The organism is Nitrospirillum viridazoti CBAmc (assembly GCF_000730165.1).
Taxonomy (GTDB): domain Bacteria; phylum Pseudomonadota; class Alphaproteobacteria; order Azospirillales; family Azospirillaceae; genus Nitrospirillum; species Nitrospirillum viridazoti.
This window is the reverse complement of the sequence record NZ_CP022111.1, coordinates 401,821-459,491: the sequence shown is the minus strand read 5'-3', so window position 1 is coordinate 459,491 and position 57,671 is coordinate 401,821. Positions and strand designations below refer to the sequence as shown.

The window sequence follows — 57,671 nt, the reverse complement described above, 5'->3', positions numbered from 1 at the left end:
CTTCGGCGGCGGCGTGCCGGTCATGATCGACGACCAGATCGTCGGTGCCGTCGGCGCCAGCGCCGGCTCGGTGGAGCAGGACATTGCGGTCGCCGAGGCGGCGGCCGCCGCGATTTCATCAATCCAGCATCGTGAAGGAGGCCAGAGATGAAAGCTGCGCGCATTCTTGAATACAAGAAGCCCCTCGTCCTCGAGGATATCGCGGTTCCGGACATCCAACCTGATGAGGTGCTGGTGAAGGTCGCGGCCTGCGGCATGTGCCGGTCGGACGTGCTGCTGATCGACGGCTTCTTCCAAGGCTATGGCGACATTCCGCCACCGGTCATTCCCGGGCATGAAATCACCGGCACGATCGAGAAGATCGGCGGCGTGGTGCCCAAGGCCGCAGGCATTGAGGAAGGAGACCATGTCGTCGTCTCGCCAGGCTGGGGCGATGGTGTCTGCAAGCATTGCCAGGTTGGCGACACCCACATCTGTCCCAATGTCCGGTGGCCCGGCTTTGGGCCGTATGGCGGCTTCGCCGAATATATTCCGGTGCCCGCCCGCTATGTGATCAAGGTCGCCAAGCACCTGAAGTTCGAGCAGCTGGCACCGCTGACCGACGCCGGGTTGACGCCGTATCGCGGCCTCAAGAAGATCCGGGACGCCGGGGGGCTGGGGCCCGATCGGGTGATCGGTGTGTTCGGCATCGGTGGCCTCGGCGCCTATGCCGTCCAATATGCCAAGCTGCTGGGCGCGGGCGGTCCCGTCGTCGCCGTCGCCCGCAATGAGGAGAAACTGCAGGTCGCGAGGAAATATGGCGCCGACCATATCATCGCGATCGAGGGCAAATCCTCCGAGGACGTGGGCAAAGAGCTCAAGAAGGCGACCGGGCAGGACAAGTTCGATGCGATCATCGACTGCGCCGGCGCGACCGAGATGATGCGGCTCGCCTTCTCCCGGCTGGGGATCAGCGGCCATTATGCCGACGTCGGCTTCATCGGCGACCGGATCGACATCCCGCTGTTCCCGCGCGTGTCCGGCGAGCAGACCTTTCACGGATCCTTCTGGGGGAACAACGCCGACCTGACCGAGGTCATGGCGCTCGCCGCGGAGGGCAAGATCCAGCACACGATCAAGACGATCTCGTTCGGCGATATCAACGAATACGTCGATCTCATGCGGGACAATAAGATTGTCGGGCGGGCGGTCGTCACATTCTGAAGTCATGAATCGCAAGAATGAAATTAAACCCAGGTTTGGGAGAAAACCCGTGACCCAGCATGTCCTGTTCATCGTCACCAACGCGGCTGTAATCGGCCCCCACAGCCGCAAGACCGGCTTTTTTTTCGCGGAGATCGCCCATCCGTTCGACGTGCTCGACACCGCCGGCATCGCGGTGGAGTTCGCCTCGCCCGCCGGCGGATGGACGCCTTATGACGCGTATGACGACAACGACCCCGCCCAGAAGGCGTTCTTCGAGAGCAAAGCCTTCCGGCGGCTGAATCGCAGCCGTAGGCTTTCCGAGGTGGATGCCGCCGACTACGACGCCATTCTCGTGCCCGGCGGCCTCGGGCCCATGGTCGACATTCAGCGCAATGCGGACGTCCAGCGGGCGATCGTGCGCGCCTGGACGACCGGCAAGCTCGTGACCGCCGTTTGCCACGGGCCCTGCGCGCTGCTCGGTGTCGACCTCGGGGACGGCACGCCGTTCGTGCACGGCAAGAAGCTCACCTCCTTCTCGAAGAAGGAAGAATATGACTATGCGCGCGAGGACGTGCCCTACGAACTCGAGGATGCGCTGAGGGCCGAGGGTGCCGAATATTCCTCCGCCGCGAATTGGCAACCGCATGTCGTCGTCGATGGACGCCTCATCACCGGCCAGAATCCCGCCTCGGCGGGCGAACTTGGAAAGAAGCTGCTCGCCGCTCTCCGAGACGTCGCCGCTCCGGCGTGAGGCGAGGCGACGTCAAACGGGAGAGCCGCCATGTCGCGATCACCGGTGAAAATCACGGCCAGCCTGACGGCCCGTCCCGGCAAGGCGGAGGAGCTGCGGGCACTTCTGCTCGGCATGGCGCCGCATTGCCGGGCTGAGCCAGGCAATCTGCGCTGGGATGTCTGGCGAGACACCGCCCTGCCTGAACGCTACGTCCTCGACGAGCTTTACCGCGATGCCGACGCAGCCGAAGCGCATCGCCGGACGCCCCACTACCAAGACTATCTCACAAGGGTTCCGGCACTGGCGGATCGCTCGGCTCTCGTCCTGGAGGCGGTGGCACTTGCTTGAGGGACAGCCAATTCGGAGGGTCTCATGCTTCAGGTCGTTCAAGCCTTTGATCGCGACCATATCGCCGAGTTGCCGACGGACGATGCGGCGGCGCTGGAACGCAAGCTGACCATCGCCCGCAAGCGGTTCGAAGATCGGGGCGGTTGGCTGAAGGCGCATCAGCGCGTGGCCGTACTGCATCGGCTCGCGGATCTGGTCGCCGGACAGCGGGAGATGTTCGCCATGCTCATCGCACGGGAAGGGGGCAAGCCGTACACCGACGCGCTGGTCGAGACCGATCGGGCCATTGATGGAATCCGTGCCGCCGCCGACCTGCTCCGCACCCGCGGTGGCACGGAGATACCGATGGGGCTGACCCGGGCCAGCGAGGGGCGGCGCGCCTGGACGATCCTGGAACCGATCGGCGTGGTCGCCGCGATCTCGGCCTTCAACCATCCCCTCAATCTCATCGTGCACCAGATCGCCCCGGCAATCGCCACGGGCTGTCCGATCATCGTCAAGCCCGCGACGGCGACACCGCTTTGCTGTGTCGAACTGGTCAGGCTGGTCCTGGAGGCCGGCATGCCGGAAGGTTGGGTACAGACGCTGCTCCCCGAAAGCCGTGACCTGTCGGGCGCCTTTGCCAGCGATCCACGGGTCGCCTTCCTGAGCTTCATCGGTTCGGGCGCGGTGGGCTGGCGGCTCCGCGCCAATCTGGCCCCTGGAACGCGTTGCGCGCTCGAGCATGGCGGCGTGGCGCCGGTGATCGTCGACCGCACCGCCGATATCGACGCGATCATCGAGCCGCTCGCCAAGGGCGGCTATTACCATGCGGGCCAAGTCTGCGTTTCGGTCCAGCGGATCTACGTGCAGGAAACGCTCAAGGACGTCTTTGTCGAACGATTCGCCGGGCATGTCGGGCGACTGCGCGTCGGTGACCCGCGGCTGGCCGAAACCGAGGTCGGCCCGCTGATTCAACCGGCCGAGGCCGCGCGGGTGGCCCGCTGGGTCGAGGAAGCCGTGTCATGGGGCGCCCGCCTGATCGGCGGCGGGCGGCTGAGCGACACGACGCTGGCACCGGCGATTCTCGTCGATCCGCCGGCACAGGCGAAGGTGTCGCGGGAGGAGGTGTTCGGCCCTGTCACCTGCGTGTTTGGCTTCAATGACCTTGATGATGCCATCCGTGAGGCCAATGCGCTGCCGGTCGCGTTCCAGAGCAGCATCTTCACGCGCGACCTTGCCGTTGCACTCGACGCGGCCGAGCGTCTCGATGCCTCGGCGGTCATGGTCAATGACCACACCGCCTTCCGCACCGATTGGATGCCATTCGCCGGCCGACGGACATCCGGCTATGGCGTCGGTGGCATTCCCTATACCGTCCGGGAGATGACGGCGGAGAAAATGATCGTCTTCAGGTCGTGATGGGCCCGCCCGTGGCCCCCGCCGGTGCCGCGTTCGCGAGGGTCTGGCTTCGCTGACGTTTCGCTTTGGGCTGCTGCCGGATTGGATGACACCGGGATAAGCTCGATGCGTGTCGGATTATAGAAGCGTTCGATATAGTCGAAGGCGTCGGCCCTGGCCTGGTTCCCCGACTGATAGACCACCCTGGCCACCCGCTCGGTTTTTGGGCGATGAGAAGAAGCTTTCCATCGCGGCGTTGCACCGATTCACACTTCGGTAAAGTTTAGTCACGACAACACAACCCCAACTGAGGGTGACCACGACGCCGACCCGACGATGGCGCTGCGCGTAATGCTTGAAAATGGCGTAAGCGCCGCTGTGCCGAGAATAATCGGCTTTGCCGGCCCAGCGTCAACGGGCCCGTCCTGTGAACCACAAGACACGCCCTTTCCAGATGATGACGCCCAGGGGGGCGGCCAGGCTTGTCCAGGATAAAAGCCACCATATACCCCCCTGGCCCAACAGCGCGGACAACAGGCCGATAAGGGTCAAAATCGCCAGTAGCGCGGGCCACCGCCAAGTCCTTTGGATCCTTTCCATACCTGTCACTCCGCGGGGTTGACCCTGGCGCCAGCCGGCTGGGCACCGCTTCGCCGCGCCGGCGTTCCCTTGGCCAGCCACAGATAAAGGCCGCTGCCCAGCACAGCGATGGTGGCCAAATCCAGCAAGGCCCAGATGATCTTCAAGGGCATTCCACCGTAATCCCCGAAATGCAGGGGGCGCGAAATTTCCAGCGCCCGCAGGTACCAGGGCAAGGAACGGACCTCCGTCACGTCGCCGCTGACCGCATCCACCAGTACCGGGGTTTCCAACCGGGAGGTCAGCGGCGCGTCGCCCCGCATCCACACGATGTAATGGTGTGGGCTGCCGAAGCGGGAATAGGGATAGGCCACGCTTTCCGGGCGAGCCGCCGGCAACGCCTTCTGCGCAGCGGCCACAGCCGCATCGACGCTGACCACTCGGTCCGGTATGGGCTTTCCGGCCCAAGGACGGATCATGGCGCCCAGCTGGTCTACCTGCCATAGGCGGAACAGAGGCTGGGCCAGGGTATTGGCCACGCCCGTCGCACCGACCACTACCGTCCACACCAGGATGACAATGCCCACCAGGTTGTGGATATCCAGCCATTGCGTTCGACGGGCGGCCTCCCGCCGGATGGTGCCGAAGGCCATGCGGCGCATGAAGGGGGCGTACAGCACCAGACCGGACACGACGGCCGCCAGGAAAAGCAGGCCCATGGCGCACAGAAGCAGCGACCCGGGCAGGCCGGCGAAAAGCTCGGCATGCAGGGTGCGGATGACGTCGGTAGGTCGATGCCTGATCGGCGGCTCAGCCAGTACGGCGCCGTTGCGCAGATCTATAACGGTCAGGCGAAAGCCATCTGGGGTAGCCTGAGGGCGCGGTGCCGTCCAAAGATAGAGCAGATGCTCCGTCCCTGCCGGCCAAGTCAGCGACATGGGCACCATCTCGGCATGCTTTTCCAATCCCTGGGCCAGGGCTGCGTCCAGGTTCAGGTCCTGATCAGCCGCCGTCACCGCCGCACGAGGCAGTGGCGACAACAGGTCTTCCAATTCATCCTCGAAGATGAGTGGTAGACCGCTGAGACACAGCACCAGCAGGAAGAGGGTGCACACTAGGCTGGACCATTTGTGGACCCAGCGCCAGTGCCGCAAGGTTGCCGCCGTCATGTCCCGTGCGCTACCGCCGCCGATCGCTTCCGCCGTCATGGCCGCCTCACCAGGCATATCGCAGGTTGGAAATGAAGGTGCGTCGGATACCGTAATAGCAGCCCAGGTTGCCGCAGCTGGCGACATAGATGCGGTCGAACAGGTTGCTGGCGTTCAATTGCACGGACCAGCCGGCCAAGCCGGACGACAGGTGGGCAAAGTCATATCCCAGCACCGCGTCCACCAGCGTGACGCCATCGACCTGATAGGCGTTGGCGTAGTTGCCGAAGGATGGCCCGACATAACGAACGCCGCCGCCCATGGTCAGGCCAGCCAGCGCGCCGTCCGCCGGCGCATAGTCCGCCCAAACGGTGGCCGTATGCTTGGCGATGCCGGGCGGGGTTTTGCCCCGCAGGGCGCCCGTGTACTGGGTGATCTCGTCATCGATGTAGGCGTAGGAAGCCTGCAGGTTCAGCCCATCGATGGGCGTCAGGTGGCCGTCCAGCTCCACGCCCTTGGCCCGGATCTCGCCGGCCTGGCTGCTGAAGCCGACGTGCACCGGATCGGCTGTGGTCACGTTGGTCTGGGTCAGTTGATAGACGGCCGCGGTGACGAAGCCGGGGAAGTTCAGCGGCTGGTACTTCACGCCCGCCTCGAACTGCTCTCCCTCCGTGGGTTGGAATTGCCTGCCGTCGAAGGTGACCCCGGTCGAGGGCTGGAAGGAGGTGGCATAGTTGACGTAGGGGGCGACGCCATTGTCGAACAGGTAGACCAATCCGGCCCGTCCGGTGAAGGTGCGATCGGACAGGGTGCTGGTGCTGTTGTTGGCCAGGCGGTTCCGCGCGTCGCTGTCGAACCAGTCCTCACGCCCGCCCAGGACGATGTTGAGGCCGCCCAGCGCGATCTGGTCCTGGGCGTAGACGCCCGTCTGGCTTTGGCTCTGCAGTCCGTTCTGGATGACGGTGGGCGTGGGCACCGGCTTGCCGTAGATAGGGTTCATCCAATCCAGCGTGGGCGCGGCGCCATAGCTGTACGCCGCGACATGGTCCCAGCGGGAATTCTGATAATCGACGCCGACCAGCAGGGTGTGCTTCAAGGCGCCGGTGGTTATTTCCCCTTGCACCTGGGTGTCGACGGCGAAGGTGTCCAGCGCCTCGTTGGTAACGTAAGGTGACCTGACCAGGGTGCGGTCGTCGGCGTTCAACGCTTCGAACGTCACAGCCCGGTAATCGGTATCGATGTGCATGTAACGCAGGTTCTGACGCACGGTCCAGGTGCCCCCCAGGTGGTGGGAAAGCGCGTAACCAGCGGACTTCTGCGTGCGGTCCATATGGTCAAAGTCCGGCTCCCCGCCATAGAAGGAGGTGGGGATGCTGCCGTAGCGGTTGGGTTGGGCGGTGCCCCGGCTGGGAATCTGGTTATAGAAGCCAGCGGCGGGCTCTTCCTGATAATTGGTCAGCAGGGTCAGGGTGGTGTCGGCGTCCGGCTGCCAGGTGAGCGCCGGCGCGATAAACCACTTCCGATACTTGGTGTGGTCCACCTGGGTTTCGGTGTCGCGCACCAGGCCGGTCAGGCGATAGGAAAGGGCACCATCGTCCGTCAGCGCCCCCGTCACATCGCCCGCCCCCTGCACACGGCCATAGCTGCCGGTCTGGAAGAGGACCTCGCCTCCGGCGGTCGCGGACGGCCGGCGGCTGGTCAGCGCCACCAAGCCGCCCGGCGAGGCCTGCCCGTACAGGACGGAGGCGGGACCCTTCAGGGCATCGATGCGGTCCAGGGCGTAGGGATCGAATTGCGGCGTGGCCCAGGTGCCCGCCTGCAGCCTCAAGCCATCCAGATACTCGTTGGCGGCGAAACCGCGGATCAGGAACTGGTTGGTCTCGATGCGATTGTCGGACCCGCCCAGTTCACTCAGGACGCCGGGGATGTAGCGCAATGCCTGCGTCACCGTTTGGACGTTTTGGACATCGATCTGCTGGCGTTCGATGACGGAAATGGCCTGCGGCGTGATGAGCAGCGGCGTATCGGTCTTGGCTGCCGTCATATCCACAATGCGCTGCCCGGTGATGACGATGGTGTTGTCGTCGCCGGCCCTCTCCGCGCCGGCCCTCTCCGCCTCAGCGGCCCAGGCCCCGGTTCCTGCCCCCATCCCACAGGTCAATGCGACCAGGCCGATACCGCCCAGCAGCGTCCGGTTTCCCATCTGCCCCATTGTTTTCGCCAATTTTCAAGTCAGAGAACTTTAATATCGATAACGAGAGTCATTCTCATAACAAGGGTGGATGGCCCAGACAAGACCAAGCCGCGCCCCCGGTTACGCGCGGGCGTGGCTTGAGCATTTGAAACCGGTCCGAGCCTGAAGCTGGTCCGAAAGCCGCCTTAGCGGTGGCGCACGGCCTCATCGCCCTCGCGGCCGACGGAACCAGCGACGTGATCAGAACACGGGCCCGACCCCGGCGGCATCGAGCGTTACGATTGCGTAGATGACGGCAAGTGACCGAGCGCTGGCGGCTTTAGTCGATACAAACCACCAGCTTGCCGGTGACCTGGCCCGACTGGCTGACCTCCTGCGCCTGCTTCGCCTGCTCCAGCGGGAAGGTTCGATCGATGTGCAGTTTGAAAGAACCGGCCGAACACAGCGCGGCCATCGCGGCCAACAGGCGTGCCGGATCGACCGGCGGCCCGCGCGAGAATTTGGCGCCGTATTCCTCGGCCGAGAAGTCGGCGACCGAGAGGACGTGCGCAGGATCGCCGACGATCCGGATCAGGTCAGGTATGATCCCGGAGCCGGCAATGTCGATCGCCGCATCGACGCCGCCCGGCACCAGTTCGCGCACGCGCTGCTCCAGCCCTTCGCCATAGGTGGTCGGAACGACACCTAGCCCGCGCAGATAATCGTGCTTGGTTGCACTCGCGGTGCCGATCACCGTGACGCCACGCAGACGGGCGAGTTGGACGATCGCCGTTCCCACACCTCCAGAGGCCCCGCTGACCAGCAGTGTCTGCCCCTCTTCCACGCCAACCTGATCCAACGCGCGCGTGGCGGTGTCTGACACGACAGGCAGACCGGCGGCGACTTCGAAGGACAGATCATCGGGCTTCTTGGCCCAATGAGTCAGCACGGCCTGCTCGGCCATCACGCGTTCGCCGAACCCGAACACCGGGTCACCGATCGCGACGCCGGTCACGGCGAATCCGACCGCGTCGACAATGCCGGCGCCTTCTACGCCCAGACCGGCCGGAAACTGCACGTCCTCGAACGCGCGATACTGGCCTTCGCGGCGCTTCCAGTCCGATGGATTTATCCCGGCGGCGCGAACCCTGATCCGCACTTCGCGAGGGCCAGGACGTGGCGCCTCGACATCGACGATATGAAGCACGTCGGGGCCGCCATACTCGTTGAACTCGATTGCCTTCATCACCGCGCTCTCGCTATCTCCTGGCATCGGTCGATGCCGACAAGACATCGCCAGCCCGAGGGCTATTGGCGACTGTTTGTGAGACGCTGGCCGAGCCTTGCCAAAAGCAAGCCCGACGTGTGCGCAACCGATCGGAGGGGAGGATGCCCTCGGGCGGTCGTTTTTCGCGACGTGGTCAGCCTAGATCAGGTGGCTGGACTAAGCAATGTTGTCGCCGGCGGTAGCTATTTCCCCCTGGCAGTCCGAAACGCACCGGACTGCGCTGCGGCCGGGCTATCCAATGTGCCGACCTTCTGAATGCACGCAGCTTGGACGCCGATCAGCACGGCAACCGCCTGATTTTATTGAAATCAGCGGAGCACTTGACCGCGCCGATTTACACCGAGGGACTGGACGACGTGCTGCCGCCGCAGAATCGGCACCAAATCCGAGGGCACGCGGACCTTCAGAAGGTAGGCTTGGCGCCGCTGTGTCGTGTAGGGGATTCGGGGCAAAGCAGGCCTCGATCGAGTGTGCCACAACCGTGTGCCACATCGATTTCGAGGTCTGGCTGCTTTTCCAGCAAATACAATGGCTTATGCGCCAGATGGCGTCCCCTACGGGATTCGAACCCGTGTCGCCGCCGTGAAAGGGCGGTGTCCTAGGCCTCTAGACGAAGGGGACATGAGGCGGATGGAGGGTAATCCATCCTATGTGCGGCCACCCGGGGGATGGCCTTCCTACGGCAGACTTCACCGCAGGGGGATACAAGATACTGTATTCGCTTGCGGAAAATACGCCACCCCTTGAAAAAATCAGGGCGCCGCAAGCGGGGTGAACATATGGCACATGGGATCGGCTTGGTGCAACTGGGTTTCGCAGATGTCCGACATCTTTCTGACGCCGCCCTGCAAGGCTTGGACTCTCCACGCCTTCCGCGCCCAGGGGGTCCTTGAAGACGGGACCTATGGCTTTGCCGGCCGTCAACCTCTGGCGGCTAGGTGGCCTTTGAAAATCCACTCCGCCATCCCGCACTAAAGCGATAGCAACTTACCAGCGTATTGATGCCACGCTCTTTACCGTGTATCCGGGATCCGGACACTGGTGGGGGATGATGTCATGTCGCAGTCGGAACTGGAAAAACTGAAGGCCCTGATCGCCTCGGACACGGAAATACTGAAGGGCATAGCCGGCGGGGGTGATGTGAAAGCGGCGGCCAAGGCGCTGGCGGACTTCGCGGCCACGCGCGGCATCCAGCTGACCGCCGACGAAATCGAGGGCGTCTTCGCCGCCCGGGCCGGCAGCGCGCCCACGCAGATGGAACCGCTGGACGACGATGCGCTGGATCATGTTTCCGGCGGCGGGTCCCCCTACTGCGTATACACCAAAGGCTGCTACTGCATTTTCACCAAGTAAGGCCGGGCAAGTCGCCCGCGGTGACGGCGTCGCCCGTGGACACCCCGTTCCTGGACATCCCGTTCCTGGACATCCTGGCGCCGCTGGTCGACCGGGCGGCGGAGTGTCTTGACCGGTCCCTGGCCGGCGGCGGCGTGTTGCCGCTGCCGGCCAGGCGGGGCGCGACACGGGCGCTGGCTGCCCGCCTGGGCGAGATCGCCGGCCCGGCCCTGACGGCGGCGTTCCAGGCGGCGGAAGCAGTGCCTGCCATCGCCCGCCTTTATGATGAGCCGCCGGCCTGGGTGCCCCGCGACCGTTATCGCGCCTTCGCCGAGGCCGCCCAAGGACCGCAAGCCGCTGCGCGGCTGGCCGACTGGCCCGTGCTGCGCCACCGCCTGGACCGGATGTGCACCGATTGGGTGGACGCCATCACGGCCTTCGCCCGCCATTTCCACCAGGACGCCCCCGCCCTGGCCGTCCGATATCCCGCGTGGCGGGGCGCCGTACCGGCGGTGGCCGACCTCACCCCTGGCCTGTCCGACCCCCATGGCGGCGGCTGCACGGTCATTCGCGTCACCTTGGCCGACGGCACGCGCATCGCCTACAAGCCCCGCGCCCTGGCGGCGGAGGCGGCGTTCGGGCACCTGCTGGACTGGCTGAACGCCGCCGGCACCGCCCCGGCCCACCGCGTCCCGTGGGTGATGGACGGCGGCGACCATGGGTGGATGGAATGGGTGGACCCTGTCCCCCTGCCCGATGCGGCCGGGGCGCACGCCTATATGGAACGGTGCGGCGGCCTTCTGGCCCTGATGTTCCTGCTGCGCGGCAGCGACATCCATCCCGACAACTTGATCCCGGCGGGCCTCTTTCCCGTCGTCGTCGACCTGGAATGCCTGTTCCAGCCCAGCCCGGCGGATCTGGGTGTGGCCGATCCCCTGGACGACCCGCACCTGTTCGCCAACGGCATCCTGCCGGTCTACACCTCCTTCGACGGAGGGGTGACGCTGGCGCCCCTGGCCGCCGCTGGCTCCGGCCCCCTGGCGCCCCGGCCGCAAACCGTGGTGCGTCACGCCGGCACGGATTGGCTGCACCTGGGCGAACAGCCGGTGCCCAGCTTCGCCCCCGGCCCCAGTCTGGGCAGCGTCCCCCTGGACGTACGGAATTTCAGCACGGCCGTCCTGGACGGCTTCCAGGCCACCCTGCGCACCCTGGTGGCGCACAAGACGGCGCTGATGGCGCCGGAGGGTTCGCTGGCCCGGTTCCGTAATGTCCGCTGCCGCCTGCTGCTGGCCGCCACCAACCTCTATGGGCTGGTCCTGGCACCCGCGCTGATCGGCGAGGGGGCCAAGGATGAGGCCGCCTTCACGCGCCAGGTGGCGCGGGCCGCCGGCCGCGCGCCACTGCTGGGCGATCCGGCCGCCTGGCGGCGGGCGCTGGCGGCGGAAGCGCGGGCCCTGGACCGTCTGGACATCCCGGCCTTCACCTTCCGTCCCGATGGCCGCGAGGCCTGGAGCGTTGAAGCCGCCGGCACGGCCACCAGCCCCCTGGGCCCGGTATTCGCCATCCCCCCGTACGACCAGGTGACGGCGGCGCTCGCCGCACTGGATGATGTAACGATCAACCGAACAACGACCCTGCTGCGCGCCGCCTTGCGTCCTCCCGCCCGGCGTCCCCCCACCCTGCTTCCTCAGAACGTGGGCGTCGTAGCGGAAGCCGTCCCAGGCCTCGACTTCCGCACCACCCTGCGCGCGCTGGCCGACCGGGTGGCCGACCTGGCCGTGGCTCAGGAGCCGGGAACGCTGCGCTGGGTGCGGCTGTGGGAGCAGATGCCGGCCCTGATTGCCCCGGCGGGGCCGGGCCTGTGCTACGGCGCCGGTGGCATCGCTGTCTTCCTGGCGGAGGCCGGGCGCGCCTTGGACGACGAGCGCCTGCTGGACCTGGCGCGGCAGGCGCAGCAGCCCTTGCGGGCCGCCATCCATCGGGGGGAGGCACCGCGCCTGGCCCGCCGCTTCGGGCCCGGCTATGGGCGCGGCCTGGGGGGGATGATCGCCGGCTTGGCCTGGTGCGCCCGTCTGCTGGCCGACCCGGCCCTGGCCCATGACGCCCTGGCGCTGGCGGTCGAGACGCCCCTGGCGCTGGCGATCGAGAATGGCCCGGTGGGCGATGCGTCCGATGTGATGGACGGCGCCGCCGGCCTGGCCTGGGGTTTGGCCGTCCTGGATACCGGGCCGGTCGTTGCCCAGGCCATGGCCGCCTGCGGAACGGCACTGCTGGCCGCCTCCCAAACCGATCGCGTGGGTGGCCGGCACTGGCCCGGCCGGCGGCGGGCGGGATTGGCCGGCCTGTCCCACGGCGCCGCCGGCATCGCCACCGCCTTGGCCCACATCCATGCGGCCACCGGCGATGCCCGGTGCCACGCCGCGGCATGGGAGGCCGTGGCCTACGAGAACGCGCTGTTCAATCCGGCCGCCGGCGATTGGCAGACAGGCCGCCAGCAGGGCTCGTCCACATGGTGCCATGGCGCGCCCGGCATCGCCCTGGCCCGCACGCTCTTGATGGATATGCTGGGGGACAAGGACGGCCGGCTGGCCGCCGACCTGCACACCGCACTGGCAACCTTGCGAGCGTCCCCCCTGGACCAGGTGGACGACCTGTGCTGTGGCGAGGCCGGACGGCTGGAGATCCTGGCCACGCTGACCACCCGGTTGCCGGGCGTGGAGGATGAAATCGACACCGCCCTGAACACCCGGCTGGCCGACTGGGCGGCCGGACGGGGCCGACTGATGGTGGCGGACGTGGCGGGCGCACCCGACGATGCCGCCCTGTTCCGGGGCCATGCCGGCCTGGGACACCTGCTGGTCCGACGCCTGGCGCCGGACTTCGCCTGCGACGTGCTGCTGCCCCGTCAGGTGTCTCGCGTCAGTTGACGCCGGGCGAAGGCGGCGAAGAAGCCGTCGCGGGCCATGAGGGTATCGAAGGCGCCCTCTTCCTCCACCCGGCCCTGGTTCAGCACGATGATGCGGTCGGCCCGCCGCACTGTGCTGAGGCGGTGGGCGATGACCAGGCGGGTGCCGGCGATCTTGTCCAGGCTGGCGGTCACTGCCGCCTGGGTATGGTTGTCCAGCGCGCTGGTCGCCTCATCCAGCATCATGATCCGTGGCCGGGCCACCAGGGCACGGGCCAGCAGCAGGCGCTGGACCTGCCCGCCCGACAGGCCGGCGCCGCCGTCGGTGATCAGGGTGTGAAGGCCCATCGGCATGCGCCGCACGTCGTCGGCCAGTGCCACCTGGGCCAGCGCGTCCCAGGCGGCCTCCTGCCCCAGATGGGTGGCGGCACCCAGCACATTGTCCATCAAGGTGCCGGGCATCAGGCGGCCGTGCTGCAGGACCACGCCGCACTGTCGGCGCACGGCCCGCAAATCCAGACCCGCCAGGTCGACGCCATCATAGAGCACCAGGCCGGCGTCCGGCCGCTCGAAACCCAGCAGCAGGCGGAACAGCGTCGACTTGCCCGTACCGGACGGGCCGACGAAGGCCACGAACTCCCCAGGCCGGACGCTGACCGACAGGGCGTCCAGGATGCGGGGAGTGTCCGGCTGATACTGGAAGGTGACGCGCGACAGCTCGATGGCGCCGGTCAGCGTGCCCGGGTCGGCCTTATCCGCCGCCTCCGGCAGGGCCTGGAGGATGGGGCGGGCGTGCTGCACGATGGGCGCCAGGCCCACCATTTCCACGGCAGCCGCCGCCAGGCCGCGCAGGCCTTCCAGGGCGGCGGTGAAGGCGGTGACGAAGGCGGCCAGCAGGCCCAGGGCGACGGTGTCGGTCCAGCCGCCCATGACGCAGACCGCCAGCAGCGCCGCCGTGGCGAAGGCCTGGTAGCCCACGCCCACCGTGTCCAGCAGGCCGGCCGCCCGGTCGGCGCCGAACTGGGCGCGGCTGGCCTCGGCGTACAGGCGCGCCCAGCGCAGGAAGGCCCGGTCCTCCGCCGCCGCCAGGCGCAATTTGGCGATGCCGCTGGCCAGTTCCAGCGTCAGGCCGGACATGCGGGCGTCCCCCCGGATGGCCGCCGCCTCGTGCCGGACGCGCAGCAGCCCCAGCACCACGGTCACGACGGCCAACATCAGGGTCAGCGCGATAGCCACCAGGCCCAGGCGCCAGGAATAGCCCAGCATGACGGCGTAGGAGACCAAGGCCACCATCCCCGTCATCACAGCATTGATGGTGGAGGCGGTCAGCGCCTTTTCCAGGCGGGCCACGGCCATGACCCGGGTTGCCATGTCACCGGTGGAGTAGCCCCGGAAGAAGCCGGTGGGCAGGCGCAGCAGGCGGTCCATCACCGCCGCCTGCACCCGGCTGCCCTCCAGCCCCTCAATGCGCAGCATGGTCAGCTGCGTGGCCAGGCGCAGCAGCAGGGTCATGACCGCCAGCAAGGCCAGGGCGACGGCCACCTGCACCACCCGGCCCAGATTGCTGTCGGGGATGGCGCCTTCCAGCAGGTAGCCCATGGCCAGCGGCACACCCATGGTGAACACGCCGGCCAGCAGGGTGCCGCCGGCCAGGGTGGCGAGATCGCCCATCCGGGCGCGCAGCAACCCCTTGGCCAGGCTACCCGGCGTCAGGGCCTGGTCCGGCAGCGGCGGGTACAGGGCGTAGGCCTGGCCGGCCAGCGCCGCCGCCTCGGCCGCCGGCAGCGGCCGCGCCACGCGTGTGTCGGGATCATAAACAGTATAGCGACCCTGCCTGCCGGGGCTGAGCGCCAGGGGCGACAGCGGCGCCGGCCGCAGGAGCAAGAAGGCGCCGCTGTCCTGCCGCCACCAGCCGGGATCCAGGTGGACGCCCCTAAGGCGCACGCGGCTGGCCCGGGCCACCGCCTCCAGCGCCGGCATCGGCGCCCCCTCCTGCTGGCGGGGCGGCAGGCGCACGTCGAAGCCCAGCAGCGCGCCCAGATGCGCGAAGGCCAACACCAGGGGCTGTTCCGACAGGGGGGCCAAGAGGGACGCGTGAGTGGCGCCGCGGTCCGGTCCCAATACCCTGCCCCCCAATACCCCGCTCAGCGCCTGCAGGGCCAGCAGGCCGGCATGGCGGTCACGGGCCGCCCGCTCCTCCCCCTCCAGCCGGTCGGTGTCGTCCATGCTCACGACTCCACCAACTGGCGATAGGCGCCGCCCGCCGCCATCAGCGCCTCATGGCCGCCGCGTTCCAGCACCCGGCCATCCTTCAGGACGATGATCTCGTCACAGTCGCGAATGGCGCTGAGGCGGTGGGCGATGATCAGGCAGGCGCAGCCGCGACGGCGGACATTGTCCATCAACGCTTGTTCAATGGTCGGGTCCAGGGCGCTGGTGGCCTCGTCCAGGATCAGCAAGCTGGGCTCCATCACCAGGGCGCGGGCGATCTCCAGCCGCTGGCGCTGGCCGCCGCTCCAGTTGCGGCCAGCCTCCTCCACCCGGCCACCGTAGCCGCCGACACGGGCGACGATGTCGTCGTGGATCATGGCGTCCTTGGCCGCGCGGATGATCCGGGCTTCGGGCACGGCCTCGTCCCACAGGGTCAGGTTGTCGCGCACCGTGCCCTCGAACAGCAGGATATCCTGGTCCACCATGGCCAGCGACGCGCGCAGCCGGTCGCGCGGCACGGCGCGCAGGGGATGGCCGTCCAACAGGATGTCGCCGCCCAGGGGGTCGAACAGGCCGGCCACCAGGCGGCCGACGGTGGACTTGCCGCTGCCCGACGCACCCACCAGGGCCACGCGGGCGCCGGGGGCGATGTCCAGGTCCACGCCCTTCACCACCGCTTCGCCCTGAGGGGTGTAGCCGAAGGTGAGGTCGCGGACGGCCAGGGCGCCGCTCAGCTTGGCACCATCGCGGACGGTGGGTGCCGCCGGCGCGTCCGGCCGGTCGCCCGCGAATTCCCAGGCCAGGGGCGTGGTGGCGACGTCGGCCAACTGGTCCAGCGGGCTGCGCACCTGCTTCAGGCTGGTGACCTGACGCATCAGGGTGGACAAGGCGGCGGCGAAGGCGGTGATCAGGGTCTGGAAGGCGGCCAGTTCGCCCACCGTCATGCTGCCCGCGATGACGAAGCCGGCGGACAGGGCCAGCACCAGGCCCCGGTTCAGCAGCATGACACCGTCGGGCACGGCGCCCAGCAGCGCCTCGATACGGCCGGCCGCCTGACGGTCGCGCACCAGGGCGGCCAGCAGGCCGGCCCACTGGCCGAAGAACACGTCGTCGGTACCGCTGGCCTTCAGGGTTTCCACCATGCCGATGCCCTGGACGGCCCGGCCATGCACCTTGATGGCCGCCATACCGGCCTTGCGGACCCGCTCCTCCAGCCGGCGTTGCGTCAGCGCCAAGGCAGCGATGGGAATGGCCGCGGCCAGCAGGGTGACCAGGGTCAGGATGGGGCTGTAGAGCAGCATGGCCAGGGTGAAGAAGACGCTGGACGCCAGGGCCAGCGCCGCCTTCACCGGCTGTTCCGCCGCCTGCAGGCCCAGGGGACGGGCCAGGTCCACCCGGCCGGCCAGGGCGCCGGCGTGGCGCTGGCCGAAGAAGCGCACGGGCAGGCGCAGCATACGCCAGACCATGCGGCCGGCCGCCAGGATGGCGATGCGGGTGTGCAGGCGCACCAGCAGGCTGTTCTGCAGGCCCGTCAGTCCCCACTGCACCACCGCCGTGGCCAGCAACACCCCCAACAGGGGCACGCCCCAGTCCGCCTGGCCCTGCACCAGGTAATAGTCGACGAAGACCTGCGTCGCCGCCGGCACCACCAGCCCAGGCAGGATCAGGGCGACGCCCGCCAGCATCGCCAGCGCCAGGGGCCCATGTGTTCCCGCCACCAGGGCCGCGATGTCGCGCCAGGCGCTGGGCACGTCGCCGGACCGGCGGAAATCCGCCCCCGTCTGGAAGGTCAGCACGATGCCGGAAAACAGCGCGTCGAACTCCGCCGCTGTCAGGACGCGGCGGCCGGCAGCGGGGTCGTTCAGCTGCACCCTGCCGCCCGTCATGCCCTCCAGCACCACATAATGGCTGAGGTCGACGAAGACGATGCAGGGCATGGCGATGTCGGCCAAATGGTGCGGCTCACAGCGGAAGCCCTTGGCCTCCAGCCCATAGGCCCGAGCCGCCCGCACGATGTTGGAGGCGCGGCTGCCGTCGCGGGAAACGCCGCAGGCCTCACGCAACTCCGGCAGGGGCACCCATTTGCCGTGGTGGGCCAGCACCATGGCAAGACAGGCGGCGCCGCACTCCGCCGCCTCCATCTGGAAAACCGTTGGAACGGGGCGTGGACGTGCCGCCATCGCCTTCCGGACCGCGCCGGACACCGCCGCCGCTGCCGTCACGGCTCAAGCCCCAGGGCGTCCAGCACCGGTTCGATGGCGGGGAAGGCCAGGGCGATGATGCGCGTGCGCTCCACCACCACCCCGCCCTTGATGACGGTACCGCTTTCCACCGGCCGCGCGGCGCCCCGGGATGATGACCAGGCGAAACCGCTGACGGTCGCCGGATCGCGCCGCAGGGCCACCCGCACCTCGAACGGCGGACCGTTGGCCATCAGACTGGTGACGAAGGCGTCGTTCTTCAGCGTCTGCTGCACCGCCTCCCGCGTCGCCGCCGTCTCGGACACGCGGATGACCTCGCCATGGATGAAGCCGTCACGCTCCACCTTCACGGTGGAAGGAATGATCTGCACCGCCATGCCGGGGCGTATCTTCTTACCATCGGCCGGGGCGACGTAGAGGATACCCACCAGCCCGTCGCCCGCCACCACCCGACCTTCCGGTACCAGGCGCATCAGGGCCGAACCCGCGGCCACCCGGTCGCCGGCGGCGGCCGACAGCTCAATCACCCGGCCGGTGACGGGGGCGCGAACTTCGGTCCGCGCCGCGCGTTCGGCCATAGCCTCGGCCAGATCCTGCCGACCCTGGCCGATCTTGCTCTCCAGTTCCAGCATCTCGCGCTCATCCTCGATGGCGCGCTCGTCCGCCTCCACGCCCAGGGTGTTCAGCGCGTTCAGGGCGGCGGTGATGTCGCGCTGGGCCTGGGCGCGGTCGTTCTCCGTCATCAGGATGCGCTCACGCGTGGCATAACCGCGACCCATCAGCTCATGCTGGCTGGCCAACACCTGGCCCAGCGCCGCCTCCCGCTGGCGGGCCTGCTGCAAGGCCTGCTCCCACCCCTGGCGCCGCTGCTCGTCATCGCGGGTGCGGGCCGCCCGGGCGCGGGCCTGGAAGTCCTTCAGCCGCCCCTCCTCCGCCTCCAGCCGGGCCAAGCGGGCCTGGACCGTCTCCAGCCGGGCGTTCAGCACGGGGTCCGCCAGCACGGCGACGATCTCCCCCTCATGAACGGCGCCGCCGACACCGACCTTCAGCGCCGTGATGGCGGCACTGCTGGGCGCCGTCACCAGGGCCACGCCGCCGCTGCCCTGCAGCACACCGTTGCCCGCCACCTTGACCGGCGCGGTGGCGACCAGGGACCAGGCCAGTCCGCCCAGCACGGCCGCCAGGAAGATGCCGAACACCAGCCAGCCCAGCGGGAACGACACCCGCACCATGCGGTCGAGCTGGTCCGGGTTCGCAGGCCGGAAGGCGGGGGCGGAGGAACTCATAAAGGCGACCGCTATGACGAGAAACAAACGTCATTGGTGCGGAAGTTCATCCGAAAAGGCAAGGTGCGCGAGGATGACCGGAAGTAATGCCAACGGCATGAGACCAACGACCGCCTTCGCAAAATGCGATTGCAACCCCCGGCGCGGTCGCGACTCTTCCGTCCAGACCGGCACCACGCCGCGTCATCGATCTGACAGGCGGCCTGGATTAAACAGGCTCCACCCCGTGGCCTCGGCCAGGCGCTCCAGGGCGAGGCTGCCCAGCTGGGAGTTGCCGTTGGCGTTCAGGCCGGGGGACCAGACGGCGATGGAGGCCCGGCCGGGAACGATGGCCAATATGCCGCCGCCGACGCCGGACTTGGCCGGGATCCCGACGCGGAACGCGATGTCGCCGCTGGCGTCGTAATGGCCACAGGTCAGCATCAGGGACAGGATGCGGCGGGCCCGTATGGATGAAATGGTGCGGCCGCCCCCCGGATGGCGGCCATCCAGCATCAGATAGCGCCCGGCGGCGGCAAGCTGGCGGCAGGTCATCTCGATGGCGCAGGCGTGAAAATAGGTGCCCAACACCAGGTCGGGCGCATGCCGCAGCACGCCATAGGATTTCATGAAATGGGCCAGGGCCCGGTTGCGTTCGCCCGTACGCTCTTCCGACCGGGCGACCTCCTCATTGATGGCGATGGATTCATCCTCCGCCAGATAGCGGACGAGCTGGACCAGTTCGCCGATGGCCTCACGGGGCGGATGCCCCGCCAGATTCACGTCCGTCACGACGATGGCGCCGGCATTGATGAAGGGGTTCCGCGGAATGCCTCGCTCCGCCTCAAGCTGGACGATGGAATTGAACGCCGTGCCGGAGGGCTCGCGCCCCACCCGCTCCCACAGCTGGTCCCCCGCCTTGCCCAGGGCCAGCGTCAGGGAAAAGACCTTGGATATCGACTGGATGGAAAAGCCGACCTCATCATCCCCGCCGGCATGGCATTCCCCATCGACGGTATAGACCGCCATGCCGAACCTGGCGGGGTCGACCTTGGCCAAGCTGGGGATGTAGGTCGCGACCTTGCCACGATCGGGTGCGGCCCGCATCTCGTCGACGATGTCCTGGATGATGCCTTGGAGAGTCACGGGCGCAGCCATATCAGACGGGCGGGAAAGGGGCCGATGCCCCGGCGGTTGGGCAGGGTAGCAGCCGCGCCCCGCAGCGTCACGCCGCCACCGGGCCGGTCCCATGGGGTCAACCGGGCCATTTGGGCATTAGCGGGCCGCCTGTGGCAGATGGAGCGAGACGCTGAGCCCACCGGTCGGCGAGGTGTCCAGGCTGAGGCTTCCGCCATGAAGGCGCGCCAACTCCTCCGTTATCGTCAGGCCCAGGCCGGTACCCGGCACCGCCTCGTCCAGGCGGGCGCCCCGGGCCAGAACGTCCGACCGCCTGTCCGCCGGAATGCCGGGCCCATCATCCTGGACGGTGATGACAACCCCGCCGCTGGCCGCCGTGGCCGTCACCCGGACCACCGCTGTGCACCATTTGGCGGCGTTGTCGATGAGATTGCCGGCCATTTCCTGCAGGTCCACCGGGTCGGCCCGAACCCGCGCCTGCGCATCGCCGTCGGTCCGGATATCGACCCCGCGCTCGGCATGCAGGTGAGCCACGGTGCGGGCGATCTGCCGCAGCACCGGCAGGACAACCGTTCCGCCTGAGGAATGAAGCAGTGCCGGCGCGGCCCGCGCCCGGGCCAGGTGCCGTTCGATCTGACCCTGCATGCGATCCGCCTCGGCCGCCACCACCGCCGGGTCCATGCCGCCCGGCGCGGCGGCGGCATTGGCGATGACGGCCAGCGGGGTTTTCAGCGCATGCGCCAGATCAGCCGCCTGCGCCCGCGCCCGCTCCACCATCGTCCGGTTCTCCTCCATCAGCAGATTGAGGTCGTCCACCACGGGCTGGACCTCGCCAGGGAAGGCGCCCTCCAGGCGGTTCGACCGTCCGGCGCGCAGATCGGCCAGGGCCGCCCGCATCCGCCGCAGCGGTCCCAGCCCCAGGCGCACCTGGATGGCCGCCGCCGCCAGCAGACCGGCGGCCAGCACCGCCAGCGACAGGCCCAACACCCGGGAAAAGCCGGCCGTCGCGGCCTGCACGTCGCTGGCGTCGACGACCACGGCCGCGCGCACGGGTGTTGCCGTTCCCGGCAGGCGCAGGCTGCGCTCCCATGCCACCAGCGGGGCCCCGTTCGGTCCCGTCAGGCTGTGGCGATGAACCTCACCATCCTTGGGGGTGTCCGCCGGTAGGTCCAGGGCCTGGTCCCAGAGCGACCGCGACCGCAGCACCCGGTTCCCAGGGCCATCGACCCGCCAATACAACCCTGACAGCGGGCGGCGGAACCGGGGGTCGCTCAGGTCCCGGGCCAACGCCACCGCGCCGTCCGGCGTCACTTCCAGCACTGCCGCCAACTCATCCAGGTGCTGGGCCATGCGCCGGCTCAACTCCGCCTCGGCATGGGTGCGGAACAGGTCGGTCAGGATGATGCCGGTGATGACCAGCGCCGGAGCGATCCAGAGGACCGACAGCAGCAAAAGGCGCCGGGTCAGTGAGGAGGTCGTCAGCGAAGAAGGTATCACCGCACCGCCTCCAGGCGGTACCCCAGGCCCCGTTCCGTCCGGATGAGGTCGCCGCCCAGCTTGCGGCGCAGTCGGCCGACGAACACCTCGATGGTGTTGCTGTCGCGATCGAAATCCTGCGCGTAGACATGCTCGGTCAATTCGGTGCGGGACACGACCTTGCCGGGGTGGTGCATGAGATAGGACAACACCTTGAACTCATGCGCCGTCAGTGCGACGGGCCGGCCGTCCACCGTCACCCGGCCGGTGCGTGTGTCCAGCGTCACGGGGCCGCAGCGCAGTTCCGCCGCCGCCAGCCCGCCGGCCCGGCGGATCAGGGCGCGCACACGGGCCAGCAGTTCCTCCATCCGGAACGGCTTGGCCAGGTAGTCGTCGGCGCCGGCGTCGATGCCCGCCACCTTCTCCTGCCAGGTTCCACGGGCCGTGAGGATCAGCACTGGCACCGTGATGCCCGCCGCCCGCCACGCGCGCAGGACGGACAGGCCGTCGCGCACCGGCAATCCCAGATCCAGCACCACGGCGTCATAGGGCTCACTCTCCCCGAGGAAGGCGGCCTCCTCGCCGTCAGGGGCCATGTCGACGGCGTAGCCGGCATCCGCCAGCGCCTCTGCAAGCTGACGGCGCAGCGCCGGATCATCCTCGGCGAGCAGTATCCTCATGGCCTGCGGTCCTTCTCCGTCCCCCGTTCCTTGACCGCGAGGAGGTCGCCCGTTCGGGCGTCGTAATGCAGCTTCACGACACGCCCGCCGTCCATCAGCAGTTTGATCTCATAGACCAATCGGCCGTGCTCCTCCTCCAATTCCGCTTCCAGAAGCTGGCCGGGGAAGCGGGCCGCCGCGCGGTCCAGGATGGTGCGCAGGGGCAACGCGCGCCCCTGTTCCACGGCGGCGCGCGCGCGGTCCTGGTCCTGGTCCTGGTCCGCGTCCGCCAGGGCGGCGGGCATGGCCAGCAGGGGCAGCAGAAGGGCAACGGTCCATCTCATCGGCATAGTTGACCGTTCCTTTCCTGAACGCAGCCTGAACGCGCCGTTCAGGTCCCGTTCAACGGAACCCCGCCAGGATGATGCCACCATCCAATCCCAATACGGAGGACACCATGATGTATGGCAAAATCGCCGCGGCGGCGCTGCTGGCGGGTTCCCTGGCCATCGGCGGCTACGCGCTGGCTGTCGAGACCGCGCCCGCCAGCCAGGCTCAGCCGGGGAAAGCGGGGGACGCAGGCGCCCTGACCGTCCCGCAGTTGGTCGAGCGCTTGGCCGTCCAGGGCTACTCCGACATTACCGAAATCAAGCGGCACCGCGACAAGAATTACAAGGTCGAGGCCCGCGACCCGCAGGGCAAGCGCGTCGAACTGGCCGTCGACGCCCGCACGGGCGATATCCTGAAAACGGAAAAGGATGAGGACTGATGACCACGCCCATCCCCTCCGACGGCGCCCCCACGGGCGCCGCTACTCCCAAAGCGTCCACCGGCACGGTGACGGTGTGGGATCCGGTCATCCGCCTCTTGCACTGGACCATCGCCGCCTCCTTCGTCGTCGCCTGGCTGTCGGCCGAAGAGGTCATGCCCGTGCATGAGGCTGCCGGCTTCGTGATCCTGGTGGCGGTCGGGGTGCGGTCCCTGTGGGGCCTCATCGGCACCCCGCACGCCCGGTTCGCCGAGTTCGTGCCCAGCCCAGGCGGCTTCCTCTCCTACATGGGAGCCTTGTTGAAGGGGCGGGCGGGCCGGTATGTGGGCCACAACCCGGCGGGCGGCGCCATGATCGTGGCGCTTCTGGCCAGCCTGCTCCTGACCGTGGCCACCGGCATCGTATTGGATACGGGGGGCGGCGTTCTGGGAGAGGATGCGATGGAGGACATCCACGGTGCGGCGGCCACGGTAACCCTTATCCTGGTGGTCCTACATGTCGGCGGCGTGATCCTGTCCAGCATGTTGCACCGGGAAAACCTGGTCCGCGCCATGGTCACGGGGCGCAAGCGGGCCTGAGGCCCCACGGCCTGCGTGAAACCCCTGCCTTAGGTGAACCAGATGGGGTTTTGGCGCCGATCAGCACGGTAACCATTTGATGCCATTGGGATCAGCAGCGTCATTCCCTAGCTGCCCAGACCGCCCAGGCACACATACTTGGTATCGATATAGTCATCGATACCCTGGCGCCCCCCTTCCTTGCCAATTCCGGATTCCTTGAAACCGCCAAAAGGGCCCTCAACAGTGGTGATCAAACCTTCATTGATGCCAACCATGCCGTACTTGAGACTACCCATGACGCGGAAGGCGCGGGCGAGGTCGGCCGTATAGAAGTATGCCGCCAACCCGAACTCGGTTTCGTTGGCTCGGGCGATTGCCTCCTCTTCGGTTTCGAAGCGGGACACCGGCGCGATGGGACCAAAGATCTCCTCCTTCATGCACAGCATTTCGGAGCCGGCGCCAGAGATGACGGTGGGCTCGAAGAAGTTTCCACCAAGCGCATGACGCTTGCCGCCGATGGCGATGCCCGCCCCCTTGTCGATGGCGTCCCGGATCAATTCCTCAACCCGCTCCACCGCCCTTAAATCGATAAGCGGACCTTGTTGCGTGCGCGGTTCCAAGCCGGGGCCAACTCTCAGCTTCCCGGTCTCCGCCGCCAGCTTCTCGACGAACCGATCATAGATGCGCGACTGCACCAGGAACCGGTTGGTGCAAACGCAGGTCTGGCCGGAGTTGCGATATTTCGAGGTGATGGCCCCTTCCACGGCGCGATCGATATCGGCATCGTCAAAGACGATGAAGGGGGCGTTGCCGCCCAGCTCCATGGACACCTTCTTCACAGTGGCGGCGCATTTCGCGAGGAGGACCTTCCCGATTTCGGTCGACCCGGTGAAGGTCAGCTTCCGGACAATGGGACTAAAGCAAAGCTCGTCGCCGATCTCGCCGGCGCTGCCGGTCACAATGTTGACGACGCCCTGGGGGAAGCCGGCCTCTTCACACAGCACCCCCCAGGCCAAACCCGAGAAGGGCGTCTGGGTCGCCGGCTTGGCGACAACCGTGCAACCGGCGGCGAGAGCGGGGGCAAGCTTGCGGGCCAGCATCGATGACGGAAAGTTCCAGGGCGTGATCGCAGCTACCACCCCGACGGGTTCCTTGGTGACCAGAATGCGGCGGTCGGCCCAGGGGGACGGCACCACCTCACCATAAACCCGCCGCGCCTCCTCGGCGAACCAAAGGACGTAAGCGGCGGACGCGCGAATTTCACCCGTGGCCTCGGCCAACGGCTTCCCCTGTTCCAGCGTCAGCAGTTCAGCCAAGGCCTGCTGATTTTGCAGGATCAGGTCATGCAGCTTGCGCAGGAGTTGCGACCGCTCCAGCGCGGTCGTCCGGCGCCAGGTTTGAAACGCGGCATCCGCCGCCGCTATGGCGCGCCGAGTTTCCATCTGGCCAGATCTCGGAACGGTGCCGATGCGCACCGAAGTCGCGGGGTCGATAACGTCTATCGTGGCCCTCGAATCCGCGTCCACCCACTTGCCGTCGATATAATTTTGTTCGCGCAGATAGCGATTTGCCACGATACGTCTCCAACCCAAGCGTCTAAATCAGGACCCAGTGCCGTCAAATCATCCGCGAAAGCGGATCATTGTTTTTATTCTTGTCGAAGATGCGATGCTTCAACGCCCCCAATACATGGATGACGATGACGGCCAGCAGTGTGTATGCCAGCACCGCGTGAATGGAACTCAACGTCTCGGAGAGTGCGTCGTTCTTCCCCAGAAGTTCCGGGACCTTGAGACCGAACAAGGTAACGCCGTCGCTTTCCGAGAAAGTGCTCGAGCGTGAATATCCGATCACAGGAACGACGATCATCAGCACATAAAGCGCCACATGGGCGATTTTAGCCGCAATGGCCTCGAACTTCGAAAGGCCAGTGGCCAGCGCCGGCGTCGGCACGAGTACCCGCAATACCAGCTGGACGGCCACCAGGATGATCACCACGAGGCCGAATGACTTATGAAGGGGGTAAAAATCCTCGAACTTCGCCGGGATGTTGTCGCCCAGCGACACCATCTTCCAACCAAGCCAGATCATCCCCAAGACAATCGCGGCGCGGAACCAATGAATGAGCCGCATGGCCAAAGGGTATTTCTTTGCTGAGTTCAAGACTCCCTCCGGAAACTTGTGGATCTCGGGCCAAGGCCCGGGTCGGCGTTCCAAGCCGGCCCGGGCCCTACACCAAGAGCGCTTAGAACTCCGTCTCCGCCGTGACGCCGATCGTCCGGGGCCGGTTGATGAACACGCGGGCATAATAAGGATTGTTCTGGGCCACGTTCCGATTGATGCCGGTGACCGCGCGGCGGTCAAACAGGTTGTCGATGTAAAGCGACGTCGTCCAGCTGCCACCCGCCAACCCGATGCGCATGTCGACCAGGTCGTAGGCTGGCTTTTGGAAATAACTGGCCGGCACGGCGCTGTAATCGTACTGCGCATCGACAAACCGGTTCGTCACCAGGGCGCTGAAGGTCAGATCGCCGGCTATGTCACGCGAATATTCCAGGGAGGTCGTCGCCGTCCAACGCGGCACATCGGGAAGCTGCTGACCGATCGGGGAGTTTCCGGGCAAGGCCGCATCCGTCAGCGCCGACCGCGTCGTCCCCAGCGACTGGTTGAGCCGGAAGCCATCCCCCAGTTTCACGCTGGCCTCAACCTCAGCGCCTTCCGAATAGGCTTTGCCCGAGTTGGCGGTAAAGAAATACCCGCATGCGAGCGTGGTCTGGAGTTGGATGCGCTGCCAGTCGATATAATAGAAGGACGAATTCAGCGTCATCCGGCCATCGAGAAGCTTCGCCTTCTCGCCGATCTCATAGTTCCAAACCGCATCTGGGCCGAAGGTCGACGGCTCCGTCTTGATGCCCAGCTGCTGGTATGAGGAGGAACAATCGACGACGCCGCTGGTCGGGATGGGCAGGTTGGGACCGCCAGGACGATAGCCTTTTGAGGCCGTGGCATAAAAAAGAAGGTTCTTGTCCGGCGTATAGGTCAGGGTGAATTTGGGCGTCAGGCCATAGGCGCCGGCGGCGCCGCTGAACGTCCCCGTCTGGGCGGCCAGACCATCGGCGTTCTGCTGATATTCGAACCGGTAGTGGAAGTAACGCAAGCCAACCGTCGCCTTCCAGTCCGGCAGGAACTGATAGTTGACCTCGCCGAAAAGCGCCTGTTGCGTCAGGCTGTCGGGCTCGACGTCGGTGAACGCATTGGCGGTGCCATAGATCGGAACCAGGTCGTTCACCGTGTTGCGCACCAGGAGATGGTCGGAGAAGCGGCTGTAAAAGCCGCCCGCCACCCATTGCAGGATGGAGTCATCGTTCGAGGATACGCGCAGCTCCTGATTAAACTGGTGTGAGGAATGCCGTTCGGTCGTGCTGTTGTCCGTGGGCAATCCCGTTGGCCCCATGGGACCGAACGCGAAATACTGGCTTTCGGCATCATCCTCTTTGACGTAGGAACTTCCCCGGAGCAAAGACGTGATCGACTGCAACGATATATTGCTCAAATCATACTTGATCCGCAGGCTGTAGTCGTCGAACGCCTGCAAGGAGGACTCCGGCACGTCATAAGGCTGGTAATGCGCCATGGTGCCGGGCGGCATGTCGATGGCCGACAATGCGCCGGTGGTGAGCCGCTGATGGAATATCGCCGGCTCGATGCTCAGATCCTCGGTGGGCTTGAAAAGCAAGGTCGCGCGGAAGCCGGTTGTCCTATCGTCATTATCATTGGAATGGACCTTCGCCACCGGCGCGCCGACGACGTCGCCGCGCATCGTGCCGTTCGGCAGCGGGAAATCGTTGGCCACAATACGGTCGATGAAGCCTGAATTGTACTTTTCCGTTCCAACCAGGCGTAGCGCCAGCTTGTCACTGACAATCGGGACGTTCAGCATGAAATTCCCGCTATAATTGACTCCACCGCCGTCGGTGCCGGATACACCCGCCTGGACACGCCCGGAGAAATGTTCGAGATCGGGATCGTTGGTGATCAGACGGATGGTGCCGCCCATCGAACTGGCGCCGTACAAGGTGCCTTGGGGGCCTCGGAGGATTTCCACGCGTGCCAGATCATACAAATCTGGATCGATCATGACCTTCCCGGCCGATGCCAGCTGCGATGTCGGCGGCGTAACCGGCACGTCATCCAAGTAAAAGCCCACCGTCGGCGATGACCCACCGGAACTGGACAGTCCGCGAATGTTGAACTGCGTCCGCCCTGGGCCCTCGGACGCCATGGCGATACCCGGAACCTGGGACGCCAGGCGCCCCACGTCAGTGATCCCTTCCTTCGATAACTGGTCGCCACTGACGGCGGTGATGCTGATCGGCGTCTGTTGAACCGTGGACACACGCTTTTCAGCTGTGATCACGATTTCCGTCAGTTGGTCCCCGTCGGTCGATGGTCCTTGCTGTTGCGCCCACGCCCCGCCAGGCAACCCAGCCAAGATGACCGGCAGCATGATGGGAAGGAGTCGTGACGGCTTGCCCGAGCCGCCCCTGCTGGATAATTCCATAAGACAACCCTCTCTGTTCACGGCCATCGAGTTTTTTCGACGGCATGTTATTTTCGTCTGGATTGCATTGTTTTTTCTTATGGGGGCCTTTGATTGGACCCATCACTTGGTGGCGGGCAAAAGGACATACCCGGACGTTTTTTTTTCTTAAAACTGAGACTCCGCCGCTTTCCATCTCCCAGCATCAGGCGGAGCCAATAACGTGATCGGCATTTGGCCGCGAAGGTCAGGGCAGATCGACCTGGATCAGGAAAGGACCCACCTCATCGAAGCCCTGCTTCAGCGCCAGCTGCAGATCCCGGCGGCTGGCCACACGGGTGGCGGGAACGCCGTATCCCTGCGCCAACGCTGTCCAGTCCACCCGGGGATTGTCGAGCCGGGTCAAGCGGCCCGTCACATCGCCATCGATGGAAGCGTCCGCCCGCTTCAACTCGGTCTGCAATATTCCATACCGGTGATTGGCCGCGATGATAACGGTGACCGGCAGCTTCTCGCGGGCGATCGTCCAGAGGGACTGCACGGTGTATTGGGCGCTGCCATCGGATTGCAGCGACACGACGCGCACACCCGGCGCCGCCAGGGCAGCCCCGGTGGCGCAGGGCAAGCCCTGGCCGATCGCGCCACCCGTATTCGTCATCACGCGGTGCTTGCGGGCACGGTAGGCGCGTTGCAGAAAGGGGCCACCGAGGGTGGAGCCCTCCAGGGAAATGATCGCCCCCTCCGGTAGGCGGTCGATTAGATCATCGACGACATCCACCGGGGAGAGAGGCCCGGCGCCGCCCGCGTCGGATGGCACCGCTGGCGTGGCAGCGGTTTCCGCAGCCAGCGCCGGCGCCTCCATCCGGGCCGCCAGGGCTTCCAGCGCCGCGACGCTATCCTCATCCGGCCGCGACAGTTCGATGATGCGGTCCGATTGAACCAGCGCGCTGGGTTGCCCTTCGTATCCGAAGTAGCTCACCGGCGCTTTCGCCCCCACCAGAACCACCGTGGCCTCCCCCACCTGCTTCAGGACATCCTGCGGGAAGTAGGCCAGGCGTTCGAGACGCGGGAGATCGCCGCCCAGACTTACGATCGCCGGATAGGATTCCATGAGCAGCCGTGCGGACACGGCACCGGCGACGCGCGCCGCCGCGCGCTGTCCCCGCTCCGTAAGGGCGTCGGCGCCGAGCAACAGGATAAGCGGACCACCGCGTGACAGCGCCGCCGCAGCGGCATCGACAGCGACATCCGAAACGGCGCCTTTGCCCGATGGCCGCGTCGGCGAAGGGGAAGTCGCCTCCGCCACCTCGGCATCCATCACGTCCGTCGGGGCGATCACGGTGACCACCGCGCCATTCGGCCCCGACGCGATGTCGAACGCCTCCTGCAACTGGGCCGGCAAGCTGGCCGCGTCCCGCAAATAGATGACGGCCTTTGACACCGGCTTGGCGAAGGAGTCGATATCGGACGTCAGCGGCGCATCGAACGGCAGATGCCAGGTGGCATGATCGCCCACGATGTTCACCACCGGCGACCGGGCGCGGCGGGCGTTATGCAGGTTGGCGAGGCCATTCGCCAAACCCGGGCCAAGGTGCAGCAGGGTGAGCGCCGGCTTGCCTGAGACACGGGCATAGCCATCGGCCGCGCCCGTGCACACCCCTTCGAACAATCCCAGGACGGGCCTGATGCTAGGCACGTCGTCAAGGGCGGCGACCAGCGTCAACTCCGTCGTTCCCGGATTGGCGAAGCAGATGTCTATTCCTCTCGCCCGGGCGGCCCGCAGCAGACGATGGGCCCCGTTCCAGCGGGTGGTCGTCATGATACCTCCTGGGCGACGGCGTCCAGCCCCGCCTTGAAGAGGGAGATGATTTCATCGAGGTCGGCCTTGGTGGCGACCAGCGGTGGCGCGAACACCATCGTGTCGCCCAGGGCTCTGGAAATCAGGCCGCGACCAACGAGGTCCTTCAGCAGTTTGCGCCCAACGCGCAGCTCCGGCGCGAACGGCGTCTTCGCCGCGCGGTCGCGCACCAGCTCGATGCCCATCATGAACCCCAGACCGCGGATTTCGCCCACCAGCGGGTGGTCCCCCACGGCTTCGCGCATGGCCGCGTGGAAATAGGGGCCCAGCTGTGCCACATTCTCCACCACCCCCTCCTGGTCAATGGCCTTGAGGGTGGCCAACGCCGCCGCCGCCGCGACCGGGTGAGCCGAATAGGTGTAGCCATGGCCGAACAGCCCGGCCTTTTCCGATCCCGCCTCGATCACGTCCCATACCTTCGGCGACACGAAGCAGACGGACATGGGGAAGTAGCCGCTGGTCACACCCTTGGCGGCCGTGATCAGGTCAGGTTCCAGGCCAAACCGCTGGCTGCCCCAGTAAGTGCCCAGGCGGCCGAAGCCCGACACCACCTCGTCCAGGACCAGCAGGATGTCGTGCTTGCGCAGGATGGGAACGATCTCCTCGAAATACCCTTCGGGAGGAGGAATGAGGCCACCGGCGCCCATGACGGGTTCGGCGAAGAAAGCCGCAATCGTCTCCGCCCCCTCGCGGGCGATCAGCGCCTCGAGTTCGGCGGCGAGCTGACGGGAGAACTGCCGCTCGGACACCCCCTCAGGCGCCTTGCGATAGTGATGGGGATTCGAAATATGGAGGATCGGTCCCTGCGGCAGATCGAACAGCGCGTGCATGCCCGGCAGCCCGGTCAGGCTGGCAGTGGCCACACCTGATCCGTGATAGCTGTTCCACCGCGCGATGACCTTCTTCTTCTTCGGCAGGCCCCGCAGATTGTTGTAGTACCAAATCAGCTTCAGCTGGGTCTCGTTGGCGTCACTGCCCGACGCCCCGAAGAACACGCGGGCCATCGGAACCGGCGCCCGCTTCAACAGGGCGTGGGCGCATTCGATCGCCACGTCCGTCGACAGGCCGTTGAAGGTGTGGAAGAAGGACAGCTTGGTGCTCTGCGCGGCGATGGCGCCGCTGATGTCTTCGCGCCCATACCCTAGGTTGACGCACCAAAGACCGGCCATGCCGTCGAGGTAGCTTCGCCCCTCGATATCCTTCAGGCGCACGCCCTTCCCTTCGGCCATGATCAGGGGCCCGTCGCGCATCAGGTCGGCCACGGAGGTGAAGGGATGGAAAAGGGAAGCGCGATCGATTTGCCCGGCGCGTTGGATGTCGAACGTCATCATTGTTTCCTGTCAGCTTGAACCGAGCGGATGTGCGGCCAGGAACCGGCCGACATGCTGGGCGTAAGGGATCGGGGCGTCGTCGTGCACGTAGTGGCTGGCGCCGGCGACCGTGACCGAAGAAATGTTGGAATTGCGCCGGGTCATCTCGCGAACGGTATCGGCGGCGCAAAAGTCGGAACGCTCCCCCCGGATGACGAGGGTTGGAACACGCAGCGCCTCCACGGCCGGCCACAGGTCGACAATCCGCTGCGGGTTGGGGGCGATCCGTGTGTGGCTGATCCCCTCGGCGTCGTAACGCCAGGCGATGCGGCCTTTGGCGTCCTCTCTCAGGCTCTCGGCCATGCGCTGCTCGATGGCCTCGGCACTCAGCATCGGCCGGCTTTTACGCCAGTACGCCCGCGCCTCGCCCCAGGTGGCAAACTCCCGGGGCAGCGCTGCCATCTCCGCAACGATGCGCTCAGCACCCGCCCCCCGCGCCGAAGAGCCCGGCGCGATGTCCTCGATGATCAGCGCCGCCAGGCGCGTGGGGTGCTTGGCGGCATAGACATAAGAGGTCGTGCCGCCCATGGAGTGGCCTATCAGGTGGAAGCGCGTCAAACCGAGGCTGTCGACGACGCCCTCAAGGTCGGCCAGGTAGCTGTCCGTATAATAATTGCGGCCGGGATCCCAATCGCTGTCGCCACGGCCACGCTGATCGACGGCGATGAGTCGATGGGACGGAGCAAGCGTCCGCGCCAGGGTCCGCCATGTGCTGGAATATCCGCGAAGCCCATGAAGAAGCACGACCGGCGGCGCGTCCGGCGGACCCCACTCGCGAACCGCGAGCCGCAGGCCATTGATCATCCGGATGCTTAAACGTTCACCGGGAAGCAGGCCTTCGGCGACGGGGCGGTCATTGCCCGGGGCCGGTGAGGTGGGGTCCGTCATCGCCATCCGCCCTTAGCGCAGCCCGTCTTCGCCGATGATCTCATCCACCGAGATGCCGCCCAGGCGGGCGTGCAGGCGCCCACGCGTCGCAACCGCCATGGCGATGACGACCTCGTCCGGGCCGGGGGAGTCGGTGAAGGTCACGGAAAAGGTGTCGTAATGGGAACGGACGTAAAGGGCGTCCTTGTGTGCCAGCGGAATATCGATCTCCGTTCCCGGCCCGCCACGCTTGCCGGTGGACGGGACCCAGGCCTTGCCCCCGCCGACGGCTTCGCGAATGGGTTCGGCGAAGGCCGTGGTCAGGAAGGCGTTGCCGTGCTCGTACTCGCCGTTGGCGCCGACCAGGGCCGCCTTGCCGTAGCTCTGCACCGCGCGGCCGGCGAGCCGGGTGATCAAGCGCCGCGCGAATTCGATACCCAGATGTTCGGACGCGGCGATGACCTCGTCAAACGAGGCGACGAAGCGCCCGGCATTGGGATTGGCGATGGCGGCCGCCACCACCAGTTTCACGACCGGTTCACCATCGGCCAGCGGCCCGGTCTCAATGGCGAGGGTCTCCTCCTGGAACTCATACCACTTGCGGATATGCAGGCCGTGGAAGTTGGCGGGGCGGCTGGACATGGGAACTCCCGTTCGCTGAGTTGTCAGTTTCTTGAAGGAACTTTTTCACAACAATATGGCTATATCAAGTTAATAGTTCCTTTTTCGGAACAATCACACCTGGTGCATTCCGATCAGAGGAACACCGCCCGGGACAGTCCCCCGTCCACCGCGATGGACTCGCCCGTAAGGCCGCTGGCAAGCGAAGACGCCAGGAACACGATGGCGTTCGCCACCTCATCGGCTTCCAGCATCCGCCGGATCGCCGCTGGGTCCGCCGCTTCACGCTTGATGATGGCGTCGACGCTGGTGCCTTCCGCCCGTGCCATGTCGGCGAACCAGGCCTCGATGTGCTCGGTCCGCGTCACACCGGGATGGACGATGTTGACCGTGATGCCATCGACACCCAGTTGATCGGACAAAGTCTTGGTCAGGTGGACCAAGGCCGCGTTGCGCATACCGCTGAGGGCTTCGGTGGAACGCGCGGTAAGGCCGCCCACGTTGACGATGCGTCCCCAGCGCGCCTGACGCATGTGGGGAACGCACGCCTTGCACATTCTGAAATAGCCGACCAGCTTGGTGTTCAGGTCCGCAATCAGGCCGTCTTCGTCCGCCTTTTCGATCTCGTTGCGGACCAGCCCCCCGGGAGCCGCCGCGCAATTGACCAGGATATGCACACCGCCAAACCGCCGGACGGTCTCGGAAACGAGGTTTTCGACCGACGCGCGAAGGGTCGTGTCCACCGGGACGGCAACGATCTCGCCACCGGTTTCAGCCCGCAACGCCTCGGCCGCAGCCTCAAGGGCATCGCGCGTCCGGGCGGCAATGACCACCTTCGCGCCCTGTCTGGCCAACTGTCGCGCCGTCTCCTTGCCGATGCCGACGCTTCCCCCGGTCACGATCGCCACCCTGCCGGCAAGGCCGTAATCCACACTCATACCCTGTCCTCCTTCAGCCCGAATGCCTGAACAAACCTCATCGACACGCTACCGAGCGAGCCGAAGGTCGCCGTCACCTCTTCATCAGGTCCGAGTACCGTCATGCCGGTGCAGCTGCCACTGGCGACGAGCTGGCCTGAGCGTATCCCTTCCCCCCTCGCTGCCAGCCAGTTGGCCAGCCAGGTCACCGCCTCCAGCGGATGACCGAGGACTTTCGCGGTGGAGCCGCGCACGTCGGGCCGCGTCCTGCGGATCAGCGTGACCGTGAGGCCCCGCAACGCCTCTTCCGACCAGTCGCGCAAGGGCTCCCCCACGACCAGCAGATCGGCATTGCCATTATCGGCCACGATACGCGCGAGGGTGTCATCATCGCCCATGAACCGCGTGTCGCACACCTCGATGCCCGCGAAGGCGCAGCCGATACCGCGCATCACGTCGGCTTTTGAAAACGGTGCCGCTTCGGGCGGAAGATCCTGATCGAAACGGAAAATCACCTCCGCCTCGACAATCCTGAGATGGCTGCCCGCCTCTATCCGTGCCGGGGAAAACCTGATGTCGGGCGGCGCCAGCCGGCCCGCTATCGGTTCAACCGCCCCCAAACCTTCCTGCGCCGCAGCGCTGGTGAGGCCGATCTTGAATGCTGCCACTGCGGCGCCCCTGAGCCTCACGGTCGCCGCCTGTACTTCATAAGCCTCGGCCAGATTGGCCGGAAGGTACGCTGCCGTCGCAGGGTCAACCGGACGCCCTGTACAGCGCGCCGCCACCAGGGCCGTGGCGAGTTCAATGGCAGGGGACGGAACCATGGGATCACCTTGTCTAGGGTGGGCGTCCCGTTCTATGCCCGAATTGTCCCGATTACGCAACAGTTCATCGATATCACGCTCATTGTTTATTTTTGTTGACCATGCTATCTAAGCCGCCATAAGCCATTCAGGACATCCTTCAACGTCGGGACCGGGAGCAAGCGCGTGACGACAACGACCGCCATCGAGAGAGCCGAGCACCTCAAGGCAGCCTTGAAGGCCCGACCCCAGCGCCTTTTGATCGGCGGGGAATGGGTCGACGCCCTGTCGGGCCGTACGTTTGAAACCGTCAACCCCGCCACGGGGGAAGTCCTGGCCCATGTCGCCCACGGCGCGGCGGCGGATGTTGACTTGGCCGTGCGCGCCGCCCGGAAGGCCCTGAGCGATCCCGCCTGGAGCCGCATGACCGCGGTGGACCGGTCCCGCGTCCTGCTCCGCCTGGCGGACCTGGTCGAGCGCGACGCCGAGAACCTCGCGGTTCTCGAGTGTCTCGACAACGGAAAGCCGGCGACCTTGACGCGTGCCGTCGAGGTCGAGGGAACCATCAGGACATTCCGCTACTTCGCCGGATGGCCCACCAAGTTCGGTGGCGAAACGCTGCCGGTGTCGCCGCGCAGTGGCGCGCAGATCCTGAACTATACGACCCGTGAACCCGTTGGGGTCGCGGGCCTCATCGTTCCCTGGAACTATCCGCTGTCGATGGCGGCGTGGAAGGTGGCGCCCGCGCTGGCGGCGGGATGCGCGGTGGTTCTGAAGCCCGCCGAACAGACCCCGCTGACCGCGTTGCGCCTGGGTGAATTGGCGCTGGAGGCGGGTGTTCCGCCCGGTGTCTTCAACATCATCACCGGCTTCGGCGATGCCGGTGCCGCCCTGGTGGAACATGACGGCGTCGACAAGGTGGCGTTCACCGGTTCCACGGCGGTCGGCAAGGCCATCGTCAGGGCCTCGGCGGGCAACTTGAAGAAGGTGTCACTGGAACTGGGCGGCAAGTCGCCGCAAATCGTGTTCCCGGATGCGGACCTAAAAGCGGCGGCGGCCTCAATCGCCCAGGGCATCTTCTTCAACCAGGGACAGACGTGCACCGCCGGATCGCGCCTTTACGTCCATAAGAGCCGTGCCGATGAGCTGCTGGACGCCATCGCCGGTGCCGCGGCCCGGCTCAAGATCGGCGACGGGCTGCGGCCTGACGTGGACTTCGGCCCGCTGATTTCCCAAGAGCAATGGGACCGGGTCAATCATTACGTCGAGGTGGGTTCCACGGAGGGTGCCAAGCTGGCCGCCGGCGGGCGGCGCCCTCCCGCCCTAGACAAGGGATTCTTTTTCGAGCCCACCATTTTCGTCGATGCGGCGCCCACCATGCGCATCGTCCGCGAGGAAATTTTCGGGCCCGTCCTGGCCGCGCTGACCTGGTCCGACCTGGACGACCTGGTGGCTCAGGCCAACGATTCCGAATACGGCCTGTCCGCCGGAATCTGGACCAACGACATCAAGGCGGCCCACCGCACCGCCGCCGCCATCAAGGCCGGCACGGTTTGGGTGAACTGCTTCAACATGATCGACCCCGCCAGCCCCTTCGGTGGCTTCAGGCAATCGGGATGGGGGCGGGAGCATGGCCGGCAGGCCATGGAACTCTACAGCGAAACCAAGAGCGTCTGGGTGAACCTCTCCTGACGCCACGCCGGCGATTTGCAGTCCGCGATAACGAGGCAACCGACATGAACAAGACATTGATCGTTTCGACCGACGGCCAGGCGGTCCTGCGCAGCCATGACAATGGCGCCACGTGGCGACGGCTGACCATTAACCAGGAACTGGAATACGACGACTGCGTCCGCTGCCTTTTGGCCGATCCGCGCGATTCCCAGGCCCTGTTCGCCGGGACGGAGAAAGGCCTATTCCACAGCAGCGACTGCGGCGCCAACTGGACCCGCATCGACAGCGCCCTGAACGACTACACCATCTGGAAGCTGGCTGTGCATCCGGATCATCCCGACATCATGTATGCCGGGACCGGTTCCCCGTCGCTCGCCATCCTGTTCCGTTCCCGCGACGGCGGTAAGACCTGGAGCCGGACCGGGCTGGAAATGCCGCCGAAATGCGCCGGGGTGAGCCGCCCCCGCATGCTGGCCCTGGCCGTCGACCCTGACGACCCCTTGGGCGTGTGGGCCGGAGTGGAGGAAGGCGGGCTTTTCCGGTCGCGCGACGGCGGCGACTCCTGGCAGCGCGTGGATACCGATTGGGCGCCCAGTCGCGGCAACTCGGACCTGCACGACATCGTCGTGTTCCCCGGCGAGCCGAAAACCATCCTGGCCCTGGTCGTCAACGGCATCTACAAATCGGTTGACGATGGCGTGACCTGGACCAGAATGGACGCCAAGGAAACCTGGGGGCTCTATTACACGCGTGTCCTGCGACGGCGCCCCCAAAGCGGTGAGCTGATCCTGGGCATCGGCGATGGCACGCCTGGCTCGACGGGCGTCATCCTGCGATCCGAAGACCGGGGGCGTACCTGGAGGGAAACTCCCTTGCCCACCCAGCCGAACTCCTGCTTCTGGGCCATCGGCACCAACGTGGCCGACCCGGACTTCATCCTCGCCGGCACGAAGTTCGGCCACCTCTACCGGAGCGAGGACGGTGGCCTCAGCTGGCGCAAGGAGTGGCGCGAATTCAGCGAGATCACCGACATTGTCTGGCTGCCGGCGGTACCCGGCGCGGAGGCTGACGACCATGCCCATCACCCCTAAGGTCAAGCGTATCGGCCATGTGGTCCTTTATGTCCGCGACCCGGAAAAGTCCGCCCGGTGGTACGGCGAAATCCTGGGCATGAAGATCAGCGCACGCGTTGCCGAGGGCCCCTACGCGGGCGGCATTTTCTTGAGCTTCGGTTATTACGATCACGACATCGCCTTGTTCCCGGGCGGAACCGATGCCCCCAAGGGCAAGGAGTTCGAGCATATCGGCCTCGAAATCGATGTCGGCGGCGATATCGGCAAGCTCAAGGACATATACGCCACCTTCCTTGAGAAGGGCGTCGTCATCCACGAGGTCCTGGACCACGGCGTTTCCAACGGGATTTATTTCTATGATCCGGATGGACATCAGTTGGAAGTGTTCGCCCAGATCATTCCGCCCGACAATGGGGCCGCCATCGCCGAGTTGGGCGCGAACCAGGGGCAGGCTGACCTTATCACGTTCGATCGCTGATGCCGTCCATCCTCCGGTGGCCCAAGCATGCCCAGTCACGTCCGCCCCGCAGGGACGGGCGTGATTGCCGTTTGGCCTTCATCACCCATGCCCGCTGTGCCCAGTTTCAGGCCCCGGCAAGGCGCCTTTTGCGAGAAAAACATTGGCGGAGACCGATCGAATCGTTGACCTTCAGGCCAACCTTGGCGCTATTGTTCACTTAATGCAAAAATAACGACGCATGCGTGCCATGGATGACAAGATTGAAGTTGGGAATGCCGTCGCCTTGATGTCATTCGCGGCGGTGGTCAGCACAGGTAGCTTTTCGGCGGCCGCAAAATGGCTGAATTGTTCGAAGGCGGCAGTCAGCCGCCAGATCGCCCAGTTGGAAAGCGACGCCGGCACCAAGCTTCTGGACCGGACGACCCGCAGCATCTCGGTCACGCCCGCCGGGCAGCAGATCTACGACCGGTGCGCCCGCATCATCGACGAGGTCAACGAGGCCAACCAGGTCATGGCCGGAATGCTGACGACACCCCGCGGCGACCTGAAGGTCAACGCCCCCGTCGTGGCGTCCCTATTCCGCGTGACCGAGTTCATTCCCCAATTCCTGACCCAGCATCCCGATGTCCGGGTCCACCTGAACCTTTCCGACAGCCAGGTGGATCTGCTGCGCGGGCATTTCGATGCGGCCTTCTGGGTCGGGGAGCCTTACGATTCCGCTCTCGATGCCGTCAAGCTTTGCGAATACGACATGGTGCTGGCGGGATCGCCGGATTATTTCGCCAAGCACGGCACCCCCTCCTCCCCGGCGGAGTTGAAGGAACACGACTGCGTCGTTGAAACCCATCTCTCCCGGCCGGGGGAATGGCAACTTTCCAAGGACCTGGTTGTCCCCGTCGTCCGCGGCCAGTTGACCTCAAACAGCGTCCGGATGACCCGCCAGGCCATCCTCGCCGGCATGGGGATCGCGTTCCTTCCCCGTTTCCTGCTGGAGCAGGACATCGCCGGCAACAGGCTGGAGGTGGTGCTTTCAAACCACGTCTCGGCCAAGGTGCCGCTGTACCTCATCTTCCCCAGGGGCAACTACCTTCTGGCCAAGGTCAAGGCGTTCGTCGATTTCCTGTCCGCCAACCTTCCCTCCGCCAAGGCCCGAAGCGATGATGAGGCCTTCGGATATGCGGACGCCTCGTAGGACGCCGCCGGAACGGGGCGTCGCGCGGACGCCCCGCCATCCCACTTAGATATCCCCGCTTAGATATCTAGGGAATCGTTATCAAATCCGAAACGCACGGCGCCCAGGTTGCGGGCATACGGGTAGGGATTGTTGGCCACGTGGGCCCGCGCCGTGTGAATGTCCAGGAATGCCTGCTGGACGGGGTTGCCCCGGAACACAGCCTTGGCGCCACTGAACGCCATCAAGGTGTCGATGGCACCGACACAGCGATCCACCATGCCGGTGGTCGATGCCCCCAGCGCCGCTCGTCTCTCGACTGGCCAGTCGCCGCCGATGGCCCTTTCCATCAATTCGCGGCAATCCCGGTCCAGCACGAGGGAAAGCTCGTCCAGCGCCCTTTCCACCTGGGCCACGGCGTGTTGGATGGTGGTGTCCCGGGCGAGACGATCACCGGTGTAGGTGGCCCTCTTCTCCTTCGTTGTTTCGACGAAGACATCCAAGGCGCGTTTCAGCGCGCCCAGGGAGGTGGTGGACACCGTCCTGTTGAAGATCTGCGCGAACGGCATCTTGTAGAGGGCCGCCGTGTTGTGGGCATGCCCCGGACAGTTCATGTTGAACATGTCCAGTTCCCTGATGGTCCGATGCTCCGGCACGAAGGCATCGTCGACGACGATGTCGTTGCTGCCCGTCGCGCGCAGTCCCATGACATCCCAGTTCTCGACGATCCGGTAATCGGACCGGGGGATCAGGAAGTTGCGCGGGTCGGGCCTGCCGCCCGGTTCCGCCGAGGGCACCATCGCGCCAAGGATGACCCAGTCGCAATGCGCCGAGCCGCTTGAGAACGCCCATCGCCCCGACAGCCGATAGCCACCGGGGACCACCGTGACCTTGCCCACCGGCATGTAGGAAGAGCTGATGCGTACGGCCTGGTCCCCGCCCCATACCTCCTGCGCCGCGCGATCGTCGAACAGCGCCAGTTGCCAATTGTGGACGGCGATGACCGCGTAGACCCAGGCACTGCTCATGCATCCCTCGGCCAAGGTCCGGGCGATGGCGCAATACACCTGCGGCGGCAGTTGGTACCCGCCATGGCGCGCGGGCTGCAGCACCTTGAAAAAGCCGGCGTCCGCGAAGTCCTGAATTGTTTCCGCGGGAATTTGCCCCGCTTCGATGGCCCCCCGCGACCGCGACCTCAGCGTCGGGACCAAGTCTTCGGCCCGCCGCAGCAAACCGGCGACCAGGTCCGACGCGTCGTTGGCCACCTGGCCCGACCTGGGGGCCTGGGTATATGCGGACGACGCCCGCGCCTCCTCTGTCTGCACGATTCTTCTCCTTACAAGTAGATGCCCCGCGTGATGCCGCCATCGACCGCGAGGGACTCCCCCGTTATGGCGGCGGCCAAGGGCGACGCGAGAAAGGCAACGGCGTACCCCACCTCCTCCGCCCGAATGACACGCCGAATGGGCGTGGCGGCGGAGAATTCGGCCTCGATTTCGGCGGGCGTCACGCCGCGCTTGGCTGCCTCGGCCTCAAAAAGCTCCACGATGTGCTCGGTCTGGGTGACGCCGGGATGCAGGGCGTTCACCGTCACGCCGTCGGGGCCCAATTGATCCGACAAGGTCTTGGTCAGGTGGCAGACGGCCGCGTTGCGCATGCCGCTGAGCAGGCTGGATGACCGGCCGGTCAGTCCACCGATATTGATGATCCTGCCCCAGCGGCGCCGCGCCATGTGGGGGGCCACGGCCTTCGCGCAGCGGGCATAGCCCACCACCTTCGTGTCCAGATCGCCCAGCAAGGCGCCGTCATCCAGATGCTGAATCTCGCCATGCGCCGGGCTGGACGGGTTGGCGGCACAGTTGACGAGGATGTCGATGCGGCCGAAGGCGTCGATGGCGGCCGTCACCATGCTGTCGACCCGGGCTTGGTCGGTCGTGTCCGAAGGAATGGGCAGGACTGTCCCCGCCGTCTCCGCCTCCAGTTCCGCCGCCGCCCTGCTCAACTTGTCGCCGCGCCGGGCGGTGATGACCACCCGGGCGCCCTCTTGCGCCAGCACCTTGGCCACGGCCCGGCCAATGCCGGAACTGCCGCCCGTGACGATGGCGACGCGCTCATTCAATTCCAGCTTCATTTTCTTCCCAACATGTGCGGCTGCGTTCACGGCACAGCGGAATTGTGGGGTAGGGCTTGCAGGCCACGGGCCCGCAAGCCGCCGAGGACGATGGCAAGGCTGCAGATCAGGACCGCCGTGCTCATCCACGCCGCCGGCACGAAGTTGTGGCCCGTCAGCAAGGCCGCCGCCAAGGCGGGGCCGACGCCGAAGCCCACGGTCTGGATGCATCCCATGGCAACGACGACACGCCCCCTCGCATCCGCTTCGGCGCAGACGCCGGAAAGGAGGGGTTGGGCGAGGTTCCATCCGAAATTGAAGAGGATGCCGGCGACGAACAGCTGCGCAGCCGACACGGTCCCCATCAACAGCCAAAAACTCAGCAAGGAGATGGCGCCGCTGCCGGCCAGCAACCAGGCGCGGCTGACCCGGTTCGTCAGAAGAACGGCGACCAGCGCCCCGCCCGTGCCTGAAAAGGAGGAGACCCCCATGGCCTGGCCGATGATGTCCGGGTCAATGCCGTTGCTCGTGCCAATCCGCTCAAAGTAGCTCCACATGGCACCTTGGGCGATGAAATACAGGAACACGCCCGCAAGCCCGGCGACCGTCAGGACCTTCTGGACGGAAACACCGTCCAGGGCGTTGGCGGCGGACATGGAACTGTGGGTTGGCAGCCATTTCACGACAGCGGCGGCGGACACGGCAATCAGCGCCAGCCCGATGAATATCGCCGACGGCCCGATCGACACCTGCAGGGCGGGCAGGACCACAAGGATCCCGGCGCTCACCGCCAGACCGACCACCAGGTAAATGCCGAAAGCGCGATCGGGATTGGGGGCGCTTCCCAAGGCGGCGAACGACACCGCGATCGCCAGCCCCTCGCCGCACCCGGCCAGCACACGCGCGGCGACAACCGCGGGATAGGTCCCGCACGTGGCCGTCCAGAGATTGCCGATACCGATGATCGCCAGGGCGAGAAGCGCCAAATGGCGCCAGTTGAACCGGGAGATGAGAAACGTCCCGGCGCCGATTGCGACAGCCATGGCGTTGATGTCCCATGACGCCACATACCCAAGTGACTGATCGTCCAGTCCGGTGAGACTGCCGACCAGGCCAACAAAGCCGGGCACGATCATGATCGTCAAACCGCCCAGGGTGCCAAGCACCACGGCGGCGAGCAGTCCCGGTGTACCAAGCCGGGTGGGATGCGCCATCACCATATCCGCACGGCGAAGGCCGGCCCCTGAGGCCAGGACACGGGCATGCTCTCTGCAATCATTCTGGATAGCCCCCCAACAAATTATATGGCCCGGTAAGCATGCCTCAATTGTCTCTCTTTAGCAACGTTTGTCTTGTTAACCGATGATTGTTCCAATTATGATCCAAAAACCGGCCAGCGCGGCGTTGGAACGCGGTCCGGACCAATGCATCGGAGAGAGACCATGCCGGTGGAAAAAGATCAGTTCCGGGCTGCCATGGCGCGGCTGGGGGCGGCCGTCAGCATCATCACGTCCAACGGCCCCGCCGGCCGCCATGGCATGACAGTCTCAGCCGTCTGTAGTGTCACCGACCAGCCGGCGACCTTGCTCGCCTGTATCAACCGGTCGTCGCGGGGCTACCAAACCTTGAAGACAAACGGCGTCGTCTGCGTCAATGTCCTGGCCGCGCGGCATGAATCCCTATGCAGGCTGTTCGCGACACCGGGTTCCCCGGCCGCTGAGCGATTTGCGAACGAATTGGAGTGGGACACCCTCCAGACCGGCGCGCCGGTCCTGCGCGACGCCGCGGTGGCCTTGGACTGCACGGTGGACGCCATAAACGACGTGGGCACCCATGGCGTGCTTTTCGCCCGGGTGCAGGCCATCCGCATCAATGATCGCGCCGATGGCCTGATCTATTTTGACCGGGCCTTCCATTGCGTCCGCCAGTCCGTGGCGTCAGGCGCCGACACCACGGACTGAACCACCCCGGTCAGCGGGGGGCCGCTGACTCCGGATACCAGAAGGTAACGTGGCACCCCTCGCAAGCCTGGTCGATCTTGCCGCCCGCCACGACCAGCGCCTTGACGTCCCGCTTGTCGATGGCTGCGAGGGCCTCGAGCGTGGTGGCCCTGACATCGTCGGCGAAAGCGGCGAATGAGGGCTTGTTCGCCCGGATGAGGACGTCAATCTGCTTGGGGTCGAGTTCGCCGAGCTTCGGCTGAGCCCCCGGCGGCGCGGCGTGGCGCCCCTCCATCACCACAAGGTTCATCGCCTCGAGAAGAGTGAGCGCATGGCGCCGGACTTCCTGCCATTCCTCCGGCGTCCGCGGCTCCCGCTTTTCGACGCCCGCCTCGGTGCTGATGACCGCGACGGAATCCCAAACGCCGTCCGCCGCGGGGTCGACCGTACTGTCCATAAGCTCCTGGATGGTCGCGAACACCTTGAAGGGCGATCCGGACTTCGCCTCACGCGCTGAGGCGACCTGGGCCGATTCCGCACGCGAAACGTACCAGCGCCCGCCCCCAGCCACAGCACCGCATACCAAAAGGATGGCCACCGTGGTGCGGGACAGGCGCAGGCGGGGCCGCGGGGCGGCCGCCATAGTTGCACGGGCTTGGTTTTCCCTTCCAACGTCGGGCCTGGTCATACGCGGTCACCGGAGCAAGGGGTTGCGCCAGGATCGGCACCGCCGGCGGCAGGCCCGCACCCGTCCCGCAGCACGATACATCTTCCACTCTTCATGACTGAAACCTCCACATCTCGGCTCGCCCGTTGTCCCTAGGGATGGACGGCACGCCTCGCAACGTGCCGGCCGCTTCCGGCGGGGCGCTTTCGAACGATCGCCCGCGCGCGGGTTCCTCATGACAGGGTAACGGTTCTGAAACCGTTCGAACCTGGGGTGACGCGCCCGGCGTCGACTACCGCCGGGCGCCGCGATTGGCGTTTTCCAGTAAACGCCTGCCGCCACGGATTTCAGAAATCGACCTTGTACTGGATACCGATCTGGCGAGGCCGGCTTACAGCAGCCATCGGCAAGCTTTGGGAGGTTCCGTTCGGCAGGAATTGCTGGCGGACGAAGCCGGACGGATAGAGGTTGCCGTAATTCAAATGTTCATTGAGCAGGTTCTTGCCATAGACTGACAGCGTGGACCCGCCGAAGCGCACACCAATATTGCCGTTGACGATATTGAAAGGCTGACGCCTCAAAAAGCCGTCGGCGCCGATATTCGGGACCAGGACCGACCCCGTATAGCTGTAGTCCGCCGCGACGAACAGATCGGTGGAGGCGTTGATCGGGGTTTCATAATATCCCGACACCGTCCCGGTCCATCTCGGGACCTGGGTCAGGCGGGTGTCCGGCGCCTGGGGAATAAGGCCAGGGTCCTGCAGCACGGCGTCGGTATATCCCAAACCGAGTTGAAGTGTCAGCGGGATGTCGGCGAACGGGCGCCCCGACAGCTCCAGCTCCCCGCCGCGAATTTGCGCCCGGCCGGCGTTGGTCAGGAAACTGTAGGAGCATTGAGGAAGCTGGACCTGCTGCTGAACTTGTGACCAGTCGATTTGGAACCCGGCCACCGAGATGTTCAAGCGCCCATCGGCCAGCCGGTCTTTGGCGCCGACCTCGTAGCTCCATAGGGAGTCGGGCTGGTAACGTTGCGCCTTCTCCGCGCTGACACCGATCGCCGCGAGATCTGCCGCGCAGAAGGCGGGCAAGGGCGCCTGCGCCCCGCCGACGCGGAAGCCTTTGGCCGCCGAGGCATACACCATCGCATCGTCGTCGATCTTGTAGGACACCACCCCTTTGGGCACCAGGCCCGACTGGTAATTGTTCAGCTCCGGAGCGTAGGCCCCATCGGGGGGGTTGACCACGCCCGTGGCCACATGCGCGTCGCCATGCTGCGTGATCCAGTATTGCCGCAAGCCGAGCGTGACGGTCAGCTTTGGCACGACCTCATAATACAGCTCACCAAATGCAGCGATGTTTTCTTCCTGCGTCGGGATCGTATCCGAATTCTGGTAGTCCTGCGGAAGGCCGGCGGTAATGAAATCCGGCACCTGAACCGGCGGCTGACGGAAGGTCACGTCTTTTTCTTGATAGAAGACACCGGCTACCCCGGACAGATGAGGCAGGAGGGTACCCTCGTCGAAGGAAATTCGACTTTCTTGCGTGACTCTTTTATCTTGCACAATATCAATGACATAGAGCGCGGGGTCATTCGGGAGATTGATGCCCAAACCGGACTGGAAGTATTGATTCGTGCCCTCGGTATCGTCCTCCAGTTCCCGTACCTTGCGGTCAAAATAGCTGGTGGAAGATACGACGGAATAGCCGTTGCCGTTGTAGGTCAGGACCAGGGAACCGAGACCCCAATGATCCTTGGAGTATTCCTGAACATCCCGGTCACGATGAACGGTATAGGAAACCGGCTTGAAGTCCGGCAGGGGAACATAGGCGGCTGGAAAGCCATGCAGTTCGGACACCTCCCCCATCGCGGTGAGTGAGGCCTCCAGATCCTCGGTCAATTGGACACGCAAGGTGGTCATTCCCGAGAAGTCGTCCTGGCGTCCCTGCCCGTCCCTGGTAACAGGATTGCCCCCGGCGTCCGGGAAAACACGTTTGATATAACCGGAGTCCCGCTGCGCGCCGGCGGCGAAATTCATCGCCACCTTGCCCGGCGTTATGACCACGTTCGTCAGCGCATTGCCGCCTACGTCCATGCTGCCGCCGTCCGTCCCCCCCGCCTGGACCTGGACCGAGGATTCGCTGTTCGTAAGGGACGGCTTCTTGGTGATGAAGCGCACGTTGCCGCCCATCGAACTGGCACCGAACAGCGTCCCTTGCGGCCCCTTGAGAACCTCGATGCGCTCAAGGCCCAATGTCTGCGGGCTCACCGTTTCAGGTATCGGTGTGTCATTGAGATAGTATGCGGTGGTGTTCGTCCCGGTAACCCCGCGTATCGTCGTCTGACGCCCGCCGCTGAATCCTACCGACGTTCCATCCGATCCCTGGCCGTATTGGAACGTCAAGTTGGGTATTTTGGTCGCGTAGTCGGCAAAGCTTTGTATGTTCTGCTTTTCCAGGAAGTCCGAAGACATCGCCGTTACGGAAACAGGAACGTCCGTCAGCCGCTCGTCCTTCCGGCGTGCGGAGATGACGATTTCCTGCAAGGGCGGCTGCTCGTCGCCGGCGGAGGTGGATGCGGAATTATTCTGCTGGGCCGCGGCCGTACCAGCCTGGAGCACCGTCAAGGCGTAGCCCGCCAGCAGTGCGCAGGAGGCAGCCCGCCTCATGAACCGGCGTTTGCTCACCATAACCCGCCCGCCAGCCGAAATCTTGGCCGCCACCGCCAGCGGCCGCGGCTCACTATTGAACATCATGTCTCGTAACTCCCTGCTTTGTCATTTTTCTCTATTCCGCGGTTGAGCCTGCGGCCCATACCGGGGAGAGCGTGAACGCTCTGGATCTTGTCGCCACCCCATCACCGGAGCGGGTGCGTGACTGGCGCGACGAACACCCTTGGCGGAATGACCAAAACGGCCAGCCTTGCCCAAGCCAACGATTGATCGACCGAAGTGGACGTCCTGGGGCACCGGGGACCTGAACGGTCACGTCCATCTCCGCGCCAGACACCTTTTCCTCCAACCTCGCGTGCCAGCCGGCCCCGCGACGGCTGCCACACCCGGCCAATAAAGACAGGCGTACGCCCTGTTACGGTTAAGTTAACGGTTGCGAAACCGTTTGATGGGTGAACGGCCCCGCCGCTTTCCATAGCTTTCCGGATCGAGTGAACGGCCGCACTGGTCGTGAGGCGGCTGAACGTCCTTGAGCGTCGAACCGGATGGAGGACGCGATTATTTTCCCTGACGCCGACCGCGGTTATGTCCTATTCCCGCCCCTCGCGCCTCACCGCGCGTTGGGCCGCCACGTTGACGGTCAGGGTGAAGATGTCGGGCCGCGCATAGTGGCCCGCGACGTCAAAGTCATATTTGCCGCGTACCACGTCAGCCGGATCAATATCGGCATACAGGATGGATTCGCCACCGAAGTGCGGCCCGGCGAGCACCGTCCCGAGGGGGGCCACGATCATCGAACCACCGCGCAACAGGACCGTGCCGGGATCGTCCCCCAATGCGCAATCAAAGTCGGCGGGATATGCGCCCCGCGTGATGTGCTGGCAGGCCGACAGGACGAAGCAGCGCCCCTCCAAAGCGATATGCCGCATGGTGGCGGCCCAACTGTCGCGGTCGTCCGCCGTGGGGGCGCAATAGAGCGTGATACCCTGGTCATACATCGCCATGCGCATCATGGGCATGTAATTCTCCCAACAGATGACGGCGCCGATCCGCCCCAACGGCGTCTCGATGACGGGCATCGTCGATCCGTCGCCGAAACCCCAGATCAGCCGCTCCGCCCCCGTGGGCATCAGCTTGCGATGCTTGGCAACCAGGCCTTTTTCCCCATCGAGGAACAACGCGGTGCAATAGACCGTCCCGCCGTCACGTTCGATCACCCCGATAACGACGAACGTCCCTGTCGCCGCCGTCGCTTCGGCCAGCAGTTCGACCTCGGGCCCGTCCAGCGCGATCGCCGCCTCATGATACCGGCGGTAATCCTCACGCCCTTCGGGCATGCGCATGCCCACGGGCGTGCCAAACGAGGCCCCTTTGGGATACCCCCCCAGAAAGGCCTCCGGGAAAACCACCAGGCGCGCACCGGTCACCGCCGCCTCACGAATGAGGTCCGCCGCTTTGCGCGCCGACGCCAACGCGTCGTGCGGCAGGGACGCCGCCTGCACGACGGCGACACGAAACTGCGACGAGGGCATGTCGATCCTTTCCACGCTGGATGCGCCTTCAAGGCGCCGGTATGCCCGCCAAGATACTTGCATTTGGCCAGTAGGCAAGATATTTTAAGCCTAAAGCATTTACCTTCAGGGGAACATGCGCTGCGCCGGCACAAAGAAAGCCTGAAGGGCACATCAATTGCGGCACATGCGTATATCATATTGTTTTTTCAGTATATTTTAAATGGCGAAGCCGCTATCCACACTGGCAGGAGGCTTCCATGAGCCATGCCTCGCCCGTTATGGACCGGCTGCGTTGGGCACACATATTTTAATTTAAGCATAAACTAAAATTTGGCAGACGCCTATCGGCTGACACATCGACATGCAGGGGCCGCTGCTCACGATAACGTCGCAGCCCCCGCTGACCAGTTCGCGACACATCCCCACCGCCTTCCCTCCCACCCCTGGACTGCAATCCGTCATGACCCGTCCCGCATCCTATCCTGCCCCCCGAACCGGTCTCTTTCCCGGCATGCTGGGGACGGGCGACATCATTTTCATGATCCTAGCCTGCGCGGCCCCTATGGGCGTGCTGGCGGGGATCATCCCGCTGGCCTTCGCTTTCGGGAACGGTGCCGGAATGCCGGGAACCCAGCTCGGCATTTGCGGCGTCATGCTGCTGTTTGCGGTCGGATATGTCCGCATGATACCACATGTGAGGAACGCGGGCGCCTTCTACGCCTATATCGCCGCCAGCCTGAACAAGGAGGCGGGGATCGCCGCCGCCTATACCGCCGTGCTGGCCTATATCTGCGCTGGCACCTCCACGCTCGGCGCTATGGCTTTCTTCGCCGCGGACTTCCTGCGCAGCACCTTCGGCATCGAAAGCCGGTGGGAATTGTGGGCCGCGGCCGGCATCGCGATCATCGCCTGGCTGGGTTATCGCAAGATTACGATGGCGGCCAAGGTCCTGACGGTGGCGTTGTTGCTGGAAGTGGGCCTCATCCTCCTGATCGACGGTCTGGTCCTTTATGAGAAGGGCTTCTCGGGACTGGATTTCAGCAGCTTCACGCCATCGACCGTGTTCGCGCCGGGCCTGGGCATATCCGTGATTTACGCCATCAACGGCTGCATCGGCTTCGAGGCCACCGCGATTTACCAGGAAGAGGCGAAGGAACGGCAGGTCACCATTCCGCGCGCCACCTATGGGGCGGTGCTGATACTCGGCACCTTCTACGTGCTTTCCGCCTGGTGCCTGGTGCTCGCCGTTTCACCCGACGCCATCAAAACGGTCGCTCTCGCCGATCCAGGTCGGCTTGTCACAGGTATTGCCGGACGCTATCTGGGCGGGCTTGGCCGGGATGCGCTCAACCTTCTCACCGTGACCAGCCTGTTCGCCGCGGCGCTTGGCTTCTTCAACAACATCACGCGCTATCTGTTCGCGTTGTCGCGCGATGGGCTTCTGCCCGCCCCGCTGGGAAAGGCGCATCCCGTCCACGGGTCGCCCTACGTGGCATGCGCGTTATTGACCGCGATCTTTTCAGGCGTCGTCGCCCTTTTTGCCCTGGCTGGCCTTGACCCGCTGCTGAATCTGGCCACCAGCCTTTCCTCGATGGGGGCGGTCGGCCTTGAAATACTCCTGACGGCGACCTCGCTTTCGATCCCCTTGTACTTCGCCCGCCGGCGCGAATTCTCAGCGGGCAAGACCGCCGCGCCCTTGATCGGCGGGTTCCTGATCGCGGTCGCCACCTACTTGTCCCTGCGGAACTACTCCGCCCTGACCGGTACGGACCTTCTCGCCATCAACTGCCTGCCTTTTCTTTTCCTGGCGGTCGCGGCGATTGGCCTCACCCACGGCACCTGCCTCCGGAAGTTCCACCCGGACATGTATGCGCGTGTTGGCGCGACGCAAATCGAAGAAATCCTCCCGGGGGAGGACATCCACGAGATCAAGGTCAAGGCGACCGCGTGACGACCGCGCCGCCCGCATCGGAATGGCCATGCGGCCATCGGCGCGGCGGCCAACCTTCCTGGAGTGAACAATGACGTCGAACGAGTCCGAACGGGCGCCTTCCGGCAAGGCGGCCATCCCACCCTCGCCGCCCCTGCCCAGCGGCCTGCTGCTGATCGACGGCCAGTTGGCCCCCCCTCTCCGGCCAGGCCGGATGATCGATGCGCTCGATCCATCGACCGGCCGTAGGATTACTCAGTTCCCCGCCTGCTCCCGTGCGGATGTGGATCGCGCGGTGATGGCGGCGCAACGCTGCTTCGAGAGCCGCGCGTGGCGCATGATGCGCCCCTTGGACCGCGGCAGGCTGCTGGAACGCCTGGCCTTGCTGGTGGAAAAGCATAGGGAGGAACTGGCGGCCCTGGAGTCGCTGGACAGCGGCAAGCTGTTGGCCGTCACGCGGGCGATTGATCTCCAGTTCACCATCGACGGCCTGCGGCACTACGCGGGGTGGGCTTCGAAAATCGCGGGTGACTATGTCTCCCATTCGCCGCTGGTGCCTGAAGACGCCGTCTATCGCGCCTACACCCAACGGCGGCCCCTGGGCGTCGTCGGCGGCATCACCCCATGGAACTTCCCCCTGGGCCAAGCGATCCAGAAGATTGCGCCGGCCATCGCCTTTGGCTGCACCGTTGTCCTCAAGCCTTCGCCGGAAACCTCCCTGACCACACTTCGGCTTGGTGAACTGATCGTGGAGGCCGGCTTTCCGGCAGGGTCGGTCAATATCGTGACCGGCGACGGCATGGAGATTGGCGCTGCCCTTGTTGGTCACCCGGCCGTGCGCAAGATCGCCTTCACCGGCTCCACGGCCACCGGCCAAAGCATCCTGGCCGCCTCGGTCGCGACGATGAAACGGGTCACCCTCGAATTGGGTGGCAAGTCGCCGACAATCATTCTTGCCGATGCCGATCTGGACCGTGCGATTCCGGGCGCGGCGGCGGCCATCTTCGCCAATTCGGGTCAGATTTGCACCGCCGGTTCGCGGCTGCTGGTCGAGGCGCCCATCTATGACAGGGTGGTCGAGGGTGTGTGTGAAATCGCGCGCGGCCTGAAGATTGGCTCGGCCTTCGATCCGGCCACCCAGATGGGGCCGCTCATCTCGGCCCAACACCGCGATCGGGTTGATGGCATCGTGGAAAATGGCCTGGCTGAAGGCGCCGTGGCCTTGGCCGGCGGCGGCGCCGTCGACGGTGGCGGCTGGTTCTACAAGCCCACCGTGCTCGGCGGCGTATCGGCGCAAATGTCCGTGATGCGGGAAGAGATCTTCGGACCCGTGGTCTGCGCCGTACGTGTCGAGGACCCGGGTGACATCGTGCGCATGGCCAACGACACGCCTTTCGGCTTGGCCGCCAGCATCTGGACGCGCGACCTCGACCGCGCGCACCTGCTGGCGGAACGGATCGACGCCGGCACGGTGTGGCTGAACACCCACAACGTCCTGGATCTCACCATGCCATTCGGGGGGCACAAATTGTCGGGCCTGGGGCATGAGTTCGGCGGCGACGCGATGCAGGCGTTTACCGAGCCCAAGGCCGTGTGCATGCGGCTCGACCCCGGTTCGATGCGGTACTGAGGCGTCGCCGGCGGCTTAAGCCCTCTCAGGCCGGCGGCGGCACAGTCAAGGCCCGCCGCGTTTTTGCCCATCACGCGGCGGGCCATTTTTTGCTCAAGGACCGATCAGATCTGGAAACGATCAAGTCGGTAGGGAGCCGGGTCGATGAGCGGGACCCTGCCCATGACCAGATCGGCGGCAAGCTGTCCGGCGGCCGGTGCGGTTCCGAAGCCGTGGCCGGAAAAGCCGGAGGCCAGGATCAGGCCGGGGATTCCAGCCACCGGACCGATCACCGGCAGCGAGTCCGGCGTGACATCGATCATCCCACCCCATGCCTGCGCCACCCACGCCTTGCGGAAAGCCGGCCAGGCCGCCGTGAGGTTAACCATGGCTTCCTCGTTGAGGCCCACATTGACCGGCGGGTCCATCGTGCGGACCAGCTCGAACGGGGAAACCGAGTCCGGCCCCCAGCGCCGCGGCAACGCCAGATCATCCAGGAAGTCCCGGCCCAGCGTGACGCGCAGATTCTTCCATTGCGCCATCAGCGTTGAAAGATAGCGGGGGCCGATCAGCAAGTGATCGAGCAGCAGCGGCGCGAACAGCGCGCCCCGCTGTGTGATGGTGTAGCCGCCGTCGTGCCGCTTCCGGAAAGAGAAATCCGGTCCGCCGACGGCGATATCGGTGGGCCCCTGCATCGGATCGGTGCGCAGTACGGACGCGACCAACGGCAAGGTCAACAACCGGATCCCGAGATTCCCCAGGAAGCGCCGCGACCAGACGCCGCCAGCCAGAATGACCTGCTCACACCGTATTTCCCCGCGTTCGGTCACAACGCCGCCAACGGCACCCGCCGCCGTCGACAGTGTACGGACGGCACAGTTCTCGATGATGACCGCCCCCTTCGCCATGGCCGCCCGGGCGATGGCACTGGACGCGAACGTGGGTTCGGCTCGGCCGTCGGACGGAGTGTATATGCCACCGACAAACGGTTCCGCCGCCCCTGGCGCCAGTTCCGTGATTTCCCGGGGACTGAGCAGGCGGCTGTCGAGCGACGCCCCCTTGACCGAGTCCAACCAACGCTCGTGCGCGGCCATTTCCGCCGGCGTTCGGGCGACGTACATGATGCCGGCCGGACGATAGCCGCAATCGCCGCCAACCCGCCGCGGCATCTCCGCCCAAAGGCCCTCGGCTGCCTGAGCCATCGGCAAATCCGGTGTCGGCCGCAGCATCTTGCGCACCCAGCCGAGGTTGCGGGACGACTGTTCCCCGGCAATGCGGCCCTTTTCCAGCACCACCACCGGAACGCCACGCTCCGCCAGCGTCAGCGCCGCCACCAGGCCGACGATGCCGCCACCAATGACGACGACCGTGGTTGCGGCCGGAAAATCCGAGGACGTTTCTACAGGTATTATGTCAGGAGCCATGGTCCGTTTCTTCAAACTGGATGCAGGCGCCCATCCCCCATGCCGCCAACGGGCCGCCACGCGGGGTGGACGCCACGCTCACAGGGTGATCCGCATTTCCTTCACAGTCGCCTTGGACGCGCCGCGCCAGGCCGTAACCTCGATTTCCACCTTGTATTGAAGGGAGCCGAGCGGCGGACAGGTCATGGTCAGCGTGGGGTTGATCCCCCGCATCCGGCTTCCGTAGGCGGCCATGACGGTTTCCACATCGTCCGGGAACTGCACGAAAACCCGCGCGGCAACCACATCCTCCAGCGTCGCGTCGACAGCCGCCAGCGCGCCTTCGATATTGCTCAGCGCCTGCAGGGCCTGTTCTGCCGGATCATTGGACAGCACCTTGGTGCGCGGGTTCCGGCCGGCTGTGTTGGACACGAAGATCAGATCGTCGACGGCGACCAAACGCGAGTAGCTGCCGTGTTCCTCGAACTTATTCCCGGTCTTGATCTTGATGACATCGGGCATCTCAAGCTCTCCATGCGATATGAGGTGTATGGGTAGGGGGGATTTGCGGCGGGTGGCACGGGGGGGGAGTCATCGCAGGGCGGGCTCGTCCCACAGGCGCAGGCTCACGCCGATTCCGTTGGCCAGGGCGTTGCGGTAGACCCGCGTGCCCCAGGCGACGTCTTCCACGGCCATGCCGCCGACCGACAGGATGATGATCTCATCATCGTTGCGGCGGCCGGGGGCATCGCCCGCGGCAATCCTGCCGAGATCCTCAAGCTGCCCGCGCGCGATGCGGCCTTCGTCCACCAAATCGAAGAAACGCACGCCCACCGCCGGGATAAGGTTATGGACCGGCTTGGGATTCTCTTGCTGATAGGTTTCGTAAAGGCCGGCGAAATCCAGCACCTTCCGAATTTCCGGAGCCTCCATCCCTTCGTCGATATTGCAGGGCGCGGGCATCGACAGAAAGGTCCCCGGGCTGACCCAGTCGCGCTTGACCGTCGGGTACTTGGATGGGTCACCCGTCGCGACCGACGCGCAGAAGGTGGCGATGTCGGAACCGCGCACCACCTCCTCATCGGTGTCTACCACCGTCACGGTGGTGACTTGCGGATAGGTCTGCTTCAGCCAGGCGAGGAAGGTGTCGATGTTCTGCTGCCCCCGCCCCTTCACCTTGACCGTATCGATGTGGGGGCAGGTCGCCATGAAAGCCGAAAGCGAGGTCTTCGCCATAACCCCCGGGCCCAGGATGCCGACCACCCGCGACTCTTTCCGTGCCAGATGCCGGGCGCCCACCCCCGGCACCGCGCCGGTCCGATAAGCCGACAGCAGGTTGGCCGACATCACGGCCAGGGGGGCGCCCGTGTCGGCATCATTGAGGATGAACATCAGGATGGAACGGGGCAGGCCCTTGCCGCGGTTCTCGATGTTCGAGCCGTACCACTTCATTCCCGCGGTCCGGAAGCTTCCCCCCAAATAGGCGGGCATGGCCATGAACCGTCGATCCGCCGTCGGTTTCGGCATGTCCGGAAAGGGCGAGTCCTCCGGAAAGACCACGATGGCGCCGTGCGAATTGCTGTCCGGCCCCGCCATGCGATAGTCGCCGACATGGAGCAGGCGGAACATTTCCTCCATGGTGTCGACACAGGCGGCCATATCGGTCACGCCCGCCCGGATCATGTCCGGTTCGGAAAGATAGATAAAATCGATCTTGGGCAAGGTGTTCATGATTCCAGCTCAGGAGAGGGGCGGGTTGCTGACGACCTGGACAGGCTCCGTAGCGGCGCGGCACCGCGGCGGCCTGAACTGGCGTCGATTGATGGAACCGCTCAGGACGGAAACGACCGCCGTCAGCATTTCCCCGAACCTTGCGATCACCGGCCGCCGTGGCTGGGAAGCGGTCCTGGTCTTGTGCGGACAAGGGCAATTTCAACGAAGGGGAAGAATGTGTAAATTGCAGGGGGGGACCGCTGCTTTGCAGAATCGGTCAGGGAAGGTTCCAAGAAATGCCTAAAACCGCTGCCGCATCGCCGAATGATGCCGACGCCGCAATGATCGATCAGCCGACGATCCGGGTGCTATTTCTCACCGCACTGTTGAACGTCCTCTCTGAGGTGGACGACCGCATCGATCCTTTGCTGCGGGACTATGGGTTTTTCCGGTCACAACTTGATAAGCCCTACGAACGCGTGCCTCTGCATCGCTACGTCGCGCTGCTGGAACATGCTGCCGCCAAGTTCCAGCGACCAGACCTTGGTCTTGAGATGGGGCAATCGTTCGGCCTCGCGGATCTGGGACCATTCCACGCCTTGCTACGCGCGTCCGGGACGTTGCGCGGCGCATTGGACTGTCTCACGCTGTTCCAGTCGCGCTTGCAGAGCAAAACCTCGTTCGACAGCCAAATCGGCCCCGACCGCACCACCTACAGCTATCGCATCGAGGACCCGCGGATCTGGCCCCGGCAACAGGACGCGGAATTCGCGCTTTCGGGATACGCCAACCTGGTCAGGCAACTGACGTCCGCAAAATGGTCTCCGGCCGAGGTTCATCTCGAACATCCGATCACCGGACGGGACGCGTTCCTCACGCGGTTTTTCCGAGCGCCGGTTCTGGGCAACCAAGTGGCCAACGCGCTGATCATCCGCAACGAAGACCTCGACAAGCCACTTGTGAGCGTGCTGTCTCCCGAGGATGAAAAACTCAAGTCCGTCCTGGAACGGCATCTGCTGGACCTGATGGGGCCGGCGGCCGCGCCGGGCGGAGGGCTGGTCGCCCTGACTAAGGATATTATCGCCCGCAGGCTGGGACGCGCCCGGGTCGATTGCGCCTTGGCCGCGGCGGAACTGAAGCTTTCCGAACGTTCCCTGCGCCGGCGCTTGATGGAGGAAGGAACCTCGTTCCGGGCGCTGCTTCAGGAGGCCAGGCAGGAGCGGGCAAGGCTGATTCTGGCGGCAGCCGATCTTCCGCTTTCCGTAGCGGCCGAACAGCTGGGATATTCGGACACGGCGACTTTCTCACGCGCTTTCAAGGACTGGACCGGCATTTCACCTGGTCGCTACTCGAAAAATACGCGATAGCCCCATCATGTGGCGGGGGCATGCCAATACGCCAATTCCCGGCGCAGGACCAACATGGCCAGCGACCGGAAAGCCCCAGGCCCAGCCTAGCCAGAATGACGCATTGCGGGGTTTTTGGCGCGTCATTAACAAAACATTTTTGAAAGGCTGTGATCCTTGCTGCTACCCTAGCAATTCCTCGCGATCGGCCGGCGACCGGCGCCGTGCCGGGGAGAGATTTCCGCAACACAAGGGGCAGGTGCGCGGCTGGGTGGCCGACGACGGGCCGTGATCGGATAAAAACTTGACCGATACAGAATGGAGCGAGGCGTGAAGGTTCCCCGGTCAGGTGATACCCCCGTTTCTGCGTCAGCGTTCGATGAGGAGGTGGCGAAATTCAGGGTCGCGCTGACAGCCGCCCGATCGGCCGCCCTGCTGCAGCTGTTCGATTTTCTGGTCGAGCGGTCCAATGACGAGCGCGCGCCGAAGGAGATCGAAATCGCCTTCGCCGTGTTTGGCCGAAACGACGCCCCGGGTGCGACATCGCAGTCGCTGGATTCCGGGGTCCGCGTCTATGTCCATCGGCTGCGAAAGCGGCTTCATGACTTCTACGCCGGCCAGCCGGGTCCCAGGTTGGAAATTCCCAAAGGCGAATACCGCATCGTCCTGGCCGTACCGCCCGGCAAACCCGACGGCCGCGCCCCGAGGCTGACGCCGGGGAATTGGGCCTGGCCGAAGCTGGGCACGCGGCCGCGGCTTGTCGTGCTCGGCGCGTTGTTGATCATGACCTTCAGCGGGCTTGCGTTCTGGTTCCCGGGGCCAGTGCATTGGGCAGAGCGAGGGGACCAGGAGCAATTGCGGTCGACGGCGTTCTGGCGACCGCTGGCGACGGACGAAACGGCGCAGCTGGTGGTGGGTGACGCTTTCATGGTCGCCGAAACGGAAGACCAGCGGGAAGTGCAGCGCATGATCCTGGAGCCCGGCATCCGCTCGCGCGACGATCTCGGGGCTTATCTGAAGACGCATCCCGATGCGTTCTACCGGCTTTACGACCTGGATCTGAATCTCGCACCGGCCGGCACGGTGGTCGCCGCCTGGACCGTGCAGAACGCCATCGCGCGATCCCGTCCGGACAATGCCAGCCAGATGCAGCTCGTCCCGGGGTCGAAACTCAGAGTCGACCTTCTGGGAACGGAAAACCTCGTCTACGTGGGGCGGTTTTCCGACCTGGGGCGCGTGGCTGCCTCAATATTCCAAACCTCCCACCTGCGACTTGGCGATTCCTATAACGAACTGGTTGATGCGACCTCCGGCAATCGATTTGCTGCCGATCTGGATGCCCTCCAGGAAAACAAGCCCGTGGTGGATTACGGCTATATCGCCAGCCTGCCCGGCCCCATGGGCAAACATATTTTCGTAGTTGCCGGGATCGGGGATGCGGCCGTGCAGAATATGGCCGGTCTTGTTTCCAATTCAAAGCAACTGCGGACCATCGAATCCCGGGCTGACATTCACGGGGACTATGAAGCCCTTTTCGAGATCCGCGTCGTCAATGGCGTGGCCCTCAGCCAACGTCCGGTTTTCGTGCGGGCGATCCGCTGAAGCGTCGGCGGCCGACCGCCCCCAACCTGGTATTGCGGATTTCCGGCGCCGAACCCGGGATATCCGGGTCCGGGTAATCCACTTGGACAAACCGCCTTTTTGCTTTAAACCTAAACTAAAGCGGAGACGGCTGGGCCAGCCGCGGCCAAGGGCCAGCGGATTCCTGTCATCCAGACGCACACATCCAGACGCACAAGAGTACACATGACTGCCGATAGCGAGACGAGTGACGAGCGCTCCCCCATCGGGGCGGGTTCCACGGAACTGCGCATGTGGGTTCGATTACTCGGCTGCGCCAAGATTGGCGAGAAGCGCCTGAGGCGCAATTTCGAAGAACAGTTCGACACCACGCTGCCGCGGTTCGATGTCATGGCCGCGCTTTACCGTGTCCCGGGCGGCCTCAGCATGGGGGCCCTGTCGCGGGCGCTCCTGGTCTCGAACGGCAACGTGACTTCCATCGTGCGC

The 57,671-nt window shown here is 65.4% G+C and carries 48 protein-coding genes, 1 tRNA gene and 1 pseudogene (2 of these 50 only partly in view); 19 read left to right on the top strand and 31 right to left on the bottom strand.

Annotation, left to right across the window (positions count from 1 at the left end):
- The 5 genes in view from Y958_RS15490 to Y958_RS15470 are tightly spaced (at most 49 nt apart) and all read left to right on the top strand, a layout consistent with a single transcriptional unit that may run on beyond the window.
- Positions 1–151, top strand: partial view of a GlcG/HbpS family heme-binding protein gene (locus Y958_RS15490; RefSeq protein WP_088872943.1) — the end only. Its footprint begins 296 nt before the window's first position; only the last 151 of its 447 coding nucleotides appear in the window; the start codon falls outside the window, past its left edge; its stop codon occupies positions 149–151.
- Positions 148–1,203, top strand: a complete 1,056-nt coding sequence (locus tag Y958_RS15485) for an NAD(P)-dependent alcohol dehydrogenase (protein ID WP_088872942.1) — start codon at positions 148–150, stop codon at positions 1,201–1,203. Before Y958_RS15490 ends, Y958_RS15485 begins: the two co-directional genes overlap by 4 nt.
- A 49-nt stretch (positions 1,204–1,252) precedes the next feature.
- Positions 1,253–1,936 (top strand): type 1 glutamine amidotransferase domain-containing protein, encoded by a 684-nt coding sequence (locus tag Y958_RS15480; protein ID WP_088872941.1) that lies wholly within the window; start codon positions 1,253–1,255, stop codon positions 1,934–1,936.
- A 30-nt stretch (positions 1,937–1,966) separates the two neighbouring features.
- Positions 1,967–2,266 (top strand): putative quinol monooxygenase, encoded by a 300-nt coding sequence (locus Y958_RS15475; protein ID WP_081486943.1) that lies wholly within the window; start codon positions 1,967–1,969, stop codon positions 2,264–2,266.
- A 24-nt stretch (positions 2,267–2,290) separates the two neighbouring features.
- A complete protein-coding gene (locus Y958_RS15470; RefSeq protein ID WP_088872940.1) occupies positions 2,291–3,667 on the top strand; it encodes an aldehyde dehydrogenase family protein in 1,377 nt (458 codons plus the stop codon).
- Between the two features lie 107 nt (positions 3,668–3,774).
- On the opposite strand, the pseudogene Y958_RS31455 reads toward Y958_RS15470, so the two are convergent.
- The 6 genes and pseudogenes from Y958_RS31455 to Y958_RS15445 form a co-directional block, all read right to left on the bottom strand.
- A pseudogene (locus Y958_RS31455) lies at positions 3,775–3,904 on the bottom strand (IS3 family transposase); the annotation flags it as partial.
- Positions 3,905–4,251: 347 nt separating this feature from the next.
- Positions 4,252–5,433: a PepSY-associated TM helix domain-containing protein gene (locus Y958_RS15460; RefSeq protein ID WP_211098666.1), complete on the bottom strand. Its 1,182-nt coding sequence runs from the start codon at positions 5,431–5,433 to the stop codon at positions 4,252–4,254.
- 7 nt (positions 5,434–5,440) lie between these two features.
- Positions 5,441–7,576, bottom strand: a complete 2,136-nt coding sequence (locus Y958_RS15455) for a TonB-dependent siderophore receptor (protein ID WP_186291421.1) — start codon at positions 7,574–7,576, stop codon at positions 5,441–5,443.
- Between the two features lie 310 nt (positions 7,577–7,886).
- A complete protein-coding gene (locus Y958_RS15450) occupies positions 7,887–8,792 on the bottom strand; it encodes an NADP-dependent oxidoreductase (protein ID WP_088872936.1) in 906 nt (301 codons plus the stop codon).
- 350 nt (positions 8,793–9,142) lie between these two features.
- Positions 9,143–9,286, bottom strand: coding sequence for a DUF6538 domain-containing protein (locus Y958_RS33025; RefSeq protein WP_425600683.1), 144 nt, complete (start codon positions 9,284–9,286; stop codon positions 9,143–9,145).
- 93 nt (positions 9,287–9,379) lie between these two features.
- Positions 9,380–9,455 (bottom strand) — tRNA-Glu (locus Y958_RS15445).
- A 435-nt stretch (positions 9,456–9,890) separates the two neighbouring features.
- Here Y958_RS15445 and Y958_RS15440 point away from each other — a divergent pair.
- Together Y958_RS15440 and Y958_RS15435 are read left to right on the top strand one after the other, a co-directional pair.
- The gene (locus Y958_RS15440; protein WP_088872935.1) at positions 9,891–10,187 is read left to right on the top strand and encodes a Nif11-like leader peptide family natural product precursor; all 297 of its coding nucleotides are present in this window, start codon (positions 9,891–9,893) and stop codon (positions 10,185–10,187) included.
- 35 nt (positions 10,188–10,222) lie between these two features.
- Positions 10,223–13,093, top strand: coding sequence for a type 2 lanthipeptide synthetase LanM family protein (locus tag Y958_RS15435; RefSeq protein WP_186291420.1), 2,871 nt, complete (start codon positions 10,223–10,225; stop codon positions 13,091–13,093).
- Here Y958_RS15435 and Y958_RS15430 read toward each other — a convergent pair.
- The 7 genes from Y958_RS15430 to Y958_RS15400 form a co-directional block, all read right to left on the bottom strand.
- Complete coding sequence (locus Y958_RS15430) at positions 13,072–15,297, bottom strand: NHLP bacteriocin export ABC transporter permease/ATPase subunit (RefSeq protein WP_088872933.1); 2,226 nt, start codon at positions 15,295–15,297, stop codon at positions 13,072–13,074. The genes Y958_RS15435 and Y958_RS15430 overlap by 22 nt on opposite strands.
- A 2-nt stretch (positions 15,298–15,299) precedes the next feature.
- Positions 15,300–17,462 carry an NHLP family bacteriocin export ABC transporter peptidase/permease/ATPase subunit gene (locus tag Y958_RS15425; protein WP_088874016.1) on the bottom strand — a complete coding sequence of 721 codons (2,163 nt, stop codon included), beginning with the start codon at positions 17,460–17,462 and terminating at the stop codon, positions 15,300–15,302.
- Between the two features lie 38 nt (positions 17,463–17,500).
- Positions 17,501–18,769, bottom strand: coding sequence for an NHLP bacteriocin system secretion protein (locus tag Y958_RS15420; protein ID WP_088872932.1), 1,269 nt, complete (start codon positions 18,767–18,769; stop codon positions 17,501–17,503).
- Positions 18,770–18,952: 183 nt separating this feature from the next.
- The gene (locus tag Y958_RS15415; protein WP_244909532.1) at positions 18,953–19,894 is read right to left on the bottom strand and encodes a glutaminase; all 942 of its coding nucleotides are present in this window, start codon (positions 19,892–19,894) and stop codon (positions 18,953–18,955) included.
- A gap of 129 nt (positions 19,895–20,023) precedes the next feature.
- Entirely contained in the window at positions 20,024–21,382 is a 1,359-nt protein-coding gene (locus tag Y958_RS15410; protein ID WP_145727583.1) for a sensor histidine kinase, read from the bottom strand.
- On the bottom strand, positions 21,379–22,041 hold the full coding sequence (locus Y958_RS15405; RefSeq protein WP_088872929.1) for a response regulator: 663 nt from the start codon (positions 22,039–22,041) through the stop codon (positions 21,379–21,381). The genes Y958_RS15410 and Y958_RS15405 overlap by 4 nt, the downstream gene beginning before the upstream one ends.
- Positions 22,038–22,370 carry a PepSY domain-containing protein gene (locus tag Y958_RS15400; RefSeq protein WP_186291419.1) on the bottom strand — a complete coding sequence of 111 codons (333 nt, stop codon included), beginning with the start codon at positions 22,368–22,370 and terminating at the stop codon, positions 22,038–22,040. Before Y958_RS15400 ends, Y958_RS15405 begins: the two co-directional genes overlap by 4 nt.
- Before the next feature lie 107 nt (positions 22,371–22,477).
- On the opposite strand from Y958_RS15400, the gene Y958_RS15395 reads away from it, so the two are divergent.
- Positions 22,478–22,789 (top strand): PepSY domain-containing protein, encoded by a 312-nt coding sequence (locus Y958_RS15395; protein ID WP_088872927.1) that lies wholly within the window; start codon positions 22,478–22,480, stop codon positions 22,787–22,789.
- A complete protein-coding gene (locus Y958_RS15390) occupies positions 22,789–23,367 on the top strand; it encodes a cytochrome b/b6 domain-containing protein (protein WP_088872926.1) in 579 nt (192 codons plus the stop codon). Before Y958_RS15395 ends, Y958_RS15390 begins: the two co-directional genes overlap by 1 nt.
- Positions 23,368–23,474: 107 nt before the next feature.
- Here the strand turns inward: Y958_RS15390 and Y958_RS15385 are convergent, their stop codons facing one another.
- The 9 genes from Y958_RS15385 to Y958_RS15345 form a co-directional block, all read right to left on the bottom strand.
- Positions 23,475–24,923 (bottom strand): NAD-dependent succinate-semialdehyde dehydrogenase, encoded by a 1,449-nt coding sequence (locus Y958_RS15385; RefSeq protein WP_088872925.1) that lies wholly within the window; start codon positions 24,921–24,923, stop codon positions 23,475–23,477.
- A 43-nt stretch (positions 24,924–24,966) separates the two neighbouring features.
- Positions 24,967–25,512, bottom strand: coding sequence for a cytochrome b (locus Y958_RS15380; protein ID WP_211098665.1), 546 nt, complete (start codon positions 25,510–25,512; stop codon positions 24,967–24,969).
- Positions 25,513–25,594: 82 nt separating this feature from the next.
- Positions 25,595–27,856 (bottom strand): TonB-dependent receptor, encoded by a 2,262-nt coding sequence (locus Y958_RS15375; RefSeq protein WP_186291418.1) that lies wholly within the window; start codon positions 27,854–27,856, stop codon positions 25,595–25,597.
- A 280-nt stretch (positions 27,857–28,136) separates the two neighbouring features.
- Complete coding sequence (locus tag Y958_RS15370) at positions 28,137–29,708, bottom strand: acetolactate synthase large subunit (RefSeq protein ID WP_088872922.1); 1,572 nt, start codon at positions 29,706–29,708, stop codon at positions 28,137–28,139.
- Entirely contained in the window at positions 29,705–31,078 is a 1,374-nt protein-coding gene (locus Y958_RS15365; RefSeq protein ID WP_088872921.1) for an aminotransferase, read from the bottom strand. Before Y958_RS15365 ends, Y958_RS15370 begins: the two co-directional genes overlap by 4 nt.
- A gap of 9 nt (positions 31,079–31,087) precedes the next feature.
- Positions 31,088–32,005: an alpha/beta fold hydrolase gene (locus Y958_RS15360; RefSeq protein WP_211098664.1), complete on the bottom strand. Its 918-nt coding sequence runs from the start codon at positions 32,003–32,005 to the stop codon at positions 31,088–31,090.
- Between the two features lie 12 nt (positions 32,006–32,017).
- Positions 32,018–32,626, bottom strand: coding sequence for an amino acid synthesis family protein (locus Y958_RS15355; protein WP_088872920.1), 609 nt, complete (start codon positions 32,624–32,626; stop codon positions 32,018–32,020).
- A gap of 113 nt (positions 32,627–32,739) precedes the next feature.
- Complete coding sequence (locus tag Y958_RS15350; protein ID WP_088872919.1) at positions 32,740–33,543, bottom strand: SDR family NAD(P)-dependent oxidoreductase; 804 nt, start codon at positions 33,541–33,543, stop codon at positions 32,740–32,742.
- Positions 33,540–34,346 (bottom strand): 2-keto-4-pentenoate hydratase, encoded by an 807-nt coding sequence (locus Y958_RS15345; protein ID WP_088872918.1) that lies wholly within the window; start codon positions 34,344–34,346, stop codon positions 33,540–33,542. The genes Y958_RS15350 and Y958_RS15345 overlap by 4 nt, the downstream gene beginning before the upstream one ends.
- A 165-nt stretch (positions 34,347–34,511) precedes the next feature.
- Between Y958_RS15345 and Y958_RS15340 the strand changes: the two genes are divergently transcribed.
- The 4 genes from Y958_RS15340 (at position 34,512) to Y958_RS15325 (ending at position 38,724) form a co-directional block, all read left to right on the top strand.
- Positions 34,512–36,017, top strand: coding sequence for an aldehyde dehydrogenase family protein (locus tag Y958_RS15340; RefSeq protein ID WP_088872917.1), 1,506 nt, complete (start codon positions 34,512–34,514; stop codon positions 36,015–36,017).
- A gap of 44 nt (positions 36,018–36,061) precedes the next feature.
- The gene (locus Y958_RS15335; protein ID WP_186291417.1) at positions 36,062–37,090 is read left to right on the top strand and encodes a WD40/YVTN/BNR-like repeat-containing protein; all 1,029 of its coding nucleotides are present in this window, start codon (positions 36,062–36,064) and stop codon (positions 37,088–37,090) included.
- Positions 37,074–37,550 (top strand): VOC family protein, encoded by a 477-nt coding sequence (locus Y958_RS15330; RefSeq protein WP_040843187.1) that lies wholly within the window; start codon positions 37,074–37,076, stop codon positions 37,548–37,550. The genes Y958_RS15335 and Y958_RS15330 overlap by 17 nt, the downstream gene beginning before the upstream one ends.
- 268 nt (positions 37,551–37,818) lie before the next feature.
- On the top strand, positions 37,819–38,724 hold the full coding sequence (locus tag Y958_RS15325) for a LysR family transcriptional regulator (protein ID WP_244909597.1): 906 nt from the start codon (positions 37,819–37,821) through the stop codon (positions 38,722–38,724).
- Positions 38,725–38,783: 59 nt separating this feature from the next.
- On the opposite strand, the gene Y958_RS15320 is transcribed toward Y958_RS15325, so the two are convergent.
- Genes Y958_RS15320 through Y958_RS15310 form a run of 3 tightly spaced genes read right to left on the bottom strand, consistent with a single transcriptional unit; the run spans position 38,784 to position 42,027 of the window.
- Positions 38,784–40,028: an acyl-CoA dehydrogenase family protein gene (locus Y958_RS15320; RefSeq protein ID WP_211098662.1), complete on the bottom strand. Its 1,245-nt coding sequence runs from the start codon at positions 40,026–40,028 to the stop codon at positions 38,784–38,786.
- Between the two features lie 11 nt (positions 40,029–40,039).
- Positions 40,040–40,834 carry an SDR family oxidoreductase gene (locus Y958_RS15315; RefSeq protein WP_088872916.1) on the bottom strand — a complete coding sequence of 265 codons (795 nt, stop codon included), beginning with the start codon at positions 40,832–40,834 and terminating at the stop codon, positions 40,040–40,042.
- A gap of 26 nt (positions 40,835–40,860) precedes the next feature.
- Complete coding sequence (locus Y958_RS15310) at positions 40,861–42,027, bottom strand: MFS transporter (RefSeq protein WP_145727585.1); 1,167 nt, start codon at positions 42,025–42,027, stop codon at positions 40,861–40,863.
- 228 nt (positions 42,028–42,255) lie between these two features.
- Between Y958_RS15310 and Y958_RS15305 the strand changes: the two genes are divergently transcribed.
- Entirely contained in the window at positions 42,256–42,774 is a 519-nt protein-coding gene (locus Y958_RS15305) for a flavin reductase (RefSeq protein ID WP_040843189.1), read from the top strand.
- Between the two features lie 10 nt (positions 42,775–42,784).
- On the opposite strand, the gene Y958_RS32000 is transcribed toward Y958_RS15305, so the two are convergent.
- The 3 genes from Y958_RS32000 to Y958_RS15290 all read right to left on the bottom strand — a co-directional run bounded on the left by Y958_RS32000 (position 42,785) and on the right by Y958_RS15290 (position 47,621).
- A complete protein-coding gene (locus Y958_RS32000) occupies positions 42,785–43,441 on the bottom strand; it encodes a hypothetical protein (protein WP_186291416.1) in 657 nt (218 codons plus the stop codon).
- A 326-nt stretch (positions 43,442–43,767) separates the two neighbouring features.
- On the bottom strand, positions 43,768–46,173 hold the full coding sequence (locus Y958_RS15295) for a TonB-dependent receptor (RefSeq protein ID WP_088872913.1): 2,406 nt from the start codon (positions 46,171–46,173) through the stop codon (positions 43,768–43,770).
- Between the two features lie 506 nt (positions 46,174–46,679).
- Positions 46,680–47,621 carry a carbon-nitrogen hydrolase family protein gene (locus tag Y958_RS15290; protein ID WP_088872912.1) on the bottom strand — a complete coding sequence of 314 codons (942 nt, stop codon included), beginning with the start codon at positions 47,619–47,621 and terminating at the stop codon, positions 46,680–46,682.
- Positions 47,622–48,063: 442 nt separating this feature from the next.
- On the opposite strand from Y958_RS15290, the gene Y958_RS15285 reads away from it, so the two are divergent.
- Positions 48,064–49,554, top strand: coding sequence for an APC family permease (locus tag Y958_RS15285; RefSeq protein ID WP_244909531.1), 1,491 nt, complete (start codon positions 48,064–48,066; stop codon positions 49,552–49,554).
- A gap of 70 nt (positions 49,555–49,624) precedes the next feature.
- Complete coding sequence (locus Y958_RS15280) at positions 49,625–51,163, top strand: aldehyde dehydrogenase family protein (protein ID WP_088872911.1); 1,539 nt, start codon at positions 49,625–49,627, stop codon at positions 51,161–51,163.
- A gap of 104 nt (positions 51,164–51,267) precedes the next feature.
- Here the strand turns inward: Y958_RS15280 and Y958_RS15275 are convergent, their stop codons facing one another.
- The 3 genes from Y958_RS15275 to Y958_RS15265 form a co-directional block, all read right to left on the bottom strand.
- On the bottom strand, positions 51,268–52,566 hold the full coding sequence (locus Y958_RS15275; RefSeq protein ID WP_088872910.1) for an NAD(P)/FAD-dependent oxidoreductase: 1,299 nt from the start codon (positions 52,564–52,566) through the stop codon (positions 51,268–51,270).
- A 78-nt stretch (positions 52,567–52,644) separates the two neighbouring features.
- On the bottom strand, positions 52,645–53,067 hold the full coding sequence (locus Y958_RS15270; RefSeq protein WP_088872909.1) for a Rid family hydrolase: 423 nt from the start codon (positions 53,065–53,067) through the stop codon (positions 52,645–52,647).
- 69 nt (positions 53,068–53,136) lie between these two features.
- Positions 53,137–54,276, bottom strand: a complete 1,140-nt coding sequence (locus Y958_RS15265; RefSeq protein ID WP_088872908.1) for an ornithine cyclodeaminase family protein — start codon at positions 54,274–54,276, stop codon at positions 53,137–53,139.
- Positions 54,277–54,554: 278 nt separating this feature from the next.
- On the opposite strand from Y958_RS15265, the gene Y958_RS15260 reads away from it, so the two are divergent.
- From Y958_RS15260 to Y958_RS15250, 3 genes are all read left to right on the top strand, one after another.
- Positions 54,555–55,625 carry an AraC family transcriptional regulator gene (locus tag Y958_RS15260; RefSeq protein ID WP_088872907.1) on the top strand — a complete coding sequence of 357 codons (1,071 nt, stop codon included), beginning with the start codon at positions 54,555–54,557 and terminating at the stop codon, positions 55,623–55,625.
- Between the two features lie 309 nt (positions 55,626–55,934).
- Positions 55,935–57,206 (top strand): hypothetical protein, encoded by a 1,272-nt coding sequence (locus tag Y958_RS15255; RefSeq protein ID WP_145727587.1) that lies wholly within the window; start codon positions 55,935–55,937, stop codon positions 57,204–57,206.
- Positions 57,207–57,410: 204 nt separating this feature from the next.
- On the top strand, positions 57,411–57,671 hold the 5' portion of the coding sequence (locus Y958_RS15250) for a MarR family winged helix-turn-helix transcriptional regulator (RefSeq protein WP_040843198.1). Its footprint extends 222 nt past the window's final position; only the first 261 of its 483 coding nucleotides appear in the window; its start codon is at positions 57,411–57,413; its stop codon lies beyond the right edge, outside the window.

Excerpts from the sequence above, each read along its gene's own strand:
- Y958_RS15450 (WP_088872936.1), bottom strand. The coding sequence starts at position 8,792 with ATGAAGGCAATCGAGTTCAACGAGTATGGCGGCCCCGACGTGCTTCAT.
- Y958_RS15315 (WP_088872916.1), bottom strand. The coding sequence starts at position 40,834 with ATGAAGCTGGAATTGAATGAGCGCGTCGCCATCGTCACGGGCGGCAGT.
- Y958_RS15405 (WP_088872929.1), bottom strand. The coding sequence starts at position 22,041 with ATGAGGATACTGCTCGCCGAGGATGATCCGGCGCTGCGCCGTCAGCTT.
- Y958_RS15460 (WP_211098666.1), bottom strand. The coding sequence starts at position 5,433 with ATGACGGCGGAAGCGATCGGCGGCGGTAGCGCACGGGACATGACGGCG.
- Y958_RS15295 (WP_088872913.1), bottom strand. The coding sequence starts at position 46,173 with ATGATGTTCAATAGTGAGCCGCGGCCGCTGGCGGTGGCGGCCAAGATT.
- Y958_RS15365 (WP_088872921.1), bottom strand. The coding sequence starts at position 31,078 with ATGATGACGTTCGACATCCAACGCGCCGGGCAAATCGATCGCGCTTCC.
- Y958_RS15280 (WP_088872911.1), top strand. The coding sequence starts at position 49,625 with ATGACGTCGAACGAGTCCGAACGGGCGCCTTCCGGCAAGGCGGCCATC.
- Y958_RS15275 (WP_088872910.1), bottom strand. The coding sequence starts at position 52,566 with ATGGCTCCTGACATAATACCTGTAGAAACGTCCTCGGATTTTCCGGCC.
- Y958_RS15485 (WP_088872942.1), top strand. The coding sequence starts at position 148 with ATGAAAGCTGCGCGCATTCTTGAATACAAGAAGCCCCTCGTCCTCGAG.
- Y958_RS15345 (WP_088872918.1), bottom strand. The coding sequence starts at position 34,346 with ATGGTTCCGTCCCCTGCCATTGAACTCGCCACGGCCCTGGTGGCGGCG.
- Y958_RS15395 (WP_088872927.1), top strand. The coding sequence starts at position 22,478 with ATGATGTATGGCAAAATCGCCGCGGCGGCGCTGCTGGCGGGTTCCCTG.
- Y958_RS15370 (WP_088872922.1), bottom strand. The coding sequence starts at position 29,708 with ATGACGACCACCCGCTGGAACGGGGCCCATCGTCTGCTGCGGGCCGCC.
- Y958_RS15260 (WP_088872907.1), top strand. The coding sequence starts at position 54,555 with ATGCCTAAAACCGCTGCCGCATCGCCGAATGATGCCGACGCCGCAATG.
- Y958_RS15325 (WP_244909597.1), top strand. The coding sequence starts at position 37,819 with ATGTCATTCGCGGCGGTGGTCAGCACAGGTAGCTTTTCGGCGGCCGCA.
- Y958_RS15400 (WP_186291419.1), bottom strand. The coding sequence starts at position 22,370 with ATGCCGATGAGATGGACCGTTGCCCTTCTGCTGCCCCTGCTGGCCATG.
- Y958_RS15470 (WP_088872940.1), top strand. The coding sequence starts at position 2,291 with ATGCTTCAGGTCGTTCAAGCCTTTGATCGCGACCATATCGCCGAGTTG.
- Y958_RS15355 (WP_088872920.1), bottom strand. The coding sequence starts at position 32,626 with ATGTCCAGCCGCCCCGCCAACTTCCACGGCCTGCATATCCGCAAGTGG.
- Y958_RS15475 (WP_081486943.1), top strand. The coding sequence starts at position 1,967 with ATGTCGCGATCACCGGTGAAAATCACGGCCAGCCTGACGGCCCGTCCC.
- Y958_RS15425 (WP_088874016.1), bottom strand. The coding sequence starts at position 17,462 with ATGGCGGCACGTCCACGCCCCGTTCCAACGGTTTTCCAGATGGAGGCG.
- Y958_RS15360 (WP_211098664.1), bottom strand. The coding sequence starts at position 32,005 with ATGACGGACCCCACCTCACCGGCCCCGGGCAATGACCGCCCCGTCGCC.
- Y958_RS15455 (WP_186291421.1), bottom strand. The coding sequence starts at position 7,576 with ATGGGAAACCGGACGCTGCTGGGCGGTATCGGCCTGGTCGCATTGACC.
- Y958_RS15265 (WP_088872908.1), bottom strand. The coding sequence starts at position 54,276 with ATGAACACCTTGCCCAAGATCGATTTTATCTATCTTTCCGAACCGGAC.
- Y958_RS15310 (WP_145727585.1), bottom strand. The coding sequence starts at position 42,027 with ATGGCGCATCCCACCCGGCTTGGTACACCGGGACTGCTCGCCGCCGTG.
- Y958_RS15430 (WP_088872933.1), bottom strand. The coding sequence starts at position 15,297 with ATGGACGACACCGACCGGCTGGAGGGGGAGGAGCGGGCGGCCCGTGAC.
- Y958_RS15440 (WP_088872935.1), top strand. The coding sequence starts at position 9,891 with ATGTCGCAGTCGGAACTGGAAAAACTGAAGGCCCTGATCGCCTCGGAC.
- Y958_RS15270 (WP_088872909.1), bottom strand. The coding sequence starts at position 53,067 with ATGCCCGATGTCATCAAGATCAAGACCGGGAATAAGTTCGAGGAACAC.
- Y958_RS15390 (WP_088872926.1), top strand. The coding sequence starts at position 22,789 with ATGACCACGCCCATCCCCTCCGACGGCGCCCCCACGGGCGCCGCTACT.
- Y958_RS15330 (WP_040843187.1), top strand. The coding sequence starts at position 37,074 with ATGCCCATCACCCCTAAGGTCAAGCGTATCGGCCATGTGGTCCTTTAT.
- Y958_RS15375 (WP_186291418.1), bottom strand. The coding sequence starts at position 27,856 with ATGCTGCCGGTCATCTTGGCTGGGTTGCCTGGCGGGGCGTGGGCGCAA.
- Y958_RS15285 (WP_244909531.1), top strand. The coding sequence starts at position 48,064 with ATGACCCGTCCCGCATCCTATCCTGCCCCCCGAACCGGTCTCTTTCCC.
- Y958_RS15420 (WP_088872932.1), bottom strand. The coding sequence starts at position 18,769 with ATGAGTTCCTCCGCCCCCGCCTTCCGGCCTGCGAACCCGGACCAGCTC.
- Y958_RS15305 (WP_040843189.1), top strand. The coding sequence starts at position 42,256 with ATGCCGGTGGAAAAAGATCAGTTCCGGGCTGCCATGGCGCGGCTGGGG.
- Y958_RS32000 (WP_186291416.1), bottom strand. The coding sequence starts at position 43,441 with ATGACCAGGCCCGACGTTGGAAGGGAAAACCAAGCCCGTGCAACTATG.
- Y958_RS15350 (WP_088872919.1), bottom strand. The coding sequence starts at position 33,543 with ATGAGTGTGGATTACGGCCTTGCCGGCAGGGTGGCGATCGTGACCGGG.
- Y958_RS15335 (WP_186291417.1), top strand. The coding sequence starts at position 36,062 with ATGAACAAGACATTGATCGTTTCGACCGACGGCCAGGCGGTCCTGCGC.
- Y958_RS15290 (WP_088872912.1), bottom strand. The coding sequence starts at position 47,621 with ATGCCCTCGTCGCAGTTTCGTGTCGCCGTCGTGCAGGCGGCGTCCCTG.